Origin of the sequence: Undibacterium umbellatum (genome assembly GCF_014284125.1) — a bacterium.
In the GTDB taxonomy this organism is placed as follows: Bacteria; Pseudomonadota; Gammaproteobacteria; order Burkholderiales; family Burkholderiaceae_D; genus Undibacterium; species Undibacterium umbellatum.
The window spans coordinates 629,675-687,345 of sequence record NZ_JACOFX010000001.1 but is presented as its reverse complement, the minus strand read 5'-3'; the positions used below and the strand labels follow the sequence as shown (position 1 = coordinate 687,345).

The 57,671-nt window shown below is 49.1% G+C and carries 51 protein-coding genes, 2 tRNA genes, 2 pseudogenes and 1 riboswitch (1 of these 56 cut by a window edge); of the genes and pseudogenes, 36 read left to right on the top strand and 19 right to left on the bottom strand.

What is annotated here, in order from left to right:
- The 4 genes in view from H8L47_RS03185 to H8L47_RS03170 are tightly spaced (at most 49 nt apart) and all read right to left on the bottom strand, a layout consistent with a single transcriptional unit that may run on beyond the window.
- Positions 1-251, bottom strand: the 5' end (the start) of a protein-coding gene (locus H8L47_RS03185) for a phosphoadenylyl-sulfate reductase (RefSeq protein WP_186951770.1). 463 nt of this gene lie to the left of the window's left edge; 251 of the gene's 714 nt are visible here — the first part of the coding sequence; its start codon is at positions 249-251; its stop codon lies off the left edge, out of view.
- Positions 248-769, bottom strand: a complete 522-nt coding sequence (locus H8L47_RS03180) for a DUF934 domain-containing protein (protein WP_186951769.1) — start codon at positions 767-769, stop codon at positions 248-250. Before H8L47_RS03180 ends, H8L47_RS03185 begins: the two co-directional genes overlap by 4 nt.
- Positions 770-786: 17 nt before the next feature.
- Positions 787-2,493 carry a nitrite/sulfite reductase gene (locus H8L47_RS03175; protein ID WP_186951768.1) on the bottom strand — a complete coding sequence of 569 codons (1,707 nt, stop codon included), beginning with the start codon at positions 2,491-2,493 and terminating at the stop codon, positions 787-789.
- Positions 2,494-2,542: 49 nt separating this feature from the next.
- Entirely contained in the window at positions 2,543-3,316 is a 774-nt protein-coding gene (locus tag H8L47_RS03170) for a sulfite exporter TauE/SafE family protein (RefSeq protein ID WP_186951767.1), read from the bottom strand.
- 539 nt (positions 3,317-3,855) lie between these two features.
- Positions 3,856-4,047, top strand: a riboswitch (FMN riboswitch).
- Between the two features lie 108 nt (positions 4,048-4,155).
- Between H8L47_RS03170 and ribB the strand changes: the two genes are divergently transcribed.
- From ribB to H8L47_RS03155, 3 genes are all read left to right on the top strand, one after another.
- The gene (gene ribB, locus H8L47_RS03165) at positions 4,156-4,848 is read left to right on the top strand and encodes a 3,4-dihydroxy-2-butanone-4-phosphate synthase (RefSeq protein WP_186951766.1); all 693 of its coding nucleotides are present in this window, start codon (positions 4,156-4,158) and stop codon (positions 4,846-4,848) included.
- 45 nt (positions 4,849-4,893) lie between these two features.
- Positions 4,894-5,097: a hypothetical protein gene (locus tag H8L47_RS03160; RefSeq protein WP_222616377.1), complete on the top strand. Its 204-nt coding sequence runs from the start codon at positions 4,894-4,896 to the stop codon at positions 5,095-5,097.
- A 325-nt stretch (positions 5,098-5,422) separates the two neighbouring features.
- A complete protein-coding gene (locus H8L47_RS03155) occupies positions 5,423-6,346 on the top strand; it encodes a methyltransferase domain-containing protein (RefSeq protein ID WP_186951764.1) in 924 nt (307 codons plus the stop codon).
- A 123-nt stretch (positions 6,347-6,469) separates the two neighbouring features.
- Here the strand turns inward: H8L47_RS03155 and yiaA are convergent, their stop codons facing one another.
- Entirely contained in the window at positions 6,470-6,913 is a 444-nt protein-coding gene (yiaA, locus tag H8L47_RS03150) for an inner membrane protein YiaA (RefSeq protein ID WP_186951763.1), read from the bottom strand.
- A gap of 350 nt (positions 6,914-7,263) precedes the next feature.
- Here yiaA and H8L47_RS03145 point away from each other — a divergent pair, with 350 nt between their 5' ends.
- Positions 7,264-8,115 carry a peptidylprolyl isomerase gene (locus tag H8L47_RS03145; protein WP_230413556.1) on the top strand — a complete coding sequence of 284 codons (852 nt, stop codon included), beginning with the start codon at positions 7,264-7,266 and terminating at the stop codon, positions 8,113-8,115.
- A 51-nt stretch (positions 8,116-8,166) separates the two neighbouring features.
- Here the strand turns inward: H8L47_RS03145 and H8L47_RS03140 are convergent, their stop codons facing one another.
- The 5 genes from H8L47_RS03140 to aat all read right to left on the bottom strand — a co-directional run bounded on the left by H8L47_RS03140 (position 8,167) and on the right by aat (position 12,227).
- On the bottom strand, positions 8,167-8,499 hold the full coding sequence (locus H8L47_RS03140) for a hypothetical protein (RefSeq protein ID WP_186951761.1): 333 nt from the start codon (positions 8,497-8,499) through the stop codon (positions 8,167-8,169).
- A gap of 116 nt (positions 8,500-8,615) precedes the next feature.
- Positions 8,616-9,659, bottom strand: coding sequence for an aldo/keto reductase (locus H8L47_RS03135; RefSeq protein ID WP_186951760.1), 1,044 nt, complete (start codon positions 9,657-9,659; stop codon positions 8,616-8,618).
- A 15-nt stretch (positions 9,660-9,674) separates the two neighbouring features.
- The gene (locus H8L47_RS03130) at positions 9,675-10,721 is read right to left on the bottom strand and encodes a quinone-dependent dihydroorotate dehydrogenase (protein WP_186951759.1); all 1,047 of its coding nucleotides are present in this window, start codon (positions 10,719-10,721) and stop codon (positions 9,675-9,677) included.
- Between the two features lie 61 nt (positions 10,722-10,782).
- Positions 10,783-11,514, bottom strand: a complete 732-nt coding sequence (locus H8L47_RS03125) for an arginyltransferase (protein WP_186951758.1) — start codon at positions 11,512-11,514, stop codon at positions 10,783-10,785.
- A complete protein-coding gene (aat, locus tag H8L47_RS03120; protein ID WP_186951757.1) occupies positions 11,511-12,227 on the bottom strand; it encodes a leucyl/phenylalanyl-tRNA--protein transferase in 717 nt (238 codons plus the stop codon). Before aat ends, H8L47_RS03125 begins: the two co-directional genes overlap by 4 nt.
- 187 nt (positions 12,228-12,414) lie before the next feature.
- Between aat and H8L47_RS03115 the strand changes: the two genes are divergently transcribed.
- Positions 12,415-13,617 carry an ammonium transporter gene (locus H8L47_RS03115; RefSeq protein ID WP_186951756.1) on the top strand — a complete coding sequence of 401 codons (1,203 nt, stop codon included), beginning with the start codon at positions 12,415-12,417 and terminating at the stop codon, positions 13,615-13,617.
- Positions 13,618-13,695: 78 nt separating this feature from the next.
- Here H8L47_RS03115 and H8L47_RS03110 read toward each other — a convergent pair whose 3' ends face one another.
- Positions 13,696-14,265 (bottom strand): NUDIX hydrolase, encoded by a 570-nt coding sequence (locus H8L47_RS03110; protein WP_186951755.1) that lies wholly within the window; start codon positions 14,263-14,265, stop codon positions 13,696-13,698.
- Positions 14,266-14,393: 128 nt separating this feature from the next.
- Between H8L47_RS03110 and H8L47_RS03105 the strand changes: the two genes are divergently transcribed.
- Both H8L47_RS03105 and H8L47_RS03100 read left to right on the top strand, forming a co-directional pair.
- Positions 14,394-14,470 (top strand) — tRNA-Met (locus tag H8L47_RS03105).
- Positions 14,471-14,766: 296 nt separating this feature from the next.
- The gene (locus tag H8L47_RS03100; RefSeq protein ID WP_186951754.1) at positions 14,767-16,002 is read left to right on the top strand and encodes an acyltransferase family protein; all 1,236 of its coding nucleotides are present in this window, start codon (positions 14,767-14,769) and stop codon (positions 16,000-16,002) included.
- A gap of 209 nt (positions 16,003-16,211) precedes the next feature.
- Here the strand turns inward: H8L47_RS03100 and H8L47_RS03095 are convergent, their stop codons facing one another.
- The 5 genes from H8L47_RS03095 to H8L47_RS30420 all read right to left on the bottom strand — a co-directional run bounded on the left by H8L47_RS03095 (position 16,212) and on the right by H8L47_RS30420 (position 21,709).
- Complete coding sequence (locus H8L47_RS03095; RefSeq protein ID WP_186951753.1) at positions 16,212-16,508, bottom strand: hypothetical protein; 297 nt, start codon at positions 16,506-16,508, stop codon at positions 16,212-16,214.
- 200 nt (positions 16,509-16,708) lie between these two features.
- The gene (locus H8L47_RS03090) at positions 16,709-18,829 is read right to left on the bottom strand and encodes a hypothetical protein (protein ID WP_186951752.1); all 2,121 of its coding nucleotides are present in this window, start codon (positions 18,827-18,829) and stop codon (positions 16,709-16,711) included.
- 29 nt (positions 18,830-18,858) lie between these two features.
- Positions 18,859-20,403 (bottom strand): hypothetical protein, encoded by a 1,545-nt coding sequence (locus H8L47_RS03085; RefSeq protein WP_186951751.1) that lies wholly within the window; start codon positions 20,401-20,403, stop codon positions 18,859-18,861.
- A gap of 334 nt (positions 20,404-20,737) precedes the next feature.
- Positions 20,738-20,971 (bottom strand): hypothetical protein, encoded by a 234-nt coding sequence (locus H8L47_RS03080; RefSeq protein WP_186951750.1) that lies wholly within the window; start codon positions 20,969-20,971, stop codon positions 20,738-20,740.
- A gap of 462 nt (positions 20,972-21,433) precedes the next feature.
- Positions 21,434-21,709: an ATP-binding protein gene (locus H8L47_RS30420; RefSeq protein WP_186951749.1), complete on the bottom strand. Its 276-nt coding sequence runs from the start codon at positions 21,707-21,709 to the stop codon at positions 21,434-21,436.
- 70 nt (positions 21,710-21,779) lie between these two features.
- Here H8L47_RS30420 and H8L47_RS30415 point away from each other — a divergent pair, with 70 nt between their 5' ends.
- The 19 genes from H8L47_RS30415 (at position 21,780) to H8L47_RS02980 (ending at position 42,080) form a co-directional block, all read left to right on the top strand.
- Entirely contained in the window at positions 21,780-22,100 is a 321-nt protein-coding gene (locus H8L47_RS30415; RefSeq protein WP_186951748.1) for a hypothetical protein, read from the top strand.
- A 483-nt stretch (positions 22,101-22,583) separates the two neighbouring features.
- On the top strand, positions 22,584-22,892 hold the full coding sequence (locus H8L47_RS03065) for a VOC family protein (protein ID WP_230413554.1): 309 nt from the start codon (positions 22,584-22,586) through the stop codon (positions 22,890-22,892).
- Positions 22,893-23,417: 525 nt separating this feature from the next.
- Positions 23,418-24,470 (top strand): SMC-Scp complex subunit ScpB, encoded by a 1,053-nt coding sequence (gene scpB / locus H8L47_RS03060; protein ID WP_186951747.1) that lies wholly within the window; start codon positions 23,418-23,420, stop codon positions 24,468-24,470.
- Entirely contained in the window at positions 24,460-26,424 is a 1,965-nt protein-coding gene (locus H8L47_RS03055) for a pseudouridine synthase (protein WP_186951746.1), read from the top strand. The genes scpB and H8L47_RS03055 overlap by 11 nt, the downstream gene beginning before the upstream one ends.
- Before the next feature lie 297 nt (positions 26,425-26,721).
- On the top strand, positions 26,722-27,207 hold the full coding sequence (rimP, locus tag H8L47_RS03050; protein WP_186951745.1) for a ribosome maturation factor RimP: 486 nt from the start codon (positions 26,722-26,724) through the stop codon (positions 27,205-27,207).
- Positions 27,204-28,763 (top strand): transcription termination factor NusA, encoded by a 1,560-nt coding sequence (gene nusA / locus H8L47_RS03045; RefSeq protein ID WP_186951744.1) that lies wholly within the window; start codon positions 27,204-27,206, stop codon positions 28,761-28,763. The genes rimP and nusA overlap by 4 nt, the downstream gene beginning before the upstream one ends.
- Positions 28,764-28,810: 47 nt before the next feature.
- Positions 28,811-31,711 (top strand): translation initiation factor IF-2, encoded by a 2,901-nt coding sequence (gene infB / locus H8L47_RS03040; protein WP_186951743.1) that lies wholly within the window; start codon positions 28,811-28,813, stop codon positions 31,709-31,711.
- A gap of 57 nt (positions 31,712-31,768) precedes the next feature.
- Entirely contained in the window at positions 31,769-32,158 is a 390-nt protein-coding gene (gene rbfA, locus H8L47_RS03035) for a 30S ribosome-binding factor RbfA (RefSeq protein WP_186951742.1), read from the top strand.
- A 46-nt stretch (positions 32,159-32,204) separates the two neighbouring features.
- Positions 32,205-33,131 carry a tRNA pseudouridine(55) synthase TruB gene (gene truB / locus H8L47_RS03030; protein WP_186951741.1) on the top strand — a complete coding sequence of 309 codons (927 nt, stop codon included), beginning with the start codon at positions 32,205-32,207 and terminating at the stop codon, positions 33,129-33,131.
- A gap of 123 nt (positions 33,132-33,254) precedes the next feature.
- The gene (gene typA / locus H8L47_RS03025; protein ID WP_186951740.1) at positions 33,255-35,087 is read left to right on the top strand and encodes a translational GTPase TypA; all 1,833 of its coding nucleotides are present in this window, start codon (positions 33,255-33,257) and stop codon (positions 35,085-35,087) included.
- 128 nt (positions 35,088-35,215) lie between these two features.
- Entirely contained in the window at positions 35,216-36,085 is an 870-nt protein-coding gene (locus H8L47_RS03020) for a DMT family transporter (protein ID WP_230413553.1), read from the top strand.
- Positions 36,086-36,188: 103 nt separating this feature from the next.
- Entirely contained in the window at positions 36,189-37,553 is a 1,365-nt protein-coding gene (gene trhP, locus H8L47_RS03015; RefSeq protein ID WP_186951738.1) for a prephenate-dependent tRNA uridine(34) hydroxylase TrhP, read from the top strand.
- A 77-nt stretch (positions 37,554-37,630) separates the two neighbouring features.
- Entirely contained in the window at positions 37,631-38,461 is an 831-nt protein-coding gene (locus H8L47_RS03010) for an amidohydrolase family protein (RefSeq protein ID WP_186951737.1), read from the top strand.
- 30 nt (positions 38,462-38,491) lie between these two features.
- Positions 38,492-38,815 (top strand): DUF1294 domain-containing protein, encoded by a 324-nt coding sequence (locus H8L47_RS03005; RefSeq protein WP_230413552.1) that lies wholly within the window; start codon positions 38,492-38,494, stop codon positions 38,813-38,815.
- Positions 38,816-38,934: 119 nt separating this feature from the next.
- On the top strand, positions 38,935-39,324 hold the full coding sequence (locus H8L47_RS03000) for a cupin domain-containing protein (protein ID WP_186951736.1): 390 nt from the start codon (positions 38,935-38,937) through the stop codon (positions 39,322-39,324).
- A 140-nt stretch (positions 39,325-39,464) separates the two neighbouring features.
- Positions 39,465-40,511, top strand: coding sequence for a tRNA dihydrouridine(20/20a) synthase DusA (gene dusA / locus H8L47_RS02995; protein ID WP_329605420.1), 1,047 nt, complete (start codon positions 39,465-39,467; stop codon positions 40,509-40,511).
- A 359-nt stretch (positions 40,512-40,870) separates the two neighbouring features.
- Positions 40,871-40,946 (top strand) — tRNA-His (locus H8L47_RS02990).
- 174 nt (positions 40,947-41,120) lie between these two features.
- The gene (locus H8L47_RS02985) at positions 41,121-41,837 is read left to right on the top strand and encodes a trypsin-like serine peptidase (protein ID WP_186951735.1); all 717 of its coding nucleotides are present in this window, start codon (positions 41,121-41,123) and stop codon (positions 41,835-41,837) included.
- 66 nt (positions 41,838-41,903) lie between these two features.
- Positions 41,904-42,080 carry a hypothetical protein gene (locus H8L47_RS02980; RefSeq protein ID WP_186951734.1) on the top strand — a complete coding sequence of 59 codons (177 nt, stop codon included), beginning with the start codon at positions 41,904-41,906 and terminating at the stop codon, positions 42,078-42,080.
- Positions 42,081-42,366: 286 nt separating this feature from the next.
- On the opposite strand, the gene H8L47_RS02975 is transcribed toward H8L47_RS02980, so the two are convergent.
- The gene (locus H8L47_RS02975; RefSeq protein WP_186951733.1) at positions 42,367-43,161 is read right to left on the bottom strand and encodes a hypothetical protein; all 795 of its coding nucleotides are present in this window, start codon (positions 43,159-43,161) and stop codon (positions 42,367-42,369) included.
- Positions 43,154-45,889 (bottom strand): hypothetical protein, encoded by a 2,736-nt coding sequence (locus H8L47_RS02970; protein ID WP_186951732.1) that lies wholly within the window; start codon positions 45,887-45,889, stop codon positions 43,154-43,156. Before H8L47_RS02970 ends, H8L47_RS02975 begins: the two co-directional genes overlap by 8 nt.
- A 378-nt stretch (positions 45,890-46,267) precedes the next feature.
- Here H8L47_RS02970 and H8L47_RS02965 point away from each other — a divergent pair.
- From H8L47_RS02965 to H8L47_RS02930, 9 genes and pseudogenes are all read left to right on the top strand, one after another.
- Positions 46,268-46,783 (top strand): annotated as a pseudogene (locus H8L47_RS02965) (DNA/RNA non-specific endonuclease); the annotation flags it as partial.
- Between the two features lie 208 nt (positions 46,784-46,991).
- Positions 46,992-47,711: a Crp/Fnr family transcriptional regulator gene (locus H8L47_RS02960; RefSeq protein ID WP_186951730.1), complete on the top strand. Its 720-nt coding sequence runs from the start codon at positions 46,992-46,994 to the stop codon at positions 47,709-47,711.
- A gap of 222 nt (positions 47,712-47,933) precedes the next feature.
- The gene (locus tag H8L47_RS02955) at positions 47,934-48,740 is read left to right on the top strand and encodes a Crp/Fnr family transcriptional regulator (protein WP_186951729.1); all 807 of its coding nucleotides are present in this window, start codon (positions 47,934-47,936) and stop codon (positions 48,738-48,740) included.
- 365 nt (positions 48,741-49,105) lie between these two features.
- Positions 49,106-49,900 carry a Crp/Fnr family transcriptional regulator gene (locus H8L47_RS02950; RefSeq protein ID WP_186951728.1) on the top strand — a complete coding sequence of 265 codons (795 nt, stop codon included), beginning with the start codon at positions 49,106-49,108 and terminating at the stop codon, positions 49,898-49,900.
- A gap of 52 nt (positions 49,901-49,952) precedes the next feature.
- Positions 49,953-50,450, top strand: a pseudogene (locus tag H8L47_RS30180) (CHASE3 domain-containing protein); the annotation flags it as partial.
- A gap of 117 nt (positions 50,451-50,567) precedes the next feature.
- Positions 50,568-52,688, top strand: a complete 2,121-nt coding sequence (locus H8L47_RS02945) for a PAS domain S-box protein (protein WP_329605430.1) — start codon at positions 50,568-50,570, stop codon at positions 52,686-52,688.
- Between the two features lie 50 nt (positions 52,689-52,738).
- Entirely contained in the window at positions 52,739-53,560 is an 822-nt protein-coding gene (locus H8L47_RS02940; protein WP_186951726.1) for a response regulator, read from the top strand.
- A gap of 29 nt (positions 53,561-53,589) precedes the next feature.
- Positions 53,590-54,879 (top strand): NRAMP family divalent metal transporter, encoded by a 1,290-nt coding sequence (locus H8L47_RS02935; RefSeq protein WP_186951725.1) that lies wholly within the window; start codon positions 53,590-53,592, stop codon positions 54,877-54,879.
- Positions 54,880-55,162: 283 nt separating this feature from the next.
- On the top strand, positions 55,163-56,158 hold the full coding sequence (locus tag H8L47_RS02930) for a patatin-like phospholipase family protein (RefSeq protein ID WP_230413550.1): 996 nt from the start codon (positions 55,163-55,165) through the stop codon (positions 56,156-56,158).
- A 147-nt stretch (positions 56,159-56,305) separates the two neighbouring features.
- Here the strand turns inward: H8L47_RS02930 and H8L47_RS02925 are convergent, their stop codons facing one another.
- On the bottom strand, positions 56,306-56,779 hold the full coding sequence (locus H8L47_RS02925; protein ID WP_230413582.1) for a C40 family peptidase: 474 nt from the start codon (positions 56,777-56,779) through the stop codon (positions 56,306-56,308).
- 249 nt (positions 56,780-57,028) lie between these two features.
- Here H8L47_RS02925 and H8L47_RS02920 point away from each other — a divergent pair, with 249 nt between their 5' ends.
- Positions 57,029-57,436, top strand: a complete 408-nt coding sequence (locus H8L47_RS02920) for a GlcG/HbpS family heme-binding protein (RefSeq protein WP_186951722.1) — start codon at positions 57,029-57,031, stop codon at positions 57,434-57,436.
- Positions 57,437-57,671: the final 235 nt, after the last annotated feature.

Below are 57,671 nucleotides of genomic sequence, written 5' to 3'. Positions count from 1 at the left end.
TCAGGCTTGAACAGCTTGATTTCTGTGCCATAGGTTTCTTTGACTTTATCGAGCATGCCCAGTGTTTCTGCATGCAGGCGTCCGGTTTCCAGCGAGAAAATCGTGATATTCAATTTCTTGCGCAAGATCAGGTCAGTCAACACCATATCTTCTGCCGCCAGGCTGGAAGCGAATACTGCTGGTTCAAAGTCGTCAGCGATTCTTTCCAATATAGCCTGTGTTGCGGCAAGGCGCTCCAGAAAATCACTCATGCTTCAGCCCCTGTGCGCTCTGCGCGGCGGAACAAGGGGTTTTTCTCATCCCAGGAAGTCTGGTATTTTTCAGAAAAATCAGTCAGACCCTTGATTGCGTCTTGGATATTCTTGTCTTCCCGTGTGGCAAAGGCATTGAAACCGACGCGCTGCATGTAAAACAACTGGTCGCGCAAGACATCACCGATGGCGCGCAATTCGCCAGTGAAATTAAGGCGTGAGCGCAGGTTATAGGCAATTGAATAGCCACGGCCATCTGCGAATTTAGGGAAGTCGACTGCCAGCAGGCTAAAGCGGCTGATATCTTCTTTCAATTCTTTTGCCTGCTCATCGCTGCTGAACCAGACGGCGATGTCAGTACGGTTCAACAGGCTTTCGCGTTGCAGCAACCATACCTTCAAGGGGATGATGACTTTGCCTGTGGGTACACTTACAGCGTCTGGTGTTTCATTCTCTGTCAGGCGCAATACTGTCCAGTCGTCGGCTACGATGGCTTTGTCTTTAATAATTTCTCGCATGATGCACTTTCTTAATTTCAGTAGCTGACAGCTGTACCGGCGTCTTCGCCATGATGCTCATTGGTACGTATCGGCGTTGCATACACAAATTCTTTGAATGGCGCGATACCCAGGCGCTGTGCCGTATCGATGAAGCGCTCATTTTCCAGGCGGTCACGCACATATACTTGAATGATGCGGTCTATCACTTCCGGCATTTGTCCGGCAGCAAAAGACGGGCCTATGATCTTGCCTATGGCTGCGCTATTACCTTGCGCGCCACCGATCGACACCTGGTAAAACTCGCTGCCATCTTTGTCCACACCCAGAATGCCGATATTACCGACATGGTGGTGGCCGCAGGCATTGATACAGCCAGACATATTCAGTTCTATGTCGCCGATATCATGCAAGTAATCAAGGTCGTTGAATCGGTCGGTGATATCCAGCGCGATAGGGATGGATTTGGCATTGGCCAGTGCGCAGAAATCACCGCCTGGGCAGCAGATCATGTCGGTCAGTAAACCGATATTCGGTGTCGCCAGACCATGGGCCTTGGCTTCTTGCCAGACGGTGAACAAGTCTGCGACTTTGACATCTGCCAACACCAGATTTTGCTCATGTGTGACGCGCAATTCACCAAAGCTGTATTGATCAGCCAGGTTGGCAATAAAGTCCAGTTGTTCAGAACTGGCATCACCCGGCGGCACACCTGGTTTTTTCAGCGACAGCACCACTGCAGCATAGCCAGCAACTTTATGTGGTTTGACATTGCGCTTGACCCAGTTGGCAAAGGATTTATTGTCTTGTAAATGTTGTTCGTAAGCAGCATGTTGCGCAGGCAGGTTTTCATAGTCTGGCGTAGTGAAATAACTGGCGACGCGTTTCAATTCCGCTTCTGTCAAAGTGGCTGGGCCATCCTTGATATCTTGCCATTCTTCTTCAACCTGGCGGGCGAAGTCTTCAGCACCTATGGCTTTTACCAGAATCTTGATGCGTGCTTTATAGATATTGTCGCGGCGACCGTATTGGTTATAGATACGCAGTATCGCTTCTAGATAAGTCATGACATGCTGCCATGGCAAGAATTCGCGTATCACGCTACCCAGGATAGGGGTACGGCCCATGCCACCACCCACCATGACTTTGAAGCCAACTTCGCCAGCTTCATTGTGTACCACGGTCAGGCCAATATCATGCACTGCAATCGCGGCACGGTCTTCTTTGGCACCATTAATGGCGATCTTGAATTTACGCGGCAAATAGGCGAATTCAGGATGGAAGGTAGTCCATTGGCGTAGGATTTCTGCATAGGCACGTGGATCTATCACTTCATCGGCAGCGACGCCAGCAAATTCATCAGACGTAATATTGCGCATGCAATTGCCCGAAGTCTGGATAGCGTGCATTTCTACTGATGCCAGTTCTTCCAGTATGTCAGGTGTATCTTCCAGATTGATCCAGTTGTACTGGATATTCTGGCGGGTCGTAAAGTGACCATAGCCACGATCATATTTGCGGGCAATATGGGCAAACTTGCGTACCTGATTCGATGACAGCATGCCATAAGGCACTGCCACCCGCAGCATATAGGCATGACGTTGCATGTACAGACCGTTTTGCAGGCGCAAAATACGGAATTCATCCTCACTCAATTCATTCGAGAGTCGGCGGCTAACCTGGTCGCGGAATTGTGCAATACGTTCCTTGATGATTTGGTGATCGTGCTGGTCGTAACGATACATCTTTAATTACCCATAAAATGCGTGTGTAAGTACGCGATTGCAAACAGATTCAAAGAACTAGCTTGGCAGCAACCAAAGTCAGGGTGGTTGCCAACAGGCCACGTAAAAATTTCTCAGGTACGGCACGGGCGGCCAGGGAGCCCAAAGTAATACCAGGCAAAGAACCTATCAGCAGGCTGCCCAGCAAGACCCAGTCTATCGAACCCAGCCACCAGTGGCCGAAAGCAGCAATGGCTGTCAGAGGTACAGCATAGGCGATATCCGTACCGGCGATATGGGCGGCAGACATGCGTGGATACAGCATGACCAGCAAAGTCGCACCAATCGCACCGGCGCCGATGGATGAAATGGTCACCAGCGTTCCCAGTACTGCGCCAGAGATGAGCGTAGCAGCCGCCAGTTTTTTGCCTTGCAATTGTTTTTCTGGATGCTTGTTCAGCCAGTTCAGCATCTTGCCTTTAAACAGCAAGGCAACCACAGTGAGCAAGACAGAAATTGCAATGGAGTAACGTATGATCTGGCCAATTTCTTTATCCAGTGCACCAAAATTCTTGAGGAACAAGGTGGTAACTACAGCCGCTGGCAGGGCGCCGTAACACAGCAAGCGCACCACATGCCATTCAACCGTGCCGCGCAATCTATGGGTAAAAGTACCTGCGGCCTTGGTAATCGATGCAAAGGCGAGATCGGTGCCCACCGCCACTGTTGGTGATACACCAAACATCAGAGTAAGCAGGGGGGTCATTAGCGAGCCACCACCTACACCGGTCAAACCGACCAGGGTGCCCACTGCAAATCCCGAAAATATATAGGTTAACGTCATATCGCCTCGCGCAAAGTAAGTGCATCGTAATGAATTCAGGCTTTATTCCAAACTACTTAGTATTCATTTGCTTATATACGTAATTGATATATGCAAAATCGCTGGACTGATATTGTCTTTAGTTTAATTCGTAAAATCAGAATAAATTATTTTAAATATAATTAATGCAAGAAAACTTGCACATTTGATGTTTTTTTATCAATCATGGTGCCATGACAGGAATTTGTATTTCTGATCCGTAAATATGCTGGTGTGAAGAAGCTGGAAATGCCCTTGAAAACAAGAATAGATGTTGCTATGCAGAAATGCGATTTAAATCAGACAATATTTTTAACAATTCTTTTGTGGATATAAGTTTTCTGCATAAAGAAATATTTGCGGAGATGTATTTTTTCATTCTAAAGACCAAGCCTGATGATACTTATGGCATAAAGAAATCGTATTGTTTGAAATCTGGTAATGATTTAAGGGCTTTGAGCTTGCCCAAACAGTAATGTTATTTTTGCGTATAATTCATTTGCCGAATAACTCGGCAGGTTGTACGTCTTCAGGGCGGGGTGTAATTCCCCACCGGCGGTAAATGCACAGGATTGCTTTGGTAATTTTCGTGCACAAGCCCGCGAGCGCTTGCAGTAAAAACGGTTGCAGTAAGTTTGCAGCAGTTTGCAAGGTCAGCAGATCTGGTGTGATTCCAGGGCCGACGGTCATAGTCCGGATGAGAGAAGATGCGCCTTACACTAAACTCCTATGGTGAAGACCATGGGCGTTCGTCTTTGGCTATTCGTTTTTTACTCCCTGAAACGTCTTTTGCACATTTACTTTTGCCGGAGCGTTTCATTATGTTGAATACTATTAGTAATACTAGTACCACTGTTCCATCCCCCACTTCCGCTCAGCCGGAATTATTATCCCTTAGTCCTTTTGATCAGCGCCTGTCCAGGGCCTTGGCAGACCTGCGTAATGGCCGTCCTGTATTACTTATGGATGACTTTGACAGGGAAAATGAGGCAGACCTCATCGTCGCCGCCGAAAAAATCACGGTCGAATCCATGGCCAGGCTGATCCGCGATTGCAGTGGCATCGTCTGTCTGTGCCTGACAGATGACAGGCTGCAGCAACTCGATTTACCGCCAATGGTCAGCCACAATGAAAGCCGTTATGGCACAGCTTTCACGGTATCGATAGAAGCCAAGCAAGGCGTGACGACTGGTGTTTCTGCGGCTGACCGTGTCACCACTATCCTGACAGCTATCGCACCTGATGCCCAGCCTGAGCACTTGGCACGCCCTGGTCATGTCTTCCCTTTGCGTGCCGCACCCGGCGGCGTACTCAGTCGACGTGGTCATACAGAAGGCTCGGTTGATCTGGCTACCATGGCGGGCTTATCACCAGCAGCTGTATTGTGTGAATTGATGAACCCGGACGGCAGTATGGCCAAAGGTGGGCAAATCATAGAATATGCCGTGACGCACGATATCGTGATACTGACTATCGATGAACTTGCCAGCTACAGGGCATCAGCCGCAGTGTAGTATCCTTGAGCTATATTGATAAAAAGAGTGTTGAGGGTGATGACCATGAGCATATTCAGAAAGTTTTTGTTGCTGAGCATGTTATTAGTTGTCACTCTGAGTACTGCCGAGCCAGCATCCTGGTATAAATGGCGTAGTAAACTCAATGCTCATGTCACTTGTTCCCAGACTTCGCCAGGCGAGGGATGGGAGCAATTGGCGCAAGCTTATCTGGATGCCCGTTGCGAGCGGCCAAGGCAAGTCAGATAGATCACAATCAAACTCCTTCAACCCAGACCTGCTTCTCAAATTTTGTTACTTGTTTTTCAAAACAAGTATTGCGTATATTCGTTTCTTTGCATAAAGTTAATTTGCGGACATATTGCATGCGTCACTCTTTACTATAAGCAAGAATTGACGCAGATTCCTTATTCACCTCCGTGTTTCACTTCCTTATAACCTAAGGATAATCAGTTTCTTAGACCCTGCGCTCGACAAATTGGAAAATTTGCGTGTTGTTGGCGAAAAAATTGACTGTCCTGTTGAAACTTCAGATGGCAGCCACATGATGAAACCAGGAAATGAAGGAGTGAACATGTTGATAGAACGTGAGGCAGAGAGCTGCTACCTCGGACAGTTTATCCCCCTGCAATACCATCACAATATGCTGATGGATTTGAATCGCATGGATAATTTCAAGGCGGCGATACGACGCCAGGTATTTGAAGGAGCAAAAGTCCTGGAGTTGGGTGGTGGGACTGGCGTACTTTCCTGGTTTGCAGCGCAGGCTGCGGCCAAAGTCTATTGCGTAGAATTCAATCCTGATATGGTCGATGAAGCGCGTCGCTTGCTGGCCATGAATCGCTACGGTGATAAAGTCGAAGTCATACACGCAGACGCTTTTGAATACTTGCCACCAGAACCTGTGGACATCGTTATTTGCGAAATGATACACGTGGCTATGCTGCGTGAAAAACAGGTAGAAGTCATAGAAAACTTTAAGAAACGCTATGTGGCAAAGTTTGGTGGTCCCTTGCCATTGTTCATTCCAGAAGCTGTTGTCATGGCAGTGCAGCCACTACAACAAACCTATGATTTTTCTGGCTACCAGGCACCGATCATTCAATTCCAGCAACCAGGTGCATTTTCTGCTGACACCGTCGAACTGGCGCAACCAGCCTTGTACAGCATTATCGATTTTAGTCAGCCCAATGACATGCACATCAAATGGGAAGGCAGTTTTACAGTGGAAAAAGCGGGCACAGTCAGCGCCTTGCGTTTTGTGACCAAGAATATTCTGGCAGTGCTGATGGAATCTTCTTCCACCATAGACTGGCTGAATCACTATATGGCACTTCCACTGGCCCAGCCAGTGACCGTGAAGGAGGGGGATCTATTGCAGGTCAGCTTCCAATATCGTGCTGGTGCTTCTATTTCTTCATTGCAAAATGCCATGCGTGTAGAGGTGAAATCCACTGCAGCTGTACGTGCCGGGCATTTGTCGCTGGCTTATGGTTGACTAATTCTGTTGGGCAATAAAAAAGAGCCTGTATTTGTTTGCTCAAATACAGGCTCTTTTGTTTAATGTCACGCAGATATGATGGTCACAAATTTGTCTGTGACTTGCTCATCGGCATGAGTCTCACTTCTTTTCATACTCATCATGCATGGGCATGGTATCGCCATCTGGCTTGAGCAAATTGATGTCACGAATATTTTTCTGTACCGCAACTGCAGCGAACAGGCTCAGCAAGAATGACATGGCAAAGAAGCCTTTTTCACTCCAGTCCAGTGTGGCATTGAATAAGCCTACACCCAGCAACAGGATGGATAAACCCAATGACAACCAGCACAAGCCAAAATAAATACCAGTGACGGGGATGCCTTCAAGTTTGTCGCGCACTGATTTTTGCAGGGATACGGCAGCAAATAAACCGTACATCAGTATGGTGAAGTAATAACCTTTTTCATTTAACTGCATCGCGGCATTCCAGACGCCTGCAAGATAGGTGCCTCCACCTATAAACAATGCTGCCCAGGATGCGCCTACAAATGCACCGGTTGGTGCTTGAAGTTGAGGTTTCAAACAAGGACTCCTTGATGTAAAAGATTGAAACAGGTTGTACCGGATTTGCCAGCTTTTTGCAATATTACAAATTAAAAAAACCAATAAATAAAGTCTTGTCTACGATTGACTTAATTATGTAGATATATTTAAGGTATATGGACAAAGCTATGTCATTCGAGTAAGGTCTGCCATTCTTGCCGACGCGGCAATTGCTTATCAGATTTTTTTTGCTTGTTGATGCCTGCTAATGAAGCAGTTCTTAACTTTGTGAGCTTGTGCCACTTTAATGGAGTTAAATAATGTCTTTTCGTTTTACTGCAATATCATCTGGAATATCCTTGGCCTCGTGTGTGGCTGCAGGTTTGCTTTTGTCAGCCACAGCCCAGGCAGCGCAGGCGTCCAAGTTCAATCTTGGTGATCTCGTCAAAAACTCCAGTGCAACCGACTGGCGTCCTCTGAATCCTGAGAATACTCTGTATCTGGAATTGCCAAAAGGCCGTGTCGTGATAGAGTTGGCACCAGATTTTTCCCCTAATCATGCGCAAAACATCAAGGCATTGGTGAGAGAGGGTTATTTTGATGGATTGGCCATCGTGCGCTCACAAGAAAATTATGTCGCACAATGGGCTGACCCTGATGAAAAACGCAAGGTGAAAACTGCCAAGCGCAAACTTGATGGCGAATTTACTGTCAAATATGCCTCCAATCTGCCATTCACTCGGCTACCTGATGTTGATGGCTATGCGCCCCAAGCCGGGCATGCGAATGGCTTTCCTGCCGGACGTGACCCCAAGGCGGGTACTGCCTGGCTAGCCCATTGTTACGCCACTGTAGGCGTTGCTCGCGGCACTGAAGCGAATAGTGGTGATGGCACATCCTTGTATGTGGTAACCGGCCATGCACCAAGGCAGCTGGACAGAAATATCACCGTCGTTGGACGAGTCATGCAAGGCATGGAGTTGTTAACGACCCTGCCACGGGGCACTGGCCCATTGGGCTTTTATGAAAAAGCCGATGAACGTACGCCCATAAAGGCCATGAAAGTGGCCGTCGATGTGCCAGAAGCTGAACGAAGCAAGCTGGAAATCATACGCACTGATACAGTCACATTCAAGTCTATCGTCGATGCGCAACGAAACCGTGGCGGCGACTGGTACAAGGTGCCAGCGGGCCATATAGATCTGTGCAATGTGCCATTGCCCGTACGTCCGCAAAAGTAAGTCGCAAACCTTGAGCGCGACCCTGTGAAATTTGGGCCTGTGCTCGGTGTGTCAGGTGTTGTCTGTGGATTGCTTTGCTTTTGCTGATAAGGTAGCGATATCAATGCCGTTTCTCATTGCCTCCAAGCCAGGCGGCTCGGCATTGAACCAAAGCCAGCCAGTATCGGTTGCGCCATTATTGAGGCTCCATTGCTTGAATTCACCCGTGATGAAGACACTTGTAAATCCAATGGCAAGAACAAAGATCATGAAAGCGGCAGAATATAATGCCATGGTCAACAAGGAAGTATCGGGGAAGGCGCTGTGCGAAAAGATCATCAGCAATCCCATAATCAGCAGGATGCAGACGCATAGCTTGAGAATAGTAATACGCAATTGGGACATCTCGGTTCTCCGGTAAAAGGATCAATAGGCATTTGCTGCAATTGCGCTTGCATTGTATGTCATGTAAATACTTCTTGCCGGAATGGCTATTTTCTTAAGTTCCAATCACGATAGCATTACTGACCTGGGTTGCTCAGTTCTTCATGGATGCGGTTGATTCCTTGTAAGAGGTCGTCGTTGAGACCAACTTCCAGCGCGTCAATATTCTCTCTTAACTGGGTCAGGTTGGTAGCCCCGATGATGGTGCTGGCGACAAAACTGCGTGAATAACACCAGGCCAGTGCCAGTTGCGCTGGCGTCAACCCGTGTTCACGCGCCAGTGCTGCATAGGCTTTGCTGGCCTCAAATACGCTGGGACGCATATAGCGCGGGCTCCAGGTCGGCGGGAATATCGTCAGGCGGCCATGAGCTTTTGCATCATCAATATATTTGGCGGTAAGCTGTCCGAATGCCAGTGGGCTATACGCCAGCAAGCCTACGTTTTCGCGGAAACAGGTCTCATCCAGCCCCTGTTCAAATGCGCGGTTCACCAGGCTATAAGCATTTTGTATGCTGGCGATGCGTGCGGTGCCTTGCAGTTCTGCCTGCTTGATAAATTCGCTGACACCCCAGGATGTTTCATTCGATACGCCAAAGGCGCGTATCTTGCCTTCCTTGACCAGGGCATTCAATACTGAAACTGTCTCGGCAATATCTGTGCAGGGTCTTTCCAAGGCTGGATCAAATTGTTTTTGTCCAAAGATGGGGGCGTTGCGGCTGGGCCAGTGCAATTGATACAGGTCGATGTAATCTGTTTGCAGACGTTGCAAGCTGGTTTCGACGGCGGCGCGAATATTTTTTTCATTCAAATCATTTTCGCCGTTGCGTATCCAGCCCATGCCACGAGAGGGGCCTGCAACTTTGGTTGCCAGCACAATCTCGCCGCGCTTGCCGGATTTTTTTATCCAGCTACCAATGTATTGTTCGGTCTTGCCTTGCGTAGCCGCACGCGGCATGACAGGGTACATTTCTGCCGTGTCGATAAAATTGATGCCGCGCTCCAGCGCATAATCAAGCTGCTCATGCGCTTCCGCCTCAGTATTCTGTTCACCAAAAGTCATGGTGCCCAGGCAGATGGTGGATACATTCAACTGGCTATTGCCAAGTAAAATATTCTTCATGATGACAAGGATAAATTATTTTTGTCCGCGCAAAGCATCTGCGCAGTCTTTTACCAATGCGGGGCCTTGATAGATCAGGCCGGAATACACTTGCACCAGTGCCGCACCTGACTGCATTTTGGCCATGGCATCGGCACCTGAGAAAATCCCGCCCACGCCGATGATAGGTATTTCGTTGCCTAGTTCGGCTTTCAGGGCACGGATCACGCGGTTCGATAATTCAAACACGGGTTTGCCAGACAATCCGCCCGTTTCTTCTGCATGCGGCAAGCCCTGTACGGCATCGCGGGTGATGGTGGTATTGGTGGCAATGACACCATCTATCTTGTGACGCAACAAGGCTTCACCTATGGTCTTGATTTGTTCTGCATCAATATCAGGGGCAATCTTCAGTGCAATGGGGACATAACGCTTGTGTTCGTCGGCCAGCTTTTGCTGCGCTTCCTTCAGTTGCAATAGCAAAGCATCAAGCTCAGTCGCACCTTGCAACTGGCGCAGGTTCTTGGTGTTAGGGGAAGAGATATTCACCGTCACATAACTGGCATAAGGATAAACCTTGGTCAGGCAATGCAGATAATCTTCGGCAGCGCGTTCTATTGGAGTATCTGCATTCTTGCCTATGTTCAGGCCCAACACACCTTGTTTGTCCTGGTAAAAGCGTGATGCCTGCACGTTTTTCACAAAGGCATCGACGCCGCCATTATTAAAGCCCATGCGGTTGATAATCGCATCTGCCTGCGGCAGGCGGAACATGCGTGGCTTGGGGTTGCCAGCCTGCGCACGTGGCGTGACCGTGCCAATTTCTATGGAGCCAAAACCAATTGCAGCCAGACCATCAATATACGCACCATCCTTGTCCAGGCCAGCGGCCAGACCAACCGGATTAGGAAAGCGCACACCCATGACAGTGCGGGCATCCTCTGCTGGCTTTTTGGCTAGCAAACCACCCATACCCAGTTTGTTGACACGCTGCAGTGCAGGTAAAGTCAGGTGATGGGCATTTTCCGGATCCATGGCAAACAGGGCAGGGCGGATCAGGGAATAAAGAAGTTTCGCTGGCATGTAAATGTATGAAGAAGAAAAGTTGAAAATAAAAATTGATCGGCAGGCGAGAAGGGAGGCTTCACAGCTCCCGCAAAGTCTGCCAGCGCCCCTGCATCAAGGCATCAAGGGGGCGGAAATTGGTCTTGTAAGCCATCTTGGGGCTGGCAGCTATCCAGTAACCCAGATAGACATAGGGTAGCTTCAACAAGCGCGTTTGCTCTAACTGCCACAAGACATTGTAAGTACCATACGACGCAGTAGCATCATCCGGGTCATAAAAGGTATATACCGACGACAAGCCATCTGTCAGGACATCAATAATGCTGACCATGCGCAAGACATCTTTATCGTCCCTGAATTCAACCAGGCGGGTATTCACCCGGCTTTGCAGCAAGAATTGCGCATACTGGTCGCGGCTGTCATTGTCCATGCCGCCGCCAGAGTGGCGCTCACCCTGATAGCGCTGATATAGCTCATAGTGTTCATGCACATAACTCAAGCTGCTGACGCGTGCATGCAAGTTGCCATGTTTTTTCCAGGCCCGGCGCTGGCTGCGGTTGGTTTCAAATTCATTGACGCGCACGCGTACCGGTGTGCAAGCCTGGCAGTTATCGCAATGCGGTCGGTAAATGAAAATGCCGCTACGACGGAAACCACTCTTCACCAGCTCTGAATAGGCATCGGCATTAATCAGATGTGCAGGCGTTGCCACTTGCGAACGCGCCTGCAAACCTTCCAGATAACTGCAAGGGTAGGGCGCTGTTGCATAAAACTGTATGCTGGCGAAGGGGAGTTCGTTAAGCTGGGTCACGGGCTGATCTTGTTGGCTATGGTCCAATTGCTAATCGCTGGCAAGGCACTGGCATGTTCCACCCAGCGCAAAAATTCGGTTCTGCTGATCGCTTTTGCGCCCAGAGATGCCAAATGTGCCGTCTCTTGCTGGCAGTCTAACATTTTCACCCCATGTTCACGCAAGAAAAATACCAAGTGTGCCAAGGCTATTTTGGATGCATCCGTGACCCTTGCAAACATCGATTCACCATAAAACATGCGGCCTATGCAAACACCATAGGCACCACCCACCAGCTCTCCATCCAGCCATACTTCTGTGGAATGGGCATATCCCAGCTTATGCAAGTCACAATAACCCGCGACGATATCTTCAGAAATCCAGGTGCCATGCTCTTCCCCGCGTGGCGCAGCACAGGCGCGCATGACATCTTCAAAGGCAGTATCAAAGCGCACTACCCAGCGCGGGTCTTTGCTGACCTGGCGCAGGCGCTTCTTCAGACTGAGCGACAATTTGAAATCCTGCACCTGCAAGACCATGCGCGGGTCGGTAGACCACCACAAGATAGGTTGCCCATCAGAAAACCAGGGGAAGATGCCATTCTTGTATGCATATAGCAGACGCTCTGCTGACAAATCAGCGCCTGCTGCCAGCAAGCCCGCAGCCCCATCTTTTTCTGTCAGCGCGGTGCTGGGGTGGGGGAAGGGACTGTCAGTTTCCAGCCAGGGGATCACGCAGCCCCCATCAAAGCTTGCACCAAGAAAACGCCATTTCTTAGTGCGTCAAACTTATTCATCAAATAATCATTTTTAAAAAATCGCATTAAATCAATCACTTATCAATTGCACTAAATTGGAATGCATTTTGCTTTATTAGTGCATCTTTGATTAAAATTTGCACTTATATTGGGAGACATTTCGCATGAATGCACAAAATAGCAGCGCGGACGCTTTGTTTATCTTGCTGGGCGCAATCATGATACTAGCAATGCATGCCGGTTTTGCGTTTTTAGAATTAGGCACCGTGCGCAAAAAAAACCAGGTCAATGCCCTGGTCAAGATACTGGTTGACTTTGCCGTATCCACCATCGCCTACTTCTTTATCGGGTATACCATCGCTTACGGCGTACAGTTTTATTCTGGTGCTGAGGTGCTGGTTGCCAAAAATGGCTTTGAAATGGTCAAGTTCTTTTTCTTGCTGACCTTTGCCGCTGCCATTCCCGCCATTATCTCAGGCGGGATTGCCGAGCGGGCAAAATTTCACCCGCAACTGATCGCCACAGCCTTGCTTGTGGGTGTCTTGTATCCCTTCTTTGAAGGCATAGCCTGGAACCAGCGTTTTGGCATACAGGCATGGTTGAAGGCGATGTTCTCTGAAGAGTTTCACGACTTTGCCGGCTCCGTCGTCGTACATGCCTTTGGCGGCTGGGTCGCCTTGCCCGCCGTTTTGCTGCTGGGCGCACGCCGTGGTCGCTATATGAAAAACGGCGCAATTGCAGCCCACCCACCATCCAGCATTCCTTTCCTGGCGCTGGGTGCCTGGATACTTACTGTAGGCTGGTTTGGCTTCAACGTCATGAGCGCACAAACCATGGACAAGATGAATGGCCTGGTCGCCATGAATTCGCTGATGGCCATGGTAGGCGGTACGCTGGTTGCCTTCCTCCTCGGCAAGAATGACCCAGGTTTCGTCTACAACGGCCCCCTGGCTGGCCTGGTTGCAGTTTGTGCCGGTTCTGACCTCATGCATCCCTTGGGTGCTTTAGTTACTGGTGGGATAGCCGGTGCCATTTTTGTCTGGATGTTTACCTGGACACAAAATAAATGGAAGGTCGATGATGTATTGGGCGTCTGGCCCCTGCATGGCCTGTGCGGTGCCTGGGGTGGCATAGCAGTCGGTATCTTTGGATTAAAGTCTTTGGGTGGCCTTGGTGGCGTCAGTTTCATGTCGCAATTGCTGGGCACCACCATGGGTGTTGCAATAGCCTTTGTCGGCGGCTATATCATCTACGCCAGCCTGAAAAAACTCATAGGCATACGCCTGGAGCCTGAAGAAGAATTTGATGGAGCAGATTTGGCTATACACAAAATCTCATCGACTGCAGAACGCGAAACCAGTTGGTAATGACGAAAAGAACGACGAAAAAAATGGGCGATTGAAAATGTCGCCCATTTTTTTGATGCAAGCCCAGCCAGTTTCATTTCAATCATGCAGCATGGGCTTGAAAATATCATGCTCATGCATCTTAAAGCGTCCGCCATCCTTGACCTTCGCCAGGTCTTCAAAGAAAAACTTCAGTGTATGGCTTATGGTAGGGAAGGCGATGTCATTCCAGGGGATTTGCTCTTCAGTGAATAATGCCACTTCCAGGCTCTCAACTCCCGCTGCGTAATTCAAATCCAGTAAGGTAGCGCGGTAAAACAAATGCACCTGATGTACATGCGGTACGTTCAATATAGAGAACAGCTCATGCAACTTGATGTTCGCACCAGCTTCTTCTTCAGTCTCACGTTGCGCAGCCTGCGCCGTGGTCTCATAATTTTCCATGAAACCTGCAGGCAAGGTCCAGAAGCCCAGGCGCGGTTCTATTGCCCGCTTGCACAATAATATCTTGGTGACACCATCTTCTTCCCAGACGGGAATAGATCCCACCACCATCTTCGGGTTTTGATAATGGATAGTGCTGCAAGCCGGGCAAACAAAACGCTCGCGGGTATCATCAACAGGGATTTGCAAGACCACCGGGGACGCGCATTCAGAACAGAATTTCATGGGCAAAAAGAGTCAAAATTGGCGAATCTGTAAAGTGTAACACCTGTCCGCAAAAGTGCGGCAAAAGTCCTATTCCCATAAAAGAATTGCGCGGAGCAGCAAAATCATGTATAGTTTCATTCTTCAGGCGCGGGGTGGAGCAGTCTGGCAGCTCGTCGGGCTCATAACCCGAAGGTCGTAGGTTCAAATCCTGCCCCCGCAACCAAGTATTCAAGCCCTTGATTAGAAATGATCAAGGGCTTTTTGCTTTGCGCTGCGAGACTATCATTCTTGCTGCTGGAAATACCTGCGTGGATTGCTACTTACGCCATGCAGTAGTTTTCAAAAATAGACATGAATTTTGACGGGTGTTAAATCATTATGCCAATTCCTTGTAATTCTTTGCATCAAGCAGCCTGGCTGACGTTAAGACCGCAATTGTGGCCAGACGGCACAAGCGAGGAACATCTTGCTGACTAGGGCCAGGCCGACATTTTCCGGCAAAAACAATTTATACCTAATATGACATCAACAAAAAGCATAATTCCTGAAAGCCCTGCGATATCTGTTAATCGAATACATTTACCATTTCTCGACGGTATGCGTGCGCTGGCAGCTTTGTGGGTGATGCTGGGGCATTCACATTTATTTGCATATGGCTGGTTAAATCATACTAATTCTTTGATGAAGCCCTTAAACGTCCTCCTGTATTTGCATTTGGCCGTCGTCGTATTTTTGGTGTTATCAGGATTTTGCCTGGCTTTGCCAGTTGTCCAGAATGGCATTAGCTTAAGAGTGTCATCCCGCGAATTTTTGCAATCAAGAGCGCTCAGGATTTTGCCTCCTTATCTCGCTACTTTGATTCTGATCTTGATTGTAAATTATTTTTTCCCTATAGCCACGTGGGCACGTAATGCATCTGGACTGACTCCAACAATTTCATGGCAAGTTCTTGCTGTGAATTTCAGTTTGATGCAAGATTTTTTTCCGCAACTGAATACGATTAATGGACCATTCTGGAGTATTGCAACTGAATGGCATCTGTATATGCTTTTTCCTGTGCTGATACTGATTTTGCGCCGGTTCGGTGCATCGACGTTTCTGATTTTGGCTACCATTGTCGCCTGGGGGCTTACCTGGTTTGCTGAGCATCCACCAGTTTTTTTTCATGAGAATCAAATATCCATCCTCCATCCGCCGTATTTTATTTTTTTGTTTGCAATGGGAATCTTTGCCGCCTGGGTGGTTTATGGGCAGCAATCGCAATACAAGGTGCAAAAAAGAGGCTTGATATTTTCCGTTGTCGGCGGGTTATTCTTCGTCTACTTCTTGTACTTGCTTCAGAAATTCTCCATTTTTGATGCAAAAAGTGCTGGAGCATTCTTTGATAGGACCAAGGTGATAGATACCAGTTTTGCGGTCGTGGTTGCTGTGTGTCTGGCAGGGTTGGCAAGAACTTCTACGAGGAATTGGCTCAGGAGATTTCTTGAGCAAAAGCTACTCACAGGCATGGGAAAATTTTCTTATTCGCTTTACCTTGTTCATATCCCTATTTTTGCAACAGTCCACCACTACATCGAAGAAATGCATTTGCCTACAAATTTGCAGCACCTGCATTTCATTTTGCTCAGCGTCGCGGGAACTATCTTGTCGCTCGGGTTTGCGTGGGGATTTGCCAGAATTTTTGAAACTCGTTTATGGTTGAGGCCTATGGTGTGGTCGTCAGCATTGCGAGGAAAAAGTCTGACGCAAGGCTGAACTGGGGGGCGATCAGTGCAGGACAATCGCACGTATGTCGAGCGTCAAAGAACCGATAATTAACTCCGGGTCATGTCTGCGAATATGCGGGGCTATTTGCATCTACACAGCTTATGGAGCTCAGCAGATCATGTGCATTCATGCGTGTGTGAACGGGTTGGGTTTAATGGGGTAGGTTGAAGCTAGAGTATCTGAAACGATGCCTTTAACTATTGCGATGAGCGTACAAACTTTAATGCGCTGTCTACATTGTCCGGACAATATTCATTCCAGCGAGGATGATTTTGTAGCCATTCGATGAAATGAACAAGGCAGGTGATCTGCTTTTGATTGCGGCTTGGAAGCCGCACTTTTGCATCATCTTGAAATTTCGGATCTGGTCTGAGACGGTAAATCATGGACTCGGTCTCAAGCGCGTTGTATTCAGCTTCCGGCTCGCCGGGCAAGAATGCGCAGAAACGACGGACAATGGTGTAGCTGATCGGCGAAGCTTGCAGGGGATTCAAGGTAACAGCACATGGAGGCATGATTTTTTTTGTGAGGCATGGGAATATAACCTCTACGCAAGGCAATCACAACATACGTGCAAATATGCTGCGCTATGCGCAGGCATGAGTTGGCGAGATCGTCGGGCAGGCTCTCGAAACCTATAGCCTCGAGAGCCTTGTGCGCAGATGTTTAAGCTTGGTATAGCTTGGATAATGCCTTATTTCGGCGTCTTGTTGTCAAACCACTTCAGGATGATTTGCGTGCGCTGAATCGATAAATCCCGGATTACCGGCATATGCAAGGCATCATCCATTGGTTTGGCAAGCACCGTGCGGATAGGTTCGGCATATTGAACCACCGTCGCATAGTCGTCCAGCTTGAAACGGCCCATGATCGGATACAGCTTGGCATACTGCGGCAGAATGAATTGGATGCAATTATCCCAAGTCGGGCTATCGGGGAAGGTCTGCTGGCTAAACAGCAGGATACTAATCAAATCGTCGGGATGCTGGGTGTAACTTTGCGCGATAGTCTGATCGGCAAAATTGTAGCGCACAAAGTAAATTTGCCCATCGACGTTTTGACTGGCGCGCGGAAAACCAGGGTCAGTGCCAACGATTTTCAATTCGGCCATGCCTTGCGCATTGGTCAACACAGGCGCAGCGCTGAAAGACAAGGCACTTTGCGGTATCGCGATGTTTTTCAATCCAGAAGTGCCGCCAGTACCCATGGTATTGCTAGTGTATTTCACGGAATCTTCCGGCGACATCAGCGTTGCCTGGAGGCCGATATTGGCCGCAGGTTGCCCAAACTTGGTGGCATATAAGCGAACCAGCGCCGTTTCGCCGTTAGCTCCCGACGTAATACCGGGGTTCATCCTGAAAACAAACTGATCGGCCCGCAAATTATAGCCATGGATATTTTCTGCCAGCCAGATAATTTGAAAAAATGTATTTTTTCCCACTAGACCCAAGGGCATCGTCAGTACCCCCTGTTCCGCCTGCTGCACAGTCAAGCCAGGTGGCAGTAAGGCAGGATTGACTTTCACCGTCAGAATGCCACCGCTCACTGTCATCAACTCTGCCATCTGGGTCGGGTCGTTTGGCAAAGCGGCGATAGCAACAGCATTGTTCAAACTAATGCCCGTCTCCTGACTTTGATCAAAATAGACCAAAAACAGATCGCCCAACGCATACAAGGCAACCCCGAAACCCTGCGCTGGGTCGTTATAACCGGGCTTATCGGTGGCGAGCGTGTTGCCCAGATTAACGGTGATCAATACTTCCTTGCTATCCTTGCTATCGCTCAGCACCTGCGTGCAGAACGGGGCAAAATTACATTGGGTATTGCTATTGGGCAGCGCAATTGGCGCCATCATGCGTGATGGCGTATAAAACACAGGGGTCGCCGTAGCCTGCGGCCCTATCGTGCCAGTTAACAAGCCGGTTGGAAACGTAGTATTGATGTTCGGCGGTGGCACTGGCGACGGTGGCGGTGCCAGGGTCGTTGCCTGGATAGTGGCGCGATAGGTATCGGCGTCGGCTTGCCCTAACAAAATAGTGAGCCGATTATTGACATACGATTCAGTCGGAACCTGGCCCAGCTTGGCAGGTAAGCCATTACTACCGAGGTTCATGAAATATCGGGTCATGGGCAGTAATTTGTCAACGATATTGGCGGGTACGCCTTTTTTCACCAATGCCTGCAAGGTATCCGTATTGAACAAATAGATCACTGGCGCATTGTTATGCGCATTCACCACAAAATTGACGCTCAATTGTTGTGGTGATTGTTGCTGGAGCAGACTGAGAAATTTAGACTGTGGTTTTGCCGCAGTCGTCCAGCTCAAATTGGTCAAGCTTGATTGATATACGCCGCAACCACTGCCTGAGCTTCGTGGGCCGTTGATGGCCTGCGCCCAGACCGCGTTATACGAGCCAGCGACATAATCACCGCGGACAAAATCGCTGATCGATGCCGGGTTGGCGCTAATGCCAGCCACTTGCAAGCTCAGTCCCCATATTTCGCTGGTATTTTGCTGATCCGGGTCGAGGTCAACCAGCTTCGGTGCTGCCATCGCATACACGGCATTGACTGGTTGCCCAATCACTGGATCAACAGCGGGGTCGGTAGTTTCATCGCCGGGACCATAGACTACCTTGGTGACAAGACAGCTTTGAAAATCAAAAATTCCGGTGCCGTTCGGATTCCAGTAAAGCTGCAACTTTGCGATGTCATCATTCGCATCGGTATAGTTGTCCGGTGTGTTGTTCACCGTGCTTGGGTCAGCCAAAAAGCCACCGCTAAAGTGCAATCTTGGATATGTCAAATAGCTCATGTCAATTCCTCTTTTTTTGCAAACGGTTTTTATTTTCTAGGGCCACCGTTGGCGGCGCACATTGCGTTGCTTGGCAGCACGCCTGTGCTGCAACCTTTGGTTTTCAGATTCAGTAAATTGAAGATGTGAGAGAGTCCGGCTGGCGGCAACTGGACTTTGATTGCCTCACTCAGTGATTGGCCTTTACTCTTGCCATCCTGGTTATGGCAACTGAAGCAATTGTAGGGATTTTGAATATTGGAGACACCATTCTGCACATAGGTTTCCATGCTATTGTTTGAGCCCGACAAGGACCCGACCTGCACCTGCATCGACGGTGGCAAGGTCCCCCTGGCTGTCCATACATTGCCGACCAGTGAATAATTGGCCCACAATTTATTCGCGTCACCTGCAGGCAATGCCGCCAGCATTTTTTGCACTGATATATCCAATGCCTGCAAATTGGCGGTGCTGGGCTGTATGACAAACTTTTGGGTATCCGGGTCGCAAATATAGCCAGGCGGCGGAGTGGAGCTACAATTCAAATTATTGGGCATGGTGCCAATGGTCGGGTCGCCCCAAGGGTGCATGGTGCAAACCTGGGTGGCCTTACCTTCGGCATAATGATTGGGGGTGCAGTTGCCACCAGTGCAGTTGGGATTATAAAAAGTCCAGTTTCCGCCCAGAGGGGGTTTGGCATCGGTCGTGGAACAATACGGAGCGTTATTACGGTGTTCAAAGGTACCCCAGATAAACTCTGGTTGGGTCGGTGTCTTGCTCACGATATGCATGCCCACCAGACCCAGATCCACATTTTCCATGCAGTTCTTGTCGGGTGACTTAACTGAACCCTTCGTGCTATAAAAGGTCTTGCCTGCCATTTCATCGGGCGTCAAAATTTTCCATGCGGTTTTCAATTGCATTGCGCCGGTGGGGAACTCCAGATCCGGGTACAAGCCTGGAATATCCACTACCTTGTAACCAGGCGGATCAACCAGATCTGGCGCAAGAGTCAAACTGCACTGCGCCTGGTACAAACCGCAACCGGTGATGAAGTCATAGCTCGGTTTATTCACCGATACGCCGTAAAAAACCCGGTTCAGCGATTTGTCGATCAATGGTTGCCCAACTCCCGCCTGCAAGGTCAGATTAGAAAAAACATAGTTCTGTTTTAAGCTCTGTTTTAAGGTGGATGGTCCTTTGCAATACGTCGGTTTGGGTACTTTTCCCCATGCGGTCGGCGTCTTGCCCGGATCAACAAAAATGCCATAACTAGGCATAAAGGTTTTAAATTGCAAAACCTTACTGCCTGTTGCTACCGGCTGCACCAAATACAGCATGGCCTGCCACATATACTGCTGGAAACTGCAATTATCAGTATTCTGCACGTCGCCCGGCAAGGACGGGTTGCTGACCCACGTGGAACTGGCATTGCAGCTTATGGTACTGGTACTTGAAGCCGGGCTCTGTTGTGCCAGAGCGATTGAGGGAAGTGCAGTGATGATGCCGATGGCAGCAATTGCAATGACAGCAGCCGAGCTTATCGAGCTTATTAAGCTTGCTGAAAGGCGGCACTGCGGGATGATTTTTTTCATAAACATTCCATTCTTTGTTATAGAGAAGCTTGTTGGCATTTCTGACGGAAGACATCCTCCCGCATAACCATTTGTGCAAATGCCGTATATCCAACAAAGGGCTTAGCGGCCTTGATGCAAAAATACGTCAAAAAAAAACGTCTAAAAGAGCATCAAAAAAAGTATCAAAAACAGCATCCATAGACTGCATGTCCAATCTGACATGAGACGGTGCAATATGCCCCCAACCAACGGTCAAACTGCTACTTATTGATAATTCAGGAAAGAATCAAATACTGTGGTACACCGTCACCGGCGTTGATGCAGCTCAGAGCTTTGATAATGCCAATACCGTTCACAGGTTCACTGACATAGGACTGCGCCATCGAGTAGGCTGTAACAGTCCACTCGCCGCCGAGGGTGACCATGCTTTGAGATGGCCAACAATACTGGAATGGCAGATCGTTCTTTGCGCACTATCGAGAAAAACAACTGTGCTGCCGCCGACAGTAATAACAATATCTGCTTCAATGACCAGGGAAGTGCTGGGCGCGCTTTGGACAACGCCGGGTAAGCTAGTATTTGACATGGCTTCTCAAGTTTAATCGTGCGTCAAATAGAGAACGAAACGTTTAATTTCAATTTTCTTGAAGCAATTACTGGAGCCTGAGGGGTGGGAGGCTCCACTAATACCAAGATGCAAATCCCACCAATACGATATTTGGCTGGACTCAATGACAAAGCTCAGGGATGTATAAGCTATGATGTAAAATACACCATTATTTATATTTAATCAATTAATAAATTGATATTTTAAAACGCAAATTTTAAGCTGCGGGTTGCATGCTCTATTAAGCGTAGGGGAGGGGGCTGGCTTGGCGGTGAATCGCCTGCATGGACGATGCCAAGCAGAGTGCCTGTCTATTTGATGATGACGCGGTCTGTTATGTCTAGATTAAGGCGGATATCAATGGAGTTGTGATTGTTGAAGTTCACAATAAAACGTCTTTGGCGCAAATATCCGTTAAGGATAATTCTTGTCTCAGTATTCTTAGCCAAAAACCTCACTTTGCAAGGTCGACGGCAAAACAATCCTGAATGTGGTTCCGCTACCTATGACGCTTTCCACCTCTATCTTCCCATTCAAAACCCCGCACACGATATTGTGTACGATGTACAGGCTCAGGCCAGAGCTGCCTGCGCCTAGTTTGCTGGTGAAAAAAGGGTCGAAGATGCGGGGCAGGTTGTGAGGTGGTATGCCTGTGCCGTCGTCTGTGATGCTGATTTCTGTGCTGCTGTCTGCCTTTGTCTCTGCCTTCGAATGCATGTGCCATGCAGTTGCTTAGCAGGTTTTGCACGGCCTGGCCTAGCAGGGCGGGTAGGCTGGTTATGTGCATGTGGTCGGCAATGTCGCACGTCAGTTGTATGGATTGTTGCCTCATGGGCGTGCTGAATGTCTGGCTGATTTCTGTGATCAGTTCTGCGACCGAAAACTCTTGCATGTCAGCGGTGGTGTGGTCAACGGCGATTTGTTTGAAGCTGCTGACCAGGTCCGCAGCGCGTTGCAGGTTGCGTTGCAGGATCAGGCTGGCTTCCCTGGCGTCGGCCATGTATTTTTCCAGGGTGCTGCGCTTCAGGCCTTTGGCATAGGTGGTGGAAAAGTCGCTGGTGCGCTCTGCCAGCCAATACACCCCTTGCGACTGCGATTCTATCAATAGCATGAGATGAGACAGTATGTCTGCCAGTGCTGCACCTTTGGCGATCATTTCCAGCGACTGATTTTGTCCCTTGTGCAGAGTTTCTGCCAGTTGAATCTTGTTGCCATCATTGCTGTTGACGATGGCAGTCGAGGTGCCCTCAAAAGGCTTTTTGAGTGTTTGCATGCCTGCTGCTATAGTCTGATTCATACATCCATTCCTGGTCAGGTGGTTTGGATTGCGATACTTTACTCTAAGCTGATTGTGTACTTATTGCAAATTTGTGGTGTCGGGGCAAGCTTTGTCAGTGATTTTTGCTGGATTGAAAAAGGGTGGCTTCCCTTGCGAGGCACATGCAGTAAAAGTGAGTAAAATGAAAGCTATTATTGCAAAGTCTGAATTTAGCTTAGCAAGGAGAGATGCCATGAGTATTGAGCTGGATCACACGATAGTCCCTTCACATGACAAGCTGGCTTCGGCAAAGCGGTTGGCGATTTGCTGGGTGTGCCCTGGGCGCCAACGGCTTTGGGGCCACTTGCGCCGGTGTTCGTGAATGAGGGCTTGACGCTGGATTTTATCCAGACTGATGAAGATTTCTCTGTCTATCACTTTTGCTTTCGGGTCAACCAGCAGCAGTTTGATGAAATACTGGGGCGTATCAAGGCTGCCGACATCCCTTATCGCAGTTTTGTGCGCGGGCCCATGGATATGCAAATCAATACCGATTATGGCGGGAATATGATTTACTGGAATGAGCCTGATGGGCACCAGTGGGAAATGCTGACTGTGAGTTATACGCGGCAGTCTGATTAAAGTTTGATGGTTAAATTAATTGCAATGTAATCGTAGGTTAATTTTATTGTAGCTAAGCTTGCCCAGATTTTCCGTGCAAACTTCCTGAATGCGTGGTAATCTCGCTCCCTTGCAGTCATATGCAGAATGTTGTTGGAAGGCTTGTGGTTGGCTTTCCGGGTTAGGTGCAGATTTTGAGGTGTGCGCAGCTAATGCGCGTTATTCACTCCATTGCAGACAGAATTATTGAGAAAAGCCACGTTTCAGCGTGGCTTTTTTATTGGTTATTGACGATATTTTTTGATCGTCTGCTAATTTCTGGACTACAATCCAGTGTCTACTAATTTTAGGGATTGTGCGCTGCTAAGTTCTTTGCGCGCTCCATGCAGTCCCAGCCGCCCGCATGAAGGGCGTTGCTACCAGATTGGTGGCAACAAATTTAATACAATACTGGTGTGAGTAATGGCAAAGATGGTAACTGGTGTATCAGTTGCCTTGCTGCATGACATCAACTAAATAAAATAAACCCGTGTACTTTAATATTGCATGAATACTGCTGAGGCAAAGCGAGTCCTCGAAACAGCCTTGTTATGCGCGCCAGAGCCGCTAACAGTCAATACCATGAAAAAGCTGTTCCAGGATGCGGATGATCAAGGTGATGTGGTCGGCGCGGATACCATCAAACTGATGCTTGAAGGTTTGCGCCAGGACTGGTCCGACAAGGGTATAGAATTGGTTGCTTTGTCGACAGGCTGGCGTTTTCAAAGCAAGCCAGAAATGCGCGCCTATATAGATAGGTTGAACCCGGAAAAACCACCAAAGTATTCAAGAGCAACGCTGGAAACCCTGGCGATTATTGCTTATCGTCAACCGGTAACACGCGGCGACATAGAAGAAATTCGTGGTGTGACCGTGGCGTCGCAGATGATCAAGACCCTGGAAGACCGTGGCTGGATAGAGAGTATAGGCCACCGGGATGTGCCGGGACGGCCATCATTGTTTGCTACAACCAAGCATTTTTTGGATGACCTGGGTTTGTCTTCGCTGGACCAGTTGCCGCCTCTGCAGCAGGTGAAGCGGGATGCCGAAGAAGAGCTGGTTCCTGAACTGGCGGCTCTGGGTGGTGGCATGTTTGCTGCTGTTGAGGCAGATGCATTGGCATTGGAGCCTGTCGCCTATGGCGAGCCTGCTCCTGATGCTGAAATGCTGGTGGTTTCTGATGCGGAGCCTGCGATGCAAGATGTTCAGCAACTGCAGCAGCAACAGATAGAGGCCGTGCAAGATATGGAAGTTGAGTCTGAGCAAGGGTTGCAAGAGGAAGTTAGCGCTGAAATTGATGCTGTGATGAACGCAGAAGAGATTGCAGAAGTCGACGCAGAAGTGCAGGCTGAAATTGCAAGCGAAGCAAAAATTGTAGAAGTATCAGAAGAGATAACAAGAGAAGTAACTGAAGAAATAAGTGAGGTTGGGGGAGATTCTCAACCTGTCACGCAATTGAGTGATCAGGTAGCCGATACTGCGGCACCGGATAGTGTACCGGGCGCTGCAGCGAGTCAGTTGCCTCCAATAGAACTGAAGAATGAATCCAATGAATCCTGAAGATGTGAATGCTGACCAAGCTGATGGTGCGGGCGCAAATGATAATGGCCCTGCTGGTGGTGATGACGCAAAACCGGTAAAGCGCGCTCCGCGTGCCCCGCGTACTGGTGTAAGCCGATCCAAGCCTAAGCAAGAGAATGCAGAGCAATCAGCAGGGGCTACAGAAGCAGCAATGGCAACTGTAGCAGTGACAGTATCAGCCGTTGATGCTGAAGAAGCGCCAGTTAAAAAAGCACGTGCCCCGCGCGCGCCGCGTACTCCTAAAGAACCTGGGGCAGCGCCACGCGCCAGCCGTAGCAAGGCTAAGATTGCAGATGTTGTTGCGGATCAAGTAGTTGTTGTGCCGGAAACTCCTGTAGTTGTCGAGCCTGTGGTGCGCACTGAGCAAGTTGCTGAGCGCAGCGAACGCGCACCTCGCACAGAACGCCCGCCCCGCACAGAACGTGCGCCAAGGGTGGAGCGGACAGAGCGGGGCGAAAAAGCTGAGCGCCCAGTCCGCGCTGACCGTGGTGAGCGTACTGATCGCGCAGAGCGCCCGGATCGTGGTGAGCGCACCGAACGTACTGAGCGTGGTGACCGCAATGAGCGTGGCCCACGTCAAAATGCTGGTCAGCCAGGTGCCAACAAATCCAATCGTCCGCAGCAACAAACTCGCGGTGGTCGTCCAGGTGCTGGCAATAATGCCGATGATGTGTTTTCCTTCGTCACTTCCGAGGCGTTTGACTCGGGTAGTGCGGAGGATGCCAAGGGCAAAGGCCGTGGCAAGCCAGTGCGTCGTGATCTGACTGCGGATGATGATGCGCCTAAATTGCATAAGGTATTGGCTGAAGCTGGCCTAGGTTCGCGCCGCGACATGGAAGAGCTGATTGTTGCTGGCCGTGTCTCCGTGAATGGCGAGCCAGCCCATATTGGCCAAAGAATTCTGCCGACTGACCAGGTGCGTATCAATGGCAAGCCCATTATGCGCAAAGTCAGTAAAAAACCACCACGCGTACTGATTTATCATAAGCCGGCTGGTGAAATCGTCAGTACCAATGATCCTGAAGGTCGTGCATCCGTATTTGAAAGCTTGCCAACCATGAAGGTTGGTAAATGGCTGGCGGTTGGCCGTCTCGATTACAACACCGAAGGTTTGTTGCTGTTCACCACATCCGGTGACCTGGCAAATCGCCTGATGCATCCTCGTTATGGCATCGAACGTGAATACGCCGTGCGTACCCTGGGTGAGTTGGAAGAGGGTATGCGTCAGCGTCTGCTGGCTGGTGTTGAGCTGGAAGATGGCTTGGCGCAATTCTCCAAAATCACTGATGGTGGTGGTGAGGGTGTTAATAAGTGGTATCGCGTCATCATTGGCGAAGGTCGTAACCGTGAAGTGCGTCGCATGTTCGAAGCGGTCGGTTTGACAGTTTCACGTCTGATACGTACCCGTTATGGTGCCATGACCCTGCCTGCCAACCTCAAGCGCGGTCGCTGGGAAGAGTTGGAAGAAGATGCAGTCCGCGCCTTGTTGAAGCTGAGTGGTCTGGAAAAAGCTGGTGGCGATAAGCCCGCTGCGCCAGTCAAAGGCGGCAAGCCATTTGGCAATAAGGCGCCCGGCTTTGGTACTGGTCCAATTAGCCAGAGGCAAGTTGGCTTCCCTATGTCAAGTGGCCGTGCTGAGCGTGCTGAATATGGTGCGGGTCGTGGCGGCAATGCCAACGGCAACAATGCGTATGGCAACAAAACTGGTGGCAATTCAGGTAATGCGCGTAATGGCGCTGGCAATGGGGTGGGTAATGGTGCTGGTAATAATGCCAACAACGCTAATGGCAAAAAGCGCAGCCGCCAGCCAGATCCGCTGCAAACGGCACTGGGTTTTCCTGATGCTGGACAGCGTCGTGGCCCTACGTCCCGTGGCAGTGGTCAGGCCATAGGCCAGGGAATTGCAGCGCGCAGGCGCTCACGTGGCGCGTAATGTTTTTCGGTTGTTTTAAGCGTTTTGCAGTAGCGGGACGTGTTGAAATTACCTCGTTTTCCATTGCGACGAGGTAATTTATCGTTTATAATCTTGTAGTTAGCAGATTTTGCCTTTATTTGAATTTAAATCAGGGCGCTACAAAAAAAGATGGGCAGTTGCCCATTTTTTTTTGGTTTTAGCGATTGATATCGTGTTGAGAGAGTTGCGGCGCAGCGCTCAACAGCCCGAATCGCCAGGCCTGTAGCGGGTTTCGCCCGGTTTGCAAATTGTCAGTGTGTTTTTCGGAGAATAAGTTTGGCTTTGTTGGATTTGATAGAAAAGACCGTCAACGGTACTGGATATGATCTGGTGGACTTTGAGCAGGCCGAGCGCGGCCTGTTCCGGGTTTATATTGATTATTTGCCGGAAGATTTAGAGCGCGGCAATATCACGGTGGAAGACTGCGAAAAAGTCAGTCACCAGTTATCGCATGTGCTGACGGTTGAAAACGTCAATTACAGCCGCCTTGAGACTTCTTCTCCTGGTCTCGACAGGCCACTCAAAAAAATCGCTGACTATGTGCGTTTTGCTGGTGAGAAAGCCAATGTGAAATTGCGCATGCCCATGCCGGGCACGCCAAATCGCAAAACTTTCGAAGGCATCTTGCACGAACCTGAAGGTGAAAATCTGAAGCTGGAATTTGAAGTAAAAGATGGGTCGGCCATGCTGGAGTTTACGCTCGCCGATGTGGATAAGGCACGCCTCGTGCCGCAAGTGGATTTTAGGAGTCGCAAAGCATGAGTCGTGATTTGTTGTTATTGGTGGATGTGCTGGCGCGCGAAAAGAACGTCGATGAAGAGGTTGTTTTCGGATCGCTGGAACATGCTTTGGCGCAAGCGACAAAAAAACGTTTTCCCGGTGAAGTCGATATTCGCGTAGAAATCGACCGCGACACTGGTGAATTCAGGTCTTTCCGCCGCTGGCACGTGGTGCCGGATGAAGCAGGTCTGCAATTGCCAGATCAGGAAATTCTGCATTTTGAAGCAGTAGAAGACGACCCTGAAATTCAGGTCGATGATTACATCGAAGAAGAAATTGAATCGGTTGATTTTGGTCGCCGTTTTGCTCAAGACACCAAGCAAGTTGTCTTGCAACGTATCCGTGATGCAGAACGTGAACAAATTCTGGCTGACTTCCTGGAACGTGGTGATTCCCTGGTAACAGGTACCATCAAGCGTATGGAACGTGGAGAAGCCGTGGTTGAGTCCGGCAAGATTGAAGCGCGTCTGCCACGTGACCAGATGATCCCTAAAGAGAATCTGCGTGTTGGTGACCGTGTCCGTGCCTACATTTTGCGCATAGACCGCAATGCCCGTGGCCCGCAAGTCATCTTGTCGCGTACTGCGCCAGAATTCATCATGAAGCTGTTCGAGCTGGAAGTGCCAGAAATCGAACAAGGTTCCCTGATCATTAAATCTGCTGCACGTGACCCTGGTGTGCGTGCAAAAATTGCTGTGTTTACAGCCGACAAACGTATTGATCCTATCGGCACTTGCGTCGGTATGCGTGGTTCACGCGTACAGGCTGTAACTGGCGAGCTGGGTGGTGAGCGTGTTGATATCGTGCTGTGGTCTGAAGATCCGGCGCAATTTGTTATCGGCGCGCTGGCACCAGCCAATGTTTCATCCATCATGGTGGATGAAGAAAAACACGGCATGGACGTGGTTGTTGATGAAGAAAACCTGGCAATTGCTATCGGCCGCAGTGGACAAAACGTCCGCCTGGCAGCTGAATTGACAGGCTGGCAAATCAATATCATGACTGCTGAAGAGTCTGCGAATAAAGCCGAGCAAGAAACTGCCGGCATCCGCAGTCTGTTCATGGAAAAACTCGACGTTGACCAGGAAGTCGCTGACATCCTGGTGGACGAAGGTTTCTCCAGTTTGGAAGAAATCGCTTACGTACCTATCAGTGAAATGCTGGAAATCGAAGCCTTTGATGAAGATACCGTCAATGAGTTGCGTAACCGCGCTCGTGACGCTTTGTTGACAGAAGCAATTGCTTCTGAAGAAGGCCTCGAAGGTATGGAGGATGAATTAGTCAATCTCGAAGGTATGACCCGCGTGACGGCAGGTAAGCTGGGTTTGGCTGGTATCAAGACCCTGGCGGCTTTCGCTGGATTGGCTTATGACGAATTTGGTGCGATTTTGGCATTGCCTGCCGACCGTACCCGTCAATTAATTAAAGATGCATTTGAAGATGTGACCGATGATGAGATGAAACTCATCGACGCTAAATATGATGATCAGGCCAAGGCGCTGTTAGCCAAAGCCTGGAAACTCGTAGAAGCTAAGTAATTCACGGGTTTCAATCTCATAACGCGCACATAGAAAAAGAGGACTGAATGGCGAGTAACAATGTAGCCCAATTTGCCACCGAGCTAACGATGTCAGCAGATTTGCTGCTCACGCAATTGCGTGCAGCGGGCGTCAGTAAGAGCTCAACGTCAGATTCGCTGACGAAGGAAGACAAAGATAAGTTGTTGGAACATCTGCGTCGTTCCCACGGCGTTTCTGCGGACACCGAAAAGAAAAAAATAACCTTGACTCGTAAGGAAACGACCGAGATCAAGCAAGCCGATGCGACTGGGAAGTCTCGTACCATTCAGGTTGAAGTTCGTAAAAAACGTACTTTCGTCAAGCGTGATGATGCTCCTGCTGATGAAGCGCAGGCTCCAGCACCGGTAGTGGATGCAGCAGAACAGGCGCGCCTTGATGAAGAAGCGCGCCATGAAGCAGAGCTGATCGCACGTCAGGAGGCTGAGTTGCTCGAGAAGCAAGAACGTTTGGCCAAGCTGGAAGCGGAAAAAGAAGCTCAGGCAAAAGCCATGCGCGAAGCTGAATTGGCAGAAGCGGCTAAAGCTGAAGCTGAAAAAAGCAAGGCTGAGCAAGCTGCTGCTGCCGCCAAGGCACTCAATGCCAGCGCTAACGCCAGGCCTTCAGATGTCAAGCCCGCAGAGGTGAAGCCTGTGCAAGCTGCTCAAGCCGCTGCTGACGAAGACAAAAAACGTATTGATGCAGAAGAGGCGAAGAAAAAAGCGGTAGCCGACGCAAAAGAAGCGACCGATCGTGCTGCTGCTACTGAAAAAGCCAGAAAAGCTGTGGCTGATGAAGTTGCGCAAATCAAAGAAATGATGAACGCGGCACGTCGCCCAGCCAAAGCGCCTGAGCCTGCTCCTGTAGTAGCGCCAAAGGTTGCCGAAGGTACTTTGCACAAGCCTGCTGATAAAAAAGTGGCTGAGAAAAAGCCTGGCGCACCAGTAGAGAAAAAAGACGAGAAAAAACCAGCCGTTGGCGACAAGAAGGCAATTAAATCTGCCAATGTGTCCTCGACCTGGCAAGAAGACGCGGCCAAGAAGCGTGGCGGCGGTCTGAAAACACGTGGTGATACTTCAGGTGGCCGTGATGGCTGGAAGGGCGGCCCTAAAGGTCGTCGCAATAGTCATCATGATGACCGCGAAAGCAATTTCCAGGTGCCGGTTGAAGCCATCGTCAAAGATGTGTTTGTACCTGAAACCCTGACTGTAGCTGAGCTGGCGCACAAAATGGCGGTCAAGGCATCAGAAGTCATCAAGCATTTGATGAAGCTGGGTCAGATGTGCACCATCAACCAGGTACTTGATCAGGAAACAGCAATGATCCTGGTTGAAGAGATGGGTCATAAAGCCTTTGCTGCAAAACTGGATGATCCTGAAGCCATGCTGACGGACACGACAGAGCATGGTGAATATGAGTCCTTCCCGCGCGCACCTGTGGTTACTGTCATGGGTCACGTTGATCACGGTAAAACATCCTTGCTGGATTACATCCGTCGTGCCAAAGTCGCTTCTGGTGAAGCTGGTGGCATTACGCAGCATATCGGTGCTTATCACGTTGAAACACCACGTGGCATGATCACCTTCCTTGATACACCAGGCCATGAAGCGTTTACCGCGATGCGTGCCCGTGGTGCCAAGGCGACGGATATTGTTATTCTGGTGGTGGCAGCTGATGACGGCGTCATGCCGCAAACCAAAGAAGCGATTGCTCATGCGAAAGCAGCTGGTGTGCCTCTGGTAGTTGCTATCAATAAAATTGATAAGCCAGGTGCCAATGCAGACCGCGTGACACAAGAGTTGATCGCTGAAAGCGTTGTGCCTGAAGAATACGGTGGTGATTCACCATTCGTACAGGTATCTGCAAAGACTGGTTTGGGTATAGATGCCTTGCTTGAACACGTCTTGTTGCAAGCTGAAGTGCTGGAACTGAAAGCACCGAAAGATGCACCTGCCAAAGGTCTGGTTGTGGAAGCGCGCCTGGATAAAGGCCGCGGCACTGTTGCCACTATCCTGGTGCAGTCCGGTACCTTGAAACGTGGTGACGTGGTATTGGCTGGTTCAGCTTATGGCCGTGTCCGTGCGATGCTCGATGAAAATGGCGCGAATATCTCCGAGGCTGGCCCATCCATCCCCGTAGAAATCCAAGGTTTGACAGAAGTGCCGTCCGCTGGTGAAGAAGTCATGGTCATGGCTGATGAACGCAAAGCGCGTGAAATCGCCTTGTTCCGTCAAGGTAAATTCCGTGACGTCAAACTGGCGAAACAGCAAGCTGCCAAGTTGGAAAACATGTTCGAAAACATGGGCGAAGGCGAAGTCAAAAACTTGCCTATCATCGTCAAGACCGACGTGCAAGGTTCGCAAGAAGCGCTGGTGCAATCTCTGGTCAAATTGTCGACAAACGAAGTGCGTGTACAAGTCGTACATGCAGCAGTTGGTGGTATTTCCGAGTCCGACGTCAACTTGGCTGTCGCTTCCAAAGCGGTCATCATCGGATTCAACACCCGTGCTGATGCGTCTGCTCGTAAATTGGCAGAGTCTAACGGCGTTGATATCCGCTACTACAACATCATTTACGATGCAGTAGATGAAGTCAAAGCTGCTTTGTCCGGCATGTTAGCTCCAGAGAAGCGCGAACAGATCATTGGTATGGTCGAGATTCGCCAGGTCTTCGTGGTCAGCAAAGTTGGCGCGATTGCCGGCTGTCTGGTTACCGACGGCGTGGTCAGGCGTACATCCTCTGTCCGTTTGCTGCGCAACAACGTGGTTACCTGGACAGGCGAGCTGGATTCGCTCAAGCGTTACAAAGACGATGCCAAAGAAGTCAAGGCCGGTCTGGAATGCGGTCTTTCACTGAAAGGCTACAACGAGATTCAGGTTGGCGATCAGCTTGAAATATTTGAAGTACAAGAGATAGCACGTACTCTGTAACTCAAGATAACCCCGGACTAGTTCCGGGGTTGTGGTTTATGGAGATGTAAGAAAATTATGGCAAAACATAGCAAAAATATCCCCGGTCGTGGCCTGCGTGTAGCAGACCAGATTCAACGTGACCTGGCAGAAATCATCTGGTCTGAATTAAAAGACCCACGTGTAGGCATGATCACCTTGACTGAAGTACAGTTGACCGCTGATTACGCCCATGCAAAAGTGTATTTCACCACCTTGGTGGATGACCCAGTCGCCGTCAAAAACACTATAGAAGCTTTAGTCAAAGCATCTGGCTTCCTGCGCAATCAACTGGGCCTGCGTTTGCATATCCATACCTTGCCGCAACTGCATTTCGTACATGATACTTCCACTATGCGTGGCATCGCCATGTCGAGATTGATAGATGAAGCCAATGCCACCCGCGCCAAAGACGACGGCGAAGAGTAAATCTTGAACGATACATTGCGCAGCCTGGCAACAGGCTGCTGACAACATGACGACTCCGCAGATTAAACGAAAGCGTGTGCCTGTGCACGGCGTATTGCTATTGGATAAGCCCGTGGGTTTTTCCAGTAATGATGCCCTGATCAAGGCCAAGCGTTTTCTGAATGCCGCCAAAGCCGGGCATACCGGTACGCTCGATCCATTCGCCACTGGTCTGCTGCCTCTGTGCTTTGGTGAAGCCACCAAGTTTTCCCAGGATTTGCTGGAAGCTGACAAGACCTATACCACGGTCGTACACCTCGGTATTACAACGACGACGGGTGACACCGAAGGTGAAGTGCTGGAAGACAAACCAGTTGATGTCAGTCTGGTGCAAATCCAGCATGCTTTAAGGCAATTTGCTGGCCCGATACAGCAAGTGCCACCCATGTATTCTGCGCTAAAGCGTGATGGCAAGCCTCTGTATGAATATGCGCGCGCGGGTATCACACTGGAACGTGAAGCACGTAGCGTCATCATTCATGAGCTGGAATTGCTGGCGTATGAAGCGCCTTTTTTGAGTCTGAAAGTCAAATGCAGCAAGGGTACGTATGTGCGCGTGCTGGGTGAGGATATAGGCGCAATGTTGGGTTGTGGTGCGCATTTGAAAGAATTGCGCCGCATCGGCGTAGGTCATCTGGTATTGGAGAAATCCATTACCCTGGAGTATCTCGAAAGTCTGCCAGAGCCAGATCGACTAGCATTGCTGGACCCCGTTGATGCTTTATTGTCCAGTTTTGGCCCCGTATACCTGACCGATGAACTGTCACGCCGCTTCCTGCATGGTCAGCGTCTGCCATTAAATAAAGAAGATTTAGCCATTGAAACTGGGCGAGTTCGCGTCTATCGTGAATCAGACGGGCAGTTGCTGGGTTCGGCCCAGTTGCAGGAATACGGCATACTTGCGCCCGAGCGCCTGATTGCCACTGAACATTAATTGTGTCATCGCGCGGTAGCAACTCCTTGAAATAATAGGAGTTTTTCTACTTTTGCGCTGCAACATGTTATAATCGCAGGTTATCCGATTTACCTCATAGATTTACCCAATAAGAACGCTATCATGTCTACTTCAAAACGCGCTATTCGTAACATCGCCATTATCGCTCACGTCGATCACGGCAAAACCACTCTGGTTGACCAGTTATTGCGTCAGTCCGGTACTTTCCGCGACAACCAGCAGGTTGATGCCCGTGTTATGGATTCGAATGATATCGAAAAAGAGCGCGGCATCACTATTTTGTCCAAAAACTGTGCTGTTGAATACAAGGGCACACATATCAACATCGTCGATACCCCAGGCCATGCTGATTTTGGCGGTGAAGTAGAACGCGTCTTGTCCATGGTGGACAGCGTTTTGTTGCTGGTAGATGCACAAGAAGGCCCTATGCCACAAACGCGTTTCGTTACGCGTAAAGCGTTGGCTTTGGGTTTGAAGCCTATCGTTGTCGTCAACAAAATCGACCGTGAAAACGCTGATCCACAAAAAGCTGTTAACGCAACTTTTGAACTGTTCGACAAACTCGGCGCAACTGACGAGCAACTCGATTTCCCTATTGTCTACGCATCCGGTTTCAAAGGCTATGCAGGTCTGGAAGATACAGTGCGTGATGGTAATATGGAACCATTGTTTGACGCTATCCTGGAACACGTTCCTGCGCGTGAAGATGATCCTGATGGTCCTTTGCAATTGCAAATCACTTCCCTGGAGTACTCTTCCTACGTTGGTAAAATCGGCGTTGGCCGTATCCTGCGTGGCCGCGTCAAGGCATTGCAAGATGTTGTCTGGATGAATGGTCCTGAAGACAAGCCTACCAAGGCACGTATCAATCAGGTATTGACATTCAAAGGCCTGGACCGCGTTCTGGTTGATGAAGCATTGGCTGGTGACATCGTCCTGATCAACGGTATTGAAGAAATCGGTATCGGCTCTACTATCTGCGCACCAGACACGCCTGATGGCTTGCCCATGCTGAAAATTGATGAGCCTACACTGACCATGAATTTCATGGTTAACAGCTCACCATTAGCTGGCCGCGAAGGTAAATTCGTGACGACACGTCAAATCCGTGACCGTCTGGAACGTGAATTGAAATCCAACATGGCTTTGCGCGTAGTGCAGGCTGAAGGTGATGATTCTACGTACGAAGTTTCTGGTCGTGGTGAGTTGCATCTGACTATCCTGATCGAAAACATGCGCCGTGAAGGCTTTGAACTGGCAGTGTCACGTCCACGCGTGGTCTTCAAAATGGTTGGCGACGTACGTCATGAGCCATATGAAAACCTGACAGTTGACGTAGAAGAAGTCAACCAGGGTGGTGTCATGGAAGAGCTGGGTCGTCGTCGTGGCGATCTGCAAAACATGGAACCGGACGGCAAAGGTCGTGTGCGTCTGGAATACCGTATTCCTGCACGTGGCCTGATCGGCTTCCAGGGTGAGTTCATGACATTGACACGCGGTACAGGTTTGATGAGCCACGTGTTTGATGAATACGCACCAGTCGATAATTCCAAAGGTGAACTCGGCGGCCGTCGCAATGGCGTACTGATCTCGCAAGATGACGGCGCAGCAGTTGCCTACGCTATCTGGAAATTGCAAGACCGTGGTCGTATGTTCGTCAGCCACAATGACCCAGTGTATGAAGGCATGATCATCGGTATCCATTCCCGTGACAATGACCTGGTTGTGAACCCGATCAAGGGCAAGCAATTGACCAACGTTCGCTCTTCCGGTACGGATGAAGCGGTACGCCTGGTGCCACCTATCCAGTTGAGCCTGGAATACGCGGTTGAGTTTATTGACGATGATGAACTGGTAGAAGTTACACCTAAGAGCATTCGTCTGCGCAAGCGCTACCTGAAAGAGCATGAACGTAAAAAAGCATCACGCGACTAAGGTGATCTGTTCTGACTAATGCGGTAGCTAGTATTTTAGTACTGCCGCATGAAGATCAACCCGTTTTGCTCTAGCCAGTTTGGTCAGAGTCAAACGGGTTTTTTATTTGGATCCATATGCAAAATACAATGTCTCACCGCAAAGCGGTGATGCTCATGATTTGTGCTGCTACTTTGTGGAGTATTGCCGGTGTATTTACCCGTCATCTCGAAGTTGCGCGTGATTTTGAAGTCACTTTCTGGCGCAGTTTTTTTGCCGCCGTCTTCATTGCTGGTGTCATGGTCAGGCAATACAAATGGGCCTTCATACCGCGCCTTAAATTATTGGGCAAGATAGGTTTTTTATCAGGCTGCATGTGGGCTACCATGTATAGCTGCTTCATGATCGCACTGACTATGACTACGGTTGCGAATACTTCCATCATGGAAAGTCTGACACCCTTGTTTACAGCACTGCTGGCGTGGCTGGTATTGAGTCAGCGCATACCGGCGCGTACCTGGTGGGCGATTGCAGCAGCCTGCATAGGCATGGGCTGGATGTTTGTTGGCAGTATTTCTGAAGTCGATGAGCGGGGCATGATTGGTATGTTGATCGCCTTTGGCATACCTCTGGCGGCTTCTGCCAATGTCATCATTCTCAAAAAGGGTGGCCATGCAGTTGACCTGGTGCCGGCAGTATTTTTAGGTGGCACTATCTCTGCGCTGATGATGTTGCCATTTGCCTGGCCTTTTCAAGCCTCGCTGCATGATATTGGCATACTGGCGATACTCGGATTCTTTCAATTGGGTTTGCCCTGCATGCTGATGGTCAGGGCTTCGAATAGCCTGACCGCGCCTGAGATTGCCTTGCTGTCTCTGCTTGAGGTCTTGCTGGCACCGATCTGGGCCTGGCTAGGTGCAGGTGAGGTGCCAGCTACTGCCAGTATCTATGGCGGCATCGTCGTACTGGTTGCTCTCGTGTTCAATGAGTTGACCGCCATGCGTGGCAAGGATGCATGATTACGCCAGATTGATGCAGATCAACTAATGGCTGGGTAAATTTTGTCTGAAAGCCTGGATGGCACTAAAATCGCGAACATTTTTCTTTTCGGATTTTCTTGTCATGTTCAAAGCCCCAGAACTTCTCTTGCCCGCCGGTTCGCTGGAAAAAATGCATGCCGCTTTCGACTTTGGTGCCGACGCGGTCTATGCTGGCCAGCCACGCTATAGCCTGCGCGCCCGCAATAATGAATTTTCTACTCTCGATGTTTTGCAGCAAGGCATAGATGGTGCCCATGCGCGCGGTAAGTTGTTCTTCGTCGCCAGCAATATCTTCCCGCACAACAGCAAGCTCAAAACCTATCTGCGCGACATGGAGCCGGTCATCAATATGAAGCCGGATGCCCTTATTATGGCAGACCCTGGCCTTATCATGATGGTGCGTGAAAAGTGGCCAGAAGTGCCAGTGCATCTGTCTGTGCAGGCCAATGCCGTGAATTGGGCAGATGTCAAATTCTGGAAAAAGATGGGTCTTACGCGCGTCATCCTGTCACGCGAATTATCACTCGATGAAATAGAGGAAATTCGCCAGCAATGCCCGGATATGGAGCTGGAAGTTTTTGTTCATGGAGCCTTGTGCATCGCCTATTCTGGTCGTTGTCTCTTATCCGGTTACTTCAATCATCGTGATCCTAATCAGGGGACCTGCACGAATTCCTGTCGCTGGGATTATAAGGTCGAGAATGCTACCGAAAATGAAACCGGTGACCTGGCGCGCATTCCGGTTGAGAGTATCCAGTTCAATTATCAGCAGGCGCTGGAAGAGGCTAATCAATCTTTTTCGGCGATGGGCGACATGCCGCGCCATCCACTTGCTGATCGTCCCTATCTGATAGAAGAGAGTGGCAAGCCTGGTCAGTTCATGCCTATACTTGAAGATGAGCATGGCACCTACATCATGAACTCCAAAGATTTACGCGCTGTTGAGCATGTTGAGCGTCTGGCGAAAATCGGGGTTGATTCCTTAAAGGTCGAAGGCCGTACCAAGTCCTTGTATTATGTTGCTCGCACCGCCCAAACTTATAGACGCGCAATTGATGACGCGGTGGCTGGTCGCCCATTCAATACCGAATTGCTGGGGCAATTGAATGGCCTCGCCAATCGTGGTTATACCGATGGTTTTTATCAGCGCCACCATACGCAAGAACATCAAAATTATATGGAGGGCGTATCAAAGGCGCACCGCAGCCAGTATGTGGGGCAGGTCTTGCAGGTGGTTGATGGCTGGGCTGAAGTCGAAGTAAAAAACCGCTTTGCCGTTGGTGATGAGATAGAAATTATTTCACCGAATGGCAATGAAATGATCAAGCTGGCTGAGATGCGTAATGCCGACAATCAACCTCTGAACATCATAGGCGGGGCAGGGCATAAGGTGCGTATCCCGCTGGATGCCAGACATGAAAAAGCCCTGATTGCGAGGATGTTGTAATCAGAGGGTTGACGCTTCCTTCCTGGCGTGTATCCTTGAATCAAAAGGTATATCAACGTTCGGCAGGGGGCATGACTATGAAAATGCGTCTACAGAATTTCTTATTGACCTGCTCTTTGGTCATGATGTCGGCTCTTGCATTAGCAGCAGAGCCTTTACCTATATTCGATGCCCATATGCATTACAACATCGAAGCACGCAACACCTGGTCGCCGCAGCGTGTTATTGCCTTGTGGCGTAAGCTTGGTATACGCGCGGTATTGGCGACCAGTCGCCCTAATGATGGCACGCTGGATCTGATTGCGCAAAATGCACCGGACATCAAGATCGTCCCTTTCCTGCGTCCCTACAGAGTACAGCCCGACAGGCATGACTGGTTTGCCAATTCAGAGATAGAGCGCTTCGTTGAAAATGAACTGCAGCGCGGCATCTATCGCGGCATAGGGGAATTTCATATCTTTGGCAAGGATGCTGATGCACCCTATATGGCGAAAATTGCCAGGCTGGCCAAGGCACGTGATTTATGGCTGCATGCACATTCCGATGAAGATGCAATAGAACGTATTTTGCATCAAGCACCCGGCGTCAAGCTGATCTGGGCACATACCGGCATGAGCACCTCGCTCGATAAAGTCGAGGCCATGTTTGTGCAATACCCTAATCTGGTCGGTGAATTATCTTTTCGCTCCGATCTTGAGCAAAACGGTAGCCTGAATCCTCAATGGAAGCGCCTGTTTTTGCGCTACCCTGGCAGGTTCGTGCTAGGCACCGATACCTGGGTTACTTCGCGTTGGGATGATGTGCCGCAGTTGATAGGCTTTTATCGCCGCATGCTAAGTGAGTTGCCAGCAGATATTGCAGAGCGCATTGCGTATAAGAATGGACTGACCATGTTTGGTCTGCAATAATCCGGGCTCTTTCACCTGCTCCGCGATGGTATGGATTTTTTTGATCAAATTGCAGAAGTCTTTTCTTTGGTGCGTAGTAAGCAGCAACTGCAATGGCTGGGCGTAGCCATTATCTATGGCACCATGAGCATTATCACCCTGATCATGTATGGTCTGGATAAGGCGGCAGCACGCAAACGTGAGTCAAGAATTTCAGAGCGTAGCTTATTATTGTGTGGGCTTGCGTGTGGCTGGCCGGGTGGTATGCTGGCACAAAGATTATTTCGCCATAAAACCGTCAAACCCTCTTTCCGGATAGCATTTGCCGGCACAGTCATTTTCAATTGTCTTGTCCTTAGCATGCTTTTCTTATAACTTCCAATTTCGTTGAACTCACTGATGCACTATTATTAAAATATTAATATCTATTTTTGTTCCATGAAGACAGTCAAGACTATTCTTGTAATAGATCCGTATTTTTGAGGAAGCTAAGCATGAAAATAGAATCTCAAAAAACCTATGTTGCGCTGGCCGCCGATGGCATGGCGACCGTGTTGGCAGGTGGGCCTGCGTTTTGGAGCTTGCCGGAATCGGAAATTGATGCTTTTGGCAAGCACTGGCTGATCAGCGAATTCAGTTGTGACGCAGACTGGCCCAACTGGGAAATGCATCCACATGCAGATGAATTCGTCTATTTGCTATCTGGGCTGGCTGACTTCCACATAGAGCTTGACGATGTAGTCCAGAATATCCAAGTTAAGGCAGGGGAGGCCGTGCTCGTGCCCAAAGGGCGATGGCACACAGCGAAAGTGTTTGCGCCCTGCCGTATGTTGTTCATGACGCGGGGCGAAGGCACGCAGCACAAATTGGTGATCAAGGAGTAATTTCCTAGACATTCACTTATTTGCAATGTGCAGGATTGTGTTACCTGCTGTCTTGGATTTGACGACGCATGCGTCATTCAAAGGCGATTTCCCAATGACAAGGTACAATACGGTATTGAAAATTGCCGTATTGTTTTATTGTGAATACAAAACCGCTACCACCACGCCGCATCTCTGTGGCCCCGATGCTCGATTGGACAGACAGGCATTGCCGCCAGTTCCATCGTCATATCACTCGCCACTCCTGGCTGTACACTGAAATGGTGACAACTGGCTCACTCTTGCATGGAGATGTGCAGCGCCATCTGGAATTTAATCCTGGTGAGCATCCCGTTGCTCTGCAACTGGGTGGTAGTGAACTGGCTGATCTGACGCATGCGGCCAAGCTGGGCGAGCAATGGGGTTATGATGAAATCAACCTGAATTGTGGTTGTCCGTCTGAACGTGTGCAAAAAGGTGCATTCGGTGCCTGCCTGATGGCAGAGCCGCAGCTGGTTGCTGATAGCGTCAAGGCGATGAAGGATGTGGTCTCCATTGATGTCACTGTCAAGCACCGTATAGGTATCAATGAAGTGGATTCTTATGAATTCATGCGTGACTTTGTCGGCACTGTCGCTGACGCAGGCTGCAAGACCTTCATCGTGCATGCGCGCAATGCCATCCTTAAAGGCTTGTCGCCCCGTGAGAACCGAGAAATACCGCCACTCAAATACGATTATGCCTATCGCCTGAAGAAAGAATTTCCAGAATTGGAAATCATCCTCAATGGCGGTATTAAAACCCTGGAAGACATGGATGCACATTTGTTGCATGTCGATGGTGTCATGATAGGGCGTGAGGCTTATCACAACCCGTATTTCATGGCCAGTTTTGATGAGCGCTATTATGGCGATGCAAGTCCAGTCAAGACCAGGGAAGAAATTCTCGAACACATGATCCCCTATATTCACAGGCAGCTGGAATTGTATGGCAATGGTGGTAAAGGCCTGCGTTTGAATACCGTCGTACGCCATATGCTGGGACTGATGATGGGCCTGGTTGGTGCGCGTGTGTTTCGCCAGATACTGTCAGACAGCAAGAAACTCGCATCTGGTCAGCCTGAACTGTTACTGGAAGCTGCCAGGGCCATGCAAAGCGTTACTGCATTTGACAGGAGTAAGGAAGAGCAAATGATCGTGGCGGCCTAGCCAAATAAAAGCCTGGGTTACGCAGCCAGGTCTTAAACTCAATACATGAGCTAATTTGTAAGTGAAAAGCGAGTATTCGTAAGAATTTGTAATACATAGTGGTGTGGTGTCCGTGCAGGAATATATTGCTGATGTTTCATTGCACGCTCCTTCAACTCACTACCTCAAGTGAGATTTCGCCTACGCCTTTAAAGCGTAGGCTTTTTTATGTCTGCTCATATTTGGCAAGAGGGGAGGGGCTTTTAATGCTCGCAAATGCCCTTGAGTAGGCTTTTCCCAAGAATGCTATTGCCTTCAAGCCAAATTTCTCGTATAATGCGTAGCTCTCTTGCACTGCAATACGCAGGGAAAATGCAGTGGTGGCCGTAGCTCAGTTGGTAGAGTCCAGGATTGTGATTCCTGTTGTCGTGGGTTCGAACCCCATCGGTCACCCCAGAAATTCAAACAAAAAGCCCGCTTCTAGCGGGCTTTTTGTTTGCGCTCATATTTGCTTTGTATCTTGTTCATGCTCCCAGTTTGTCAAAACAATAAAAAATGTTGTTAAAAGGTTATTTATCGTAGGTATTATGCTATCTTTTTCTTGCTAATACTTGCAGAGCGGAGGGGCTTATGAGTGTGATAATTGAGCAGATCGCCAGAGCAGAGCAAAAGGCCAGTGACTTTGATCTGGATGCAGATATCCTATATAGATGTGACAAGACTCCCGCCCAATTATCGACAGTCAAGCAGCAGGTAGAGCGCAAACAATTTCTGCGTGAAAGTATGGGGGATGCTGGAAAGGCCGATGCTTTTTTTGAGCGTATCTTGCTAGTTAATGAATTGCAGGATGTTAATTATCTGGCGCGCGGTCTGGTCGCTGCCAGATCGGTGGCCAGAATCGCGATTCACGGCCTTGATGGAAGTCAAATCGGTTGGGGTACAGGTTTTCTGATCGGTCCCGGTGTCTCGCTGACCAATCATCATGTGTTGCCAGATGCGCCAAGTTGCAAGAGCTCCAAAGCGCATTTCAATTATGAGTTGAATGAAGCTGGTGAGCAAACTGGCCCTCAGATATTCAAGTCGCATCCCCACCGATTATTTCAAACCAGTGTAGACCTGGACTTCACTGTGGTCGCGGTGGATGAAAAAGCCAGTAACGCTGAAGTGCATTTATCGTCTTACGCCTATCTTCCCTTGATTGAGGCGACAGGCAAGGTGAGTGATGGTGAATGGCTGACCATTATCCAGCACCCTAATGGCGGTCTCAAACAGTTGTGTGTGCGAGAAAACAAGTTGATCAAACGTACCGAGAATGAACTCTTGTACAGCACAGACATCTTGGGATGATCTTCAGGCTCCCCTGTTTTCAACAATGACTGGTATGTCGTTGCACTCCACCATAGCGGTATTCCCTTGAAACTGAATGACAAGGTGCAGACCATAGATGGCCGTGATTTTGATCCTGGCCGCGATGCCGAGGACCGCATTAAATGGGTGGCAAATGAGGGTATACGTGTGTCGCGCATCATCAATCGTAGTGGAAAGCAAATTTGTCGACATTGTGAGGTTAAATTTGTCGACAAATTATGATTGGAAAGAAAATTTTTCTGGAAATTCTCAGCGTATTTCCCAATTTTGCGCAATGGCGTCATCCAAAACTACAAACGATGATTTGTCCGTAACCGAGTAATCGCGACTCGTGCCTTGAGGCTCAACAGAGGTCTATTGGCAATCAATGACGGGCATGATGCATATAACTCCCGACAGTTGCTGCAGCGATAAGGAGCATCCAGAAATTGTGCGTTAAGAAATTAGTCGCTTGAAAAAGGCGACCTCTAATAGTTAACAATTACGCGAGTGTTGACCAAACTGTTATTTATTCATCGTATGCAGTCATTTGCGCATAATCCAGTCGCCGCCAATGTATCTGGGCCTTGTTATTAATCTTGTAGTCGATCTTTTGTTCGCCTTGGTGATGCTGTAGACCGTTCATTAGTAAATCAAACCGCTCAGGATGGCTGTGAAGTCCGCCTTCGCGTCCAATATTGGTACTGCGACTGACTAATGGAGCCAGTACAAAAAGCTTATCCTGGAGATTCATCACTTCGGACAGACTCAAAGTCCAGTCATATTGATGCGGATAACGGTGTTCATCATTCCACCATGCGGGCTCAATGAAATTCTTCCACTGAAAAGCGTTGATGACCATGCCCCATGGCGAGAAGAACTGGCTGATACCCAGGTCCGCAACTGGCTCGGTGCGAATGCTCGTAACAAACAAATTGAGCAGCATGATACGCACATCAAACAATTGATCTGTCTCTATGGTTTGCTGGTACCACAAAGCCAGCTCAGCAACGTCAGGCGACAACACAATATCATCTTCGAGATAAATATTGACCTGGCTACCCAGGTCAAATGCATACTGCATGGTGTAAAAGGGGTTGCCTCTGATACCAAGCTGCTGAGGGTTGCTTAAAATTGTGCGAGGCATGAAGTCTATAGCCTCGCACAGTTGCGCACATTCTGGACAACCCGGCTCCAGTCCAATGAACAAATGCCATTGCTCGATACCACGTACTTGCCGCAAATGTTCCAGTGTTTGACGTAAGTAATGCGGCCGGTCGGTCACTGTCAAGGTAACCGTCCATTGAGCCGCTTGATCAGCCATGCACCTTCATGTTTAAACGTGGAACCGCATAGCCTGAAAAATGTATTTCTATACCAGTGGCTTTTGAGAAGTCGACACCAGGATTGAATTTCGCTGGCAGCGTAATACCAAAGCTTGCGTAAGGGCTCAAGGCAATGCGCTTTTGGTTACCACCGGTGCCGTCACCACCCAGTGAGCCGCCAGCAATGGTAACCGGCTGCCCGTTTTGCAGGGTGTATTCATACACACTCAGTACTTGATTATGCGTGTAGTTGGTGGCTGCACCATGCTGGTCTATCAAGACCACGCGCCCCTGGTGCAGAAATTGTACATACACATTTCCACCTGCCGGCGCAGTGACGCCTTGAATGTAAATTTTGAAATTAGTAAGCAATACATTAGACCAGCCAAGGAAACTGCTTTCATCCAGGGTAATTTGAAAGTTGAACAAGCCATTTTGTTGGAAGCTGGCGAACTGTTCGGGCCGGGTTGTTGGATCCAGCAGAATTTCGATATTATTCAATGGCTGACTAGGCTGACTGTAATTGTTGATGCTATTAATAATCTGCGCCTTGAGATTATTATGAAAAATACCTAGCCCAACGAATGAGTTGTCGCTGATGGTGAAAGGATTATCCTGTTGACTCCAGTAATCATAGGCGCGATTTTCCTGATAAAGGTATTTCAGGCACAGCCTTTTGTAGTCCTGATATTGAGTGAACAGAAAATTGCGATAACTAATCAATCCCGGCACGTTTTCTTTGGCTATCTGGGCTTTAATCCGGTTCACTTCTGCTTGTTTTTGGTTTATCAAGCCAGTAAGCGCAATATATTGAATGCAGTCGTTGGTGTATTCAAGTAATTTGCTGTTGCGGCTTTGTGCTATACCTATATAGTCATGCACCTGTTTTTTATAGTTCTGCGCTTCAGGCATATCCAGATAGGGTTGCAAGCTTTTATCAAAATCGTTTTGCTCTGCAATCAGCTTACTGGAATCATCCACGTCGCTGCCACCGGTACTGATTTGCTCCCATATCTTGCTGATGCTGGCCGGATCAGCCTTGCTCGGCACAGGATTAGTCACCAGGTTGCCATTTTCAATGCCGATGCCAATGTCAGCAAAATCTTTGACTGCGGTGCTGACCGTGCGTGCGGTAGGGTCGCTAAAGGCGGAGTAGACATCGACACCGACAGTGAGGATGGTTTTAAGAAGTGCTAAAAAGCTGGCGAAGGAGCAGGATTGCCCTTTGGCTTCTACTGCTTTTTTAAAGCTGTCGTCAGCAGCGGTCAATACATAGTGTTGAGCAACCAGGGCGTCGGTCAATTGAATGATGGTGGCACCGGTATCATTGATTTTCGTGTAATAGTCCTTTTGTGCCTGTACATAGTTAGTGATGGCGGTCTGTGCATTGGCAATGGCGTCGTTCATGCCATCAAATTCATGACTTTGACCGTTCAGATAAGCGGTGTACTGGTTATAGGTACTTTCTACTTGCCCACCTGTACTCAACATGCCATCCAGCATTTGCGTATATAGATCCAGCGTTACTATCGGTACGTAATTGATGGGGTTGCTAAAGTAATCCAGCCCTTGGCCGATTTGTTTTTGCAAGATCTTGCAACGTTGATTCAATCCGGCCAACTCGGTATTCAAGCCAGCATCACCACTATCACCACTGGTCAGTTGCTCCAGCCATTGATAATAATTCAGTGCCTGGGCCAGGTTGTTACCAAGATAGGCAACTTCCGCGTAATCAAGGGTTAACTGGACCAGGTTCACGGTAGTCAAATCTGGTATGAACAATTTAGTGATAATGGGTTGCTGACTGAGGTCAGTCGCGGCATCCTTGCCCTTTACAGCAGGTGCTGCTGCCTTGCCATCCGTGCCAGCGGTGCCATCTTGCGCTCCGCCTTGACGGTCATCACTCAATTCCCACACTTTTGTATTGAAGTGCCCACCTTGTTCATGCTCAACGGCAATGCGACCACCGATGCCCGCAACACCAAAGCCACCACATTTACCCGGATTGCTCGCCGCACCTGGATTGCCGCCCGTATTGGCGACAGTTACTTGACCAGTCGCCAGTACAGTCATAGTGTGCACAGTCACAAGGCCGCCATCGCCACCATTCCCACTGGCACCAGCATTGCCACCGTTACCAGCACGGCCGCCATCGCCACCAGCGGTGGCTTGCGTGACCGACCAGCCATCAGGATGCTGTGGATCATGTTGCACGCGGTTAATGATGGCGTCGTTGCCATTGTCGCCCGTCAAACCATCACCACCTGCCTGGCCATTTTGCCCTTGTTGGCCATTGCCGCCTTTGGCGCTCAAACTCAATTGGCCGTTGATACTCGATGCAATAATGGTGATATTGCCAGCACTGTCGCCTTTACTTGCAATTGCACCCGATGCGACGCCACCACTGGCACCATCTACACCACCTTTATCTGACGCACTGCCGCTGGCAGCCTTGGGGGGATTAATCGGCACGACAGGCTGATCATAACTTTTGCCGCTGCTATCAAATGCGGCGCCTGATGCGCAATTGATTTGACGGGCTGTAATAACAATATTTTTACCCGGAAGGCTGAAAGTTTGACCAGGCACGGTCAGTGTGTCTACATATAAATGCAGATCAGTCGTGGGATCGAGGTCTGCGGGGTCAAGAGTATATTCAACGGCAAGTATTGTACTTACGCCATTAAGTGTTTGTTTTTGTACTGCGAAGAATGGAGGTGTATTCATGGCATTAAATATACTCAATTGGTTAAGATGCAGAGGTATTGATTCTATTGTAAATTTTCAAATTGGCGCGCTTTTTATGATTATTGAATACGAAAATTTATAATTTTTGCACGCCATGAGATTTTTTTATTATTTTCCTCATTGGCGTCGTTGAACGAGGTCGGCCGGCAGGTTCGTCGGACTTGTTCAAGCTTATCTGAAGGTCACAAAATACTGCGTGCCCGCGCTTCGAAGGTCTTTTTTCATTGCAACTGGCAAGGCATTCACGTCAACGGTGGGGCAGGTGCTTGTGTCTATGAGTTGTAAATCATCGCGGCGTCGGTTCATGGCGCTAACCCCGCGGAAGGAAGGTAATTAAATACGACAGCGGCTCAACATGCAAAGTTCAACCAGGGCAAACAATTGTGGCAAGGGTTGGAGGCTTATGTCCTGGAGTCTGGTTTGAGAAAATCAAATCTGGATGTGCAAGTGTTTACCGGGCCGATTTTTGAAGAAGATGACCCTGTCTACAAACCTTTCCCAAAAATTCAGTATCCAGTGCGTTTCTGGAAGGTGATTGCCACGGTCAATGCTGAGCAAGAACTGTTTGCCACGGCTTATATGCTCGATCAAAGCGAAGTCATCGCGCAATTTGGCATTGAGGCGACGGCGCCATTTGGTGCCTATAAAACTTTTCAAGTGAAAATCGCAGAAGTCGAGCGTCTCACGGGTTTGCAGTTCACTTCTGGTGGCGGTGCTGATCCGGTGCAGCCATTATCTGCTTGCGATCCATTGAAAAAGAAAAAGAGTAGCACCGCACGGCTATCTATTGCGGCGCAAGAAAGCGCAGGCTTTGATGTGCCAGAAGGCTATGTCGTCTTGAATGAACTTGACGACGTGTATCTTGATGAGTGAGCGTGCTGGTTCGTTCATTTGCTGAGTCAGTGTTGACTAGTGATTGGTAACGCTGGCTCAGTTTTATTTCTTAAAAACACTTTCTTAGGGGGACTTGTGTGCGCAAGCGCGCATAGATTTTTTGTTTGACGTGATAGGCTAGCGCTCCGCTACCCGGCTTTGTCTGTTTGATGAAACCTCTGGTGGAATTTTAAGGCTAAAAACGTTAATGCACACATCCCCCAGTCCTATGCAAAATAACCTGCTTGCGGCCTTGCCTGCTGCAGAATTTGCGTCACTGTCGGTCGGTCTGGAGCTTATCTCCATGGCTGTTGGTGATGTATTGTATGAGGCAGGCGTGCGCCAGCAGTTTGTGTATTTTCCCACTTCAGCCGTAGTTTCTCAGCTGTATGTGCTGGAAGATGGTGTTTCGGCTGAAATTGCCGCTGTTGGTCATGAGGGTGTTGTCGGTATTTCCCTTTTCATGGGAGGCGATACCACGCCAAATCGTGCAGTGGTGCAAAGTGCTGGTTTTGCCTATCGCCTCAAAGGCCAACTATTGAAAGTGGAGTTCGATCGTGCAGGTCCCTTGCTGCGCGTATTGTTACGCTATACCCAGGCGTTGATTACCCAGATGACGCAGACTGCCATTTGCAATCTGCATCACACGGTGGAGCAGCAATTGTGCCGTTGGCTGTTGCTGAGCCTGGATAGATTATCTTCAGACGCCGTGAATATCACCCAGCAGCGCATTGCCAATGTACTGGGCGTGCGGCGTGAAAGGGTGACCGAGGCGGCAGGCAACTTGCAGCGTGCTGGTCTGATCTGTTATAGCCGTGGCGCGATCGTCGTGCTGGATAGACCTGGTCTGGAAAAAGTGGTCTGTGAATGCTATGTCGTCATACAAAAAGAATTTACCAGATTATTGTCTTCGATTCCCTTTCAGTAAGCTTGACCAGCTTTAAGCGTACCGCCAATCTTCACTAGAACCGCGCATACCCCGCAAAAACCAGGTGAGTGTACTTGTTTAATAAGTAAGTTGAGCTAGATGAGGGCTATATGAGCGATGGCGCACATACTCCAGCTTTATACCTGCTACTCTGTGTATAGATAATCCAGTCTATACAATCCATGTCACTCCAAACAGAGATGGCAGCTCAGAGCATCATTCATGACCATCCCGCATAATCCTCTTCAAAATCACTTGCTCGCAGCTTTGCCGAAAGCAGAGTTTGATCGTCTTTCCCTGCATCTTGAGTTGGTGGAGATGCCCTTGGGGCAAGCCTTGTATGAGGCAGGCTGTACGTTGAACTACGTTTATTTCCCAACCACTTCCATCGTGTCCTTGCTGTATGTGCTGGAGAATGGCGCTTCTGCAGAAATAGCCATCGTTGGCAATGAGGGCATACTTGGCATTTCCCTGTTTATGGGGGGGGAAACAACACCCAGTCGCGCTGTAGTCCAGTCTGCTGGCTATGGCTATCGTCTTCAGGCGCAGTTTCTGAAGGAGGAATTTAATCGGGCCGGGCCTTTTTTGCGCCTTTTGCTGCGCTATACCCAGGCATTAATTACGCAAATGACGCAAACGGCAGTCTGTAACCGCCATCACTCCATAGAGCAGCAGCTTTGCCGCTGGTTGCTGTTAAGCCTCGATCGTTTGCCATCGGATTCTGTTTCCATGACCCAGGAATTGATTGCCAATATGCTGGGTGTCAGACGCGAGGGTGTGACGGCAGCGGCAGGCAATATACAGCGATTGGGTTTGATACGGTACAGTCGCGGGCGCATTGATGTGGTCGATCGCCCCGGGCTGGAAAAAGTGGTCTGCGAATGTTATTCCGTCGTTAAATTGGAGTTTGACCGCTTGTTAGCTGACATTCCACGCGGCGATCCCTTGCATGTATTGGGGGAGTCAGATCGTCGCGCAACGGTGATACGTCATGCTGGTAAGCAAAACGGTTCCGAGAGTAAGGGTTAAATCAATTCAACTCGATATCAGTGTGGGGCGCAAATATTTTATCAGCCAAGAATTCTTAGCGGTGTCACCAAATTGTATATCTTATTGATGACTGTCTGTGCGCTAACGTACGTAATTGTTTTCAAGATGCTGCCATAGTGTAGCTTCCAATGCAGCGGCAGAGAGTGATTGTCGATGCAAGTTGACTTAGCTGAGCAGATGAAGATCTGCTGGGTTTTGTTTGCATTATTTTTTCTATATGTGTGATATCGAACAGACACTATAGGCATAAGTGCCATAGAGTCGGGGGGGCGGGGCGTTCCACAGATTTTTGTGGGGTATATTTTGTGCCTTGTCCTTTAGTCTAAATTACGCAGGAATTCGATATGGACAATCAGATAGATCCGAATCAAAACCATCTGCTGGCGGCGTTGTTGGATGCAGAATTTGATCGCCTGGCACCTCATTTGGAACTGGTTTCCATGTTGCTGGGTGATGTCTTGTATGAGTCGGGCGGCAAGTTGCAGTATGTGTACTTTCCGGTGACGGCGATTGTTTCGCTGCATTATTTGCTGGAAAACGGTGGTTCTTCTGAAATTGCCGGTGTCGGAAATGAAGGTTTGGTGGGGATTTCGCTGTTTATGGGTGGCGATACCACACCTAGCCGTGCAATCGTGCAGACTGGTGGCTTTGGTTATCGCTTGAAGGCACATTTCTTGCTGGAAGAATTTAACCGTGCCGGGCCAGTGCTGCGCTTGTTGCTGCGTTACACCCAGGCACTGATCACGCAAATGTCACAAACAGCAGTATGTAATCGCCACCATTCGGTCGAACAGCAACTGTGTCGCTGGCTATTGCTGACATTGGACCGCATGTCGGGAAATGACCTGACGATTACCCAGGAATTGATTGCCAATATGTTGGGGGTGCGGCGCGAAGGGGTGACTGAAGCTGCGGGGAAACTACAAAATTATGGCTTTATCAGTTACAGGCGTGGACATATCACCGTCGTTAACAGAGCGGGGTTGGAAGGGCATGTGTGTGAATGTTATGGCGTGGTCAAGAAAGAATTTGCCCGCTTGCTGTCTGATGTTTTGCAGCGCCAGGGGAAAGCTTTACCTGTTGTGCCAGCCACCATCGTCAGAACAACTGGATATATGCAGGGCAACATAGGCTTGTAAGTATTGGTCCGAATTCCGAAATTTATTGAAGGATTGCTGTGAATAATAATATATGAAGGCAGTCTCGGTAGAGCGTCTGACCTTGATCGGCTTTGGCATCACTTTGCTGGCCCTGTTGATGATAGGTGGTATTGCTTGGAATATTGCCGTGCCTTTCGATACAGTCAAGTCGATAGAGCACACCCGCAAAGTCATGGATGATCTCAATGAGTTGGGCGCCAAACTATCTGATGCAGAGAACGGGCAAAAGGCATATTTTCTGACAAAAGAAGATAGCTACATAAGTCAGCGCAATGATAGCCTCAGTCGCATGGCAAAGGTTATCCAGCATTTGCATGGTTTGACGCTGGATAATGCTCAACAGCAGGCACGCATGCAGCAGTTGCAAAAAGCGGTCGACGAGAGAGTGGCCATTATGCACGAAGGCCAAAAACAATTTGAAGCGCGTGGCTTTGCAGCGACTCTTGCCCTGTTTAATGCGGGTTTGCTGGCATCCTCCAGGGTGCACACTATTTTGACTGCAGCGATTGTCGATGAGCAGGTTTTGCTCGATGAACGAAAATTGAAGGCGGCGTTTCGCATCAAACTGGTGGTAGGCAGCGTTGGTTTTTTGTTGGTGTTTTTATTGCTTTGGGCTTTGCAGATACGCCGAGCCACACTGGGTCGTATGGCTGGCGAGCAAACCTCACTCAAGGTGCGCGAAGTATTACTTAAAATGGGTGCCTTGCAGGATGCCATTTTTAATAGTCAGAACTTTTCCATTATTGCGACGGATGCACAAGGCTTGATACAGATTTTCAATGTCGGTGCCGAACACATGCTGGGCTATGACGCTGCTGATGTCGTCAACCTGATTAGCCCTGCTGATATTTCAGACTCTGACGAACTGGCAGCGCGGGCAACTGCGCTAAGCGCAGAATTCAATACCCCCGTCGCCCTGGGTTTTGATGCCTTAATCTTCAAGGCCATGCGCAGTCTGGAAGATATTCATGAACTGACCTATATCTGTCGTGATGGTAGTCGTCTGCAGGCCATTGTGTCAGTCACTGCCCTACGGGATGCGCAGGGTGTTGTCATAGGTAGCCTCTTGATAGGTACAGATAATACCGCACGCAAGCAGGTGGAGGCCGAGCAAGCCTTGCTGGATCAGCGTTTGCGAGATCAGCAGTTTTATACACGTTCTTTGATTGAGGCCAATATTGATGCCCTGATCACGACAGACTTGAATGGTGTTATCAGCGATGTTAATCACCAGATGGAAGCGATCACCGGGTGCACGCGCGATGAACTGATAGGCGCTCCATTCAAAAATTATTTTACCGAACCCGCCGCAGCAGAACTGGCGATGAAGCGTGCGCTACAAACTGGCAAGGTCACAAATTGTGAACTGACAGCGATAGCGAAAGATGGCAAAGAAACCGAAATTTCCTACAATGCCAGCACCATCTACGACCGTGAGCGCAGATTGCAGGGCGTATTTGCATCTGCCAGGGATGTCACTGAATATAAATTGTTCGAGCAAAGGCTGCAGAGTAGTAATGTTGAGCTGGAGCTGGCCAAGGCGGTTGCCGAAAAAGCCAATTTGGCCAAGTCAGAATTTTTATCCAGCATGAGTCATGAACTGCGTACGCCACTCAATGCAGTGCTGGGTTTTGCGCAATTGATGGCATCAGATAATCCGCCGCCGTCGGATAACCAGAAATTATCGATAGACCAGATATTGCAGGCTGGCTGGTATCTATTGCGCCTAATAAATGAAATTCTTGATCTTGCGATGATAGAGTCGGGCAAGGTGACAATTTCAAAAGAGTCGATCCTGCTGAGCGATGTCTTGCTGGATTGCCACGCCATGATAGAGCCGCAAGCTCAGACGCGCGGTATTAAGATGATTTTCCCGACTATAGACTTGTCGCTGTATGTATTTGCTGACCGCACCAGACTCAAGCAAGTCATGGTGAATTTATTGTCAAACGCGATTAAGTACAATCAGCATGAAGGTTCTGTTACAGTCGAATATGCCATGCATGGTGAGAGCCGCATTCGTATCTGTGTCAAGGATGCAGGTAAAGGCTTATCGCCAGACCAGGTAGCGCAACTGTTTCAACCCTTTAATCGCCTGGGGCAAGATGCAGGCAATGAAGAAGGAACCGGTATTGGTCTAGTGGTGACCAAGCAATTGATTGAGCTCATGGGCGGCTCAATTGGAGTGGAAAGCGATGTAGGTGTTGGTAGTGTATTCTGGATAGAGTTAGCCCTGGCTTCAGCACCAGCTTTGCATGAGGAAGGAGCGGACGAATTTGTGGTCGAGGCAGTTGATGAGCGGCAAGCAGCGCATGCATCATCACAACGCAGCTTATTATATGTGGAAGACAATCCTGCCAACCTCGCTTTGGTCGAGCAATTGATTGCCCGCCGCAGCGATCTCAAGCTGTTGACAGCAGTGGATGCTCATCTGGGTATCAGCACGGCACAGGTATGCAAGCCGGATGTGATTTTGATGGATATTAATTTACCGGGTCTTAGTGGTTTTGGTGCGCTCAAGATTTTGGCGAGTGACCCGCTGACGGCGCATATACCTGTCATGGCCTTGTCTGCAAATGCCATGCCGCGCGATATAGAGAAAGGCTTGGACGCTGGCTTTTTCCGTTATCTGACAAAGCCCATCAAGGTAAATGAATTTATGGATGCACTAGACCTGGCGCTGCATCATGCCAAAGAACATGGCCTGGTTCGCACGAAGGGCGACATTGACTGTAATCAAGTAAAGAGTGAAGTTGAGTTGGGTTGACGATGTTGTGACGTGGAATGTTGATGCGGGAACGATTTTGAAAGAATGAAATGCTTGAAGCAGTCGAAATTCTCAAGGCCAGCATCCTGATCGTTGACGATCAAAAAGCTAATGTGATGTTACTGGAGCAAATGCTGCGTAATATCGGCTATACCTCCATCACCTCAACCATGGATGCACGTACCGTGTGCGCACTGCATATTGAGCATAACTATGACTTGATATTGCTGGATCTGCAAATGCCGGGCATGGATGGTTTTGAAGTCATGGAAGAATTGAAGAACATCGCCGCTGATGCCTATTTGCCGGTTTTGGTGATTACCGCCCAGCCAGGGCACAAGTTGCGTGCCTTGCAGGCGGGTGCCAAGGATTTTGTCAGTAAGCCCTTTGATTTGCTGGAAGTGCAAACACGCATACGCAATATGCTTGAGGTACGCTTACTCTATCAAAAACTGGATAGCTATAATAAGCTACTCGAACAGACGGTACTTGAGCGCACAGCTGAGTTGCGCGCCAGCGAAGCACGCTTTAAAAGCTTTACTGAACTCTCATCTGACTGGTATTGGGAGCAGGATCAGTTTGGCAATTTCACCAGTGTCTCCGGGCCGGTATTCGAAATGCTTGGCATACAGGCAGAAGACATGCTGGGAGCGGCACCCAAGGGTATGGATGGCTGGGATGTCGATGAACGTGAGCGGCTGGATGACAATATCGCCAATCGACGGCCGTTTCTGGACTTTATTTACCGTCGTTGCAAGCCAGATGGCTCGATACAGTACTTGCAAGTGAGTGGTGAGCCTTTCTTTGATACTGCCAGCCGCTTTGCTGGATACCGTGGCGTAGGTATGGATGTCACCCATCGACGACCATAAAATCAAAAGCATTCACCCGCATTTTGGACATGAATAAACCGACTTCAAATGCATTAGCGGCCTCTAAAGAAACCTCCCTGTTGCAAAAGCTGGGACCTGGCCTGATCACTGGAGCGGCTGACGATGATCCCAGTGGCATTGCCACTTATTCTCAGGCAGGTGCCCAATTCGGTTTTAACATGTTGTGGACGGTCTTGTTTACCTACCCCTTGATGGTGGGTATACAAATCGTGAGTGCCCGCATAGGCAGGGTCAGTGGACATGGATTGGCCACCAATATACGTCGTCATTATCCTGGCTGGTTATTGTATGCAGTAGTCGGTCTTTTACTGATTGCCAATACCATTAATATTGCTGCCGATATTTCTGCCATGGGCGAAGCATTGAAATTACTGATAGGCGGCAAGGCGCATCTGTATGCCATTGGTTTTGGCGTATTGTCTTTGCTCCTACAGGTTTTCATCCCTTATCGGCGTTATGTGCGTTTATTGAAATGGCTGACACTGGCTTTGTTGGCGTATGTTGCTACCGTATTTGTTGTGCATATGCCCTGGTCAGAGGTGTTGATGAGGGCGGTTATGCCACATCTATCGTTAAAAAAAGAATACTTCACCACAGTAGTGGCAGTGTTTGGCACCACCATTAGCCCCTATCTGTTTTTCTGGCAAGCCTCGCAAGAAGTGGAAGATATGCGCGCTGATCATCGGGCGCGTCCTTTGATCCATGCGCCTGAACAGGCGCCAGCCAATTTGAAGCGTATCAAGCTTGATACTTATATAGGAATGGCATTCTCCAATCTGGTGGCATTCTTCATTATATTAACTACGGCCGTCACCCTGCATTTGCATGGCGTTACTGATATCCAGACCTCTGCCCAGGCGGCGAAGGCATTGCGACCTATTGCAGGCGACTTCGCCTTCATGTTGTTCAGTGCCGGTATTATTGGCACTGGTTTGCTGGCCATACCTGTACTGGCTGGTTCATCGGCATATGCCATGGCCGGTGCTTTTAAGTGGAAAAGCAGTCTGGAAGAGACTCCGACGCATGCCAGACAATTCTACGCCATCGTTGTACTGTCTACCGTTATCGGCATCGCATTGGGATTTACTGCGATTGATCCCATCAAGGCACTGTACTGGAGTGCGGTCATCAATGGCGTGATTTCTGTGCCCATCATGGTAGTCATGATGTTGATGGCAGCTCGTGCTGATATCATGGGTGTATTTGTGATTGCAGCCAGGTTGAAGATATTGGGCTGGTTTGCCACCGCAATGATGGCACTTGCTGTGGCATCGATGCTTGCAACGTTTTTTTATTGATAGCCGTTCCAGCGTATGAGTCGCTCGTCCGACGCTTACTTGATGAAATGCCTGGCTTTCAGGGTATCTTTTTCTGCATGTTTGCTGCACACCCGGGTCATATTTTTGCCATACGCGCCGCCATGATTTCGTGATGTCTGTCATGTTCTGATCGCTTGAAAGGAGTATCTCTTCTTTAGTCAGGATTGTATTAATTTCTTACTATTTTTTTGCGTGAACTCTGTGCTGCGGGGCTTTTGGAAATATAATCACGCACCTGCAAAATATCCCTGATGCTTTTGGGATGACCGCACTATTTATTCATACACTCAGAAATAACATGCCGCATTTCTCTTCCCGAATTACTTCTTTGTTCGCTCGCAGTAAGCCAGTTCTGGATCGTCTGGTCGTGCCAGTATTGTTTGCTTTTGGTTTGTCAGCCTGCAATACGTCCCCGCAGCAAGTGACTCCATCGGTAGCGCCTGCCATACCAGTGGCAAAGACACTGAAACCTTTGCGCATAGGTTTAGCGCTTGGAGGTGGTGCAGCCCGTGGTTTTGCCCATATTGGTGTCATCAAGGCGCTGGAATCACAAGGTATCAATCCTGATATCGTGGTTGGTACCAGTGCGGGCAGTGTTGTGGGTGCCATGTACGCCGCTGGTAATAATGGTTTTGCCATGCAAAAAATGGCACTTGATATGGATGAGGCAACCATCTCTGACTGGTCCTTGCCCTTGTTTTCAAAATCCAGTGGTGTATTGAAGGGGGATGCTTTGCAAGCCTATGTCAATCGCCTGGTGGTGCAGGCCCCTATTGAGAAGCTGCGCAAACCTTTTGGCGCTGTCGCGACCGATTTGGCAACCGGTCATGCGGTACTGTTTCAGCGCGGTAATACCGGTGCGGCAGTGCGCGCCTCGTCTGCCGTGCCTGGCGTATTCCAGCCTGTGAAAATCAATGACCGTCTGTATGTGGATGGTGGCCTGGTATCGCCGGTGCCAGTGCGTTTTGCTCGCGACATGGGTGCTGATCTGATTATTGCAGTCAATATTTCTTCGCCACCAGAAGCGCAAGTTTCAAATGCCACTCTGGATATTTTGCTGCAAACTGTTGCCATCATGGGGCAAAGCATTAATCAGTTTGAATTGAAACAGGCGGAGATAGTTATTCGTCCAGAGTTGCCAGGAATGAAGGGAAATGATTTCAATGGCCGTAACCTGGCCATACTGGCAGGTGAAAAAGCGGCAATGGCGATGATGCCTGAGATTAAGCAAAAGATTAAAGCAATGCAGGAGCGTTGAGAACGGGTTTGCTGGATCTGGATGGATGAAAACATAAAGGCAGAGCATGGATTGCTCTGCCTTTATGTTTTATGCTCGTGTTATTGATTTATGCTGGAAATAATTAGATTTTTTTATACCATTTACCAGATTTATTGAGTATTTGGCTTAATCATCATTAATGCGTCGTGCGCCATTGAAGCGTTTTTTCCAGTAGGCGATGTCCATGCTTTCTACCCTGACCTGGCCACCTGCTGAGGGGGAGTGTATGAACTTGTTGTCACCCAGATAAATGCCTACGTGAGAAAAGCCGCGTTTGAGTGTGTTATAAAAAACCAGGTCGCCGGGTTGTAAATCTTTTTGTTCTACGTGTTCGCCTACTTTACTGATTTCTGCTGAGGTGCGTGGTAAGTTTGTACCGACGACGTCCTTGAATACATAACGTACAAAGCCACTGCAATCGAGTCCATTTTCCGGCGAATTGCCACCGCGCTTGTAGTGTATGCCCATCAAATCCATGGCTTTGACCGTCAGGTCGGATGCACGTTGCTTGATTTCCTGCAGTTTGGTGTAGGCGGTTGAGGATTCGGGGAAGGGATTGTCTGCGCTCCAGGCTGGGTTGGTCACTGCGGCGAGCAGCATAGTCGAGATAAGCACTAACTTGGCTTTCCTTGATAGTCTGGAAACGTTTATTAGCATCTTTGCACCTGGTTGGAAAAACCGCTCAACTTTAAGCGAACTCGGAAAAAATGTAAACCATTAGCGAAAATTGCCCCTTGGCAATAAATGTCATTTAAATGGGAATATAGCTGTCAATTGGTTAAAACTGTTTGTATACCTAAGCGCAATTGCTTGGCGTACAATCCCGCTGACTTTAATGGAGAGGCATTTATGCAAACAAAACCTGTGTTGACTTTGGAAGATGTTAAAAAAATTGCTGCGGCAGCAGAGGCAGAAGCCAAGGCCAATAACTGGCCTGTCGTGATTGCCGTGGTTGACGATGGTGGTCATTTGATGTGGTTGCAGCGCCTTGATGGCGTGGCGCCTATTTCTGCCCATATTGCACCAGCCAAGGCGACTACTGCAGCACTGGGCAAGCGCGAATCCAAGATCTATGAAGATATTATCAATAATGGTCGTTATTCCTTTCTGAGTGCACCTTTCATTGAAGGTATGCTCGAAGGAGGCGTGCCTATTATTGTCGAGGGCCAATGCGTTGGGGCAGTTGGCGTTTCAGGTGTTAAATCGTCTGAAGATGCGCAAATCGCAAAAGCAGGTATAGCGGCACTGGGCTTGTAATTATTGCCAGAGGGCGTATTGGATGCATGTTTTTGAAGATGAAATCGAAAACATGATTGGCGAACGTTCGTACTACTTTTGAATTTGCTATAAATGACGGCCCATCAGGCATTTCGTATTTGCCTGATGGGCCGTTTCGCGCTATAATTCGAGGGTTTAACTAATCCGAAATCTCGCCGTAGCGCCTACCCAATTTCACATCGCTCCATCATCTTTCCAGGCCACGCGGCATTTT

Excerpts from the sequence above, each read along its gene's own strand:
- H8L47_RS03005 (WP_230413552.1), top strand. The coding sequence starts at position 38,492 with ATGGATTTTTTTGATCAAATTGCAGAAGTCTTTTCTTTGGTGCGTAGT.
- H8L47_RS30420 (WP_186951749.1), bottom strand. The coding sequence starts at position 21,709 with ATGCATTCGAAGGCAGAGACAAAGGCAGACAGCAGCACAGAAATCAGC.
- H8L47_RS03090 (WP_186951752.1), bottom strand. The coding sequence starts at position 18,829 with ATGAGCTATTTGACATATCCAAGATTGCACTTTAGCGGTGGCTTTTTG.
- H8L47_RS03055 (WP_186951746.1), top strand. The coding sequence starts at position 24,460 with ATGAATCCTGAAGATGTGAATGCTGACCAAGCTGATGGTGCGGGCGCA.
- H8L47_RS03170 (WP_186951767.1), bottom strand. The coding sequence starts at position 3,316 with ATGACGTTAACCTATATATTTTCGGGATTTGCAGTGGGCACCCTGGTC.
- H8L47_RS03130 (WP_186951759.1), bottom strand. The coding sequence starts at position 10,721 with ATGCCAGCGAAACTTCTTTATTCCCTGATCCGCCCTGCCCTGTTTGCC.
- ribB (WP_186951766.1), top strand. The coding sequence starts at position 4,156 with ATGTTGAATACTATTAGTAATACTAGTACCACTGTTCCATCCCCCACT.
- trhP (WP_186951738.1), top strand. The coding sequence starts at position 36,189 with ATGTTCAAAGCCCCAGAACTTCTCTTGCCCGCCGGTTCGCTGGAAAAA.
- H8L47_RS02920 (WP_186951722.1), top strand. The coding sequence starts at position 57,029 with ATGCAAACAAAACCTGTGTTGACTTTGGAAGATGTTAAAAAAATTGCT.
- H8L47_RS03110 (WP_186951755.1), bottom strand. The coding sequence starts at position 14,265 with ATGAAATTCTGTTCTGAATGCGCGTCCCCGGTGGTCTTGCAAATCCCT.
- H8L47_RS02925 (WP_230413582.1), bottom strand. The coding sequence starts at position 56,779 with ATGCTGCTCGCCGCAGTGACCAACCCAGCCTGGAGCGCAGACAATCCC.
- H8L47_RS03080 (WP_186951750.1), bottom strand. The coding sequence starts at position 20,971 with ATGTCAAATACTAGCTTACCCGGCGTTGTCCAAAGCGCGCCCAGCACT.
- infB (WP_186951743.1), top strand. The coding sequence starts at position 28,811 with ATGGCGAGTAACAATGTAGCCCAATTTGCCACCGAGCTAACGATGTCA.
- H8L47_RS02950 (WP_186951728.1), top strand. The coding sequence starts at position 49,106 with ATGGACAATCAGATAGATCCGAATCAAAACCATCTGCTGGCGGCGTTG.
- H8L47_RS02970 (WP_186951732.1), bottom strand. The coding sequence starts at position 45,889 with ATGAATACACCTCCATTCTTCGCAGTACAAAAACAAACACTTAATGGC.
- H8L47_RS02975 (WP_186951733.1), bottom strand. The coding sequence starts at position 43,161 with ATGGCTGATCAAGCGGCTCAATGGACGGTTACCTTGACAGTGACCGAC.
- H8L47_RS03160 (WP_222616377.1), top strand. The coding sequence starts at position 4,894 with ATGAGCATATTCAGAAAGTTTTTGTTGCTGAGCATGTTATTAGTTGTC.
- H8L47_RS02985 (WP_186951735.1), top strand. The coding sequence starts at position 41,121 with ATGAGTGTGATAATTGAGCAGATCGCCAGAGCAGAGCAAAAGGCCAGT.
- H8L47_RS03100 (WP_186951754.1), top strand. The coding sequence starts at position 14,767 with ATGACATCAACAAAAAGCATAATTCCTGAAAGCCCTGCGATATCTGTT.
- H8L47_RS03010 (WP_186951737.1), top strand. The coding sequence starts at position 37,631 with ATGAAAATGCGTCTACAGAATTTCTTATTGACCTGCTCTTTGGTCATG.
- H8L47_RS03140 (WP_186951761.1), bottom strand. The coding sequence starts at position 8,499 with ATGTCCCAATTGCGTATTACTATTCTCAAGCTATGCGTCTGCATCCTG.
- H8L47_RS02960 (WP_186951730.1), top strand. The coding sequence starts at position 46,992 with ATGCACACATCCCCCAGTCCTATGCAAAATAACCTGCTTGCGGCCTTG.
- nusA (WP_186951744.1), top strand. The coding sequence starts at position 27,204 with ATGAGTCGTGATTTGTTGTTATTGGTGGATGTGCTGGCGCGCGAAAAG.
- H8L47_RS03175 (WP_186951768.1), bottom strand. The coding sequence starts at position 2,493 with ATGTATCGTTACGACCAGCACGATCACCAAATCATCAAGGAACGTATT.
- H8L47_RS03085 (WP_186951751.1), bottom strand. The coding sequence starts at position 20,403 with ATGAAAAAAATCATCCCGCAGTGCCGCCTTTCAGCAAGCTTAATAAGC.
- H8L47_RS03155 (WP_186951764.1), top strand. The coding sequence starts at position 5,423 with ATGTTGATAGAACGTGAGGCAGAGAGCTGCTACCTCGGACAGTTTATC.
- H8L47_RS03000 (WP_186951736.1), top strand. The coding sequence starts at position 38,935 with ATGAAAATAGAATCTCAAAAAACCTATGTTGCGCTGGCCGCCGATGGC.
- H8L47_RS02930 (WP_230413550.1), top strand. The coding sequence starts at position 55,163 with ATGACCGCACTATTTATTCATACACTCAGAAATAACATGCCGCATTTC.
- truB (WP_186951741.1), top strand. The coding sequence starts at position 32,205 with ATGACGACTCCGCAGATTAAACGAAAGCGTGTGCCTGTGCACGGCGTA.
- H8L47_RS03135 (WP_186951760.1), bottom strand. The coding sequence starts at position 9,659 with ATGAAGAATATTTTACTTGGCAATAGCCAGTTGAATGTATCCACCATC.
- typA (WP_186951740.1), top strand. The coding sequence starts at position 33,255 with ATGTCTACTTCAAAACGCGCTATTCGTAACATCGCCATTATCGCTCAC.
- H8L47_RS03180 (WP_186951769.1), bottom strand. The coding sequence starts at position 769 with ATGCGAGAAATTATTAAAGACAAAGCCATCGTAGCCGACGACTGGACA.
- rbfA (WP_186951742.1), top strand. The coding sequence starts at position 31,769 with ATGGCAAAACATAGCAAAAATATCCCCGGTCGTGGCCTGCGTGTAGCA.
- H8L47_RS03115 (WP_186951756.1), top strand. The coding sequence starts at position 12,415 with ATGAATGCACAAAATAGCAGCGCGGACGCTTTGTTTATCTTGCTGGGC.
- H8L47_RS02945 (WP_329605430.1), top strand. The coding sequence starts at position 50,568 with ATGGCTGGCGAGCAAACCTCACTCAAGGTGCGCGAAGTATTACTTAAA.
- H8L47_RS03020 (WP_230413553.1), top strand. The coding sequence starts at position 35,216 with ATGTCTCACCGCAAAGCGGTGATGCTCATGATTTGTGCTGCTACTTTG.
- H8L47_RS02935 (WP_186951725.1), top strand. The coding sequence starts at position 53,590 with ATGAATAAACCGACTTCAAATGCATTAGCGGCCTCTAAAGAAACCTCC.
- H8L47_RS02955 (WP_186951729.1), top strand. The coding sequence starts at position 47,934 with ATGACCATCCCGCATAATCCTCTTCAAAATCACTTGCTCGCAGCTTTG.
- scpB (WP_186951747.1), top strand. The coding sequence starts at position 23,418 with ATGAATACTGCTGAGGCAAAGCGAGTCCTCGAAACAGCCTTGTTATGC.
- H8L47_RS02940 (WP_186951726.1), top strand. The coding sequence starts at position 52,739 with ATGCTTGAAGCAGTCGAAATTCTCAAGGCCAGCATCCTGATCGTTGAC.